41 protein-coding genes and 1 tRNA gene (1 of these 42 running past the window's edge) are annotated in these 57,671 nt (G+C 45.3%); 19 read left to right on the top strand and 23 right to left on the bottom strand.

The window, feature by feature from the left end; genetic code table 11:
* The 14 genes from EXU57_RS06675 to EXU57_RS06615 all read right to left on the bottom strand — a co-directional run.
* Positions 1-1,343, bottom strand: partial view of an IPT/TIG domain-containing protein gene (locus EXU57_RS06675; protein WP_133267414.1) — the beginning only. The gene continues 2,281 nt to the left of window position 1, outside the view; only the first 1,343 of its 3,624 coding nucleotides appear in the window; the start codon lies at positions 1,341-1,343; the stop codon falls past the left edge of the window.
* Positions 1,344-1,447: 104 nt separating this feature from the next.
* A complete protein-coding gene (locus EXU57_RS06670; protein ID WP_133267413.1) occupies positions 1,448-2,305 on the bottom strand; it encodes a hypothetical protein in 858 nt (285 codons plus the stop codon).
* 922 nt (positions 2,306-3,227) lie between these two features.
* Positions 3,228-4,403 (bottom strand): Ig-like domain-containing protein, encoded by a 1,176-nt coding sequence (locus tag EXU57_RS06665; protein WP_133267412.1) that lies wholly within the window; start codon positions 4,401-4,403, stop codon positions 3,228-3,230.
* Positions 4,404-4,639: 236 nt separating this feature from the next.
* On the bottom strand, positions 4,640-7,924 hold the full coding sequence (locus tag EXU57_RS06660) for a contractile injection system tape measure protein (RefSeq protein ID WP_133267411.1): 3,285 nt from the start codon (positions 7,922-7,924) through the stop codon (positions 4,640-4,642).
* Between the two features lie 6 nt (positions 7,925-7,930).
* On the bottom strand, positions 7,931-11,161 hold the full coding sequence (locus tag EXU57_RS06655) for a hypothetical protein (protein WP_133267410.1): 3,231 nt from the start codon (positions 11,159-11,161) through the stop codon (positions 7,931-7,933).
* Between the two features lie 72 nt (positions 11,162-11,233).
* Complete coding sequence (locus EXU57_RS06650; protein ID WP_133267409.1) at positions 11,234-15,583, bottom strand: hypothetical protein; 4,350 nt, start codon at positions 15,581-15,583, stop codon at positions 11,234-11,236.
* Between the two features lie 51 nt (positions 15,584-15,634).
* Positions 15,635-16,054 (bottom strand): GPW/gp25 family protein, encoded by a 420-nt coding sequence (locus EXU57_RS06645; protein ID WP_133267408.1) that lies wholly within the window; start codon positions 16,052-16,054, stop codon positions 15,635-15,637.
* A 1-nt stretch (position 16,055) separates the two neighbouring features.
* Complete coding sequence (locus tag EXU57_RS06640; protein ID WP_133267407.1) at positions 16,056-16,346, bottom strand: PAAR domain-containing protein; 291 nt, start codon at positions 16,344-16,346, stop codon at positions 16,056-16,058.
* A 242-nt stretch (positions 16,347-16,588) separates the two neighbouring features.
* On the bottom strand, positions 16,589-18,352 hold the full coding sequence (gene vgrG, locus EXU57_RS06635; RefSeq protein ID WP_133267406.1) for a type VI secretion system tip protein VgrG: 1,764 nt from the start codon (positions 18,350-18,352) through the stop codon (positions 16,589-16,591).
* Entirely contained in the window at positions 18,345-19,040 is a 696-nt protein-coding gene (locus EXU57_RS06630) for a CIS tube protein (protein ID WP_133267405.1), read from the bottom strand. Before EXU57_RS06630 ends, vgrG begins: the two co-directional genes overlap by 8 nt.
* Positions 19,040-19,207 carry a DUF5908 family protein gene (locus EXU57_RS25010; protein WP_165958058.1) on the bottom strand — a complete coding sequence of 56 codons (168 nt, stop codon included), beginning with the start codon at positions 19,205-19,207 and terminating at the stop codon, positions 19,040-19,042. Before EXU57_RS25010 ends, EXU57_RS06630 begins: the two co-directional genes overlap by 1 nt.
* Positions 19,208-19,209: 2 nt before the next feature.
* Positions 19,210-19,647, bottom strand: coding sequence for a phage tail protein (locus tag EXU57_RS06625; protein ID WP_133267404.1), 438 nt, complete (start codon positions 19,645-19,647; stop codon positions 19,210-19,212).
* Positions 19,648-19,743: 96 nt separating this feature from the next.
* Complete coding sequence (locus EXU57_RS06620; protein WP_133267403.1) at positions 19,744-20,181, bottom strand: phage tail protein; 438 nt, start codon at positions 20,179-20,181, stop codon at positions 19,744-19,746.
* Between the two features lie 25 nt (positions 20,182-20,206).
* Positions 20,207-21,832: a phage tail sheath family protein gene (locus EXU57_RS06615; RefSeq protein ID WP_133267402.1), complete on the bottom strand. Its 1,626-nt coding sequence runs from the start codon at positions 21,830-21,832 to the stop codon at positions 20,207-20,209.
* A 941-nt stretch (positions 21,833-22,773) separates the two neighbouring features.
* Here EXU57_RS06615 and EXU57_RS06610 point away from each other — a divergent pair.
* A complete protein-coding gene (locus EXU57_RS06610) occupies positions 22,774-23,346 on the top strand; it encodes a peptidoglycan recognition family protein (protein WP_165958057.1) in 573 nt (190 codons plus the stop codon).
* A gap of 299 nt (positions 23,347-23,645) precedes the next feature.
* Here EXU57_RS06610 and EXU57_RS06605 read toward each other — a convergent pair whose 3' ends face one another.
* Positions 23,646-23,840 (bottom strand): hypothetical protein, encoded by a 195-nt coding sequence (locus EXU57_RS06605; RefSeq protein ID WP_133267400.1) that lies wholly within the window; start codon positions 23,838-23,840, stop codon positions 23,646-23,648.
* A gap of 584 nt (positions 23,841-24,424) precedes the next feature.
* Between EXU57_RS06605 and EXU57_RS06600 the strand changes: the two genes are divergently transcribed.
* Positions 24,425-25,264, top strand: coding sequence for a universal stress protein (locus EXU57_RS06600; RefSeq protein ID WP_133267399.1), 840 nt, complete (start codon positions 24,425-24,427; stop codon positions 25,262-25,264).
* A 103-nt stretch (positions 25,265-25,367) separates the two neighbouring features.
* On the opposite strand, the gene EXU57_RS06595 is transcribed toward EXU57_RS06600, so the two are convergent.
* The 3 genes from EXU57_RS06595 to EXU57_RS25005 all read right to left on the bottom strand — a co-directional run bounded on the left by EXU57_RS06595 (position 25,368) and on the right by EXU57_RS25005 (position 29,446).
* A complete protein-coding gene (locus tag EXU57_RS06595; protein ID WP_133267398.1) occupies positions 25,368-25,622 on the bottom strand; it encodes a hypothetical protein in 255 nt (84 codons plus the stop codon).
* Positions 25,623-25,766: 144 nt separating this feature from the next.
* A complete protein-coding gene (locus EXU57_RS06590; protein ID WP_133267397.1) occupies positions 25,767-28,373 on the bottom strand; it encodes a cation-translocating P-type ATPase in 2,607 nt (868 codons plus the stop codon).
* Positions 28,374-28,945: 572 nt separating this feature from the next.
* Positions 28,946-29,446: a hypothetical protein gene (locus EXU57_RS25005; RefSeq protein ID WP_165958056.1), complete on the bottom strand. Its 501-nt coding sequence runs from the start codon at positions 29,444-29,446 to the stop codon at positions 28,946-28,948.
* Between the two features lie 164 nt (positions 29,447-29,610).
* On the opposite strand from EXU57_RS25005, the gene EXU57_RS06575 reads away from it, so the two are divergent.
* On the top strand, positions 29,611-30,471 hold the full coding sequence (locus EXU57_RS06575; protein ID WP_133267394.1) for a polysaccharide deacetylase family protein: 861 nt from the start codon (positions 29,611-29,613) through the stop codon (positions 30,469-30,471).
* 71 nt (positions 30,472-30,542) lie between these two features.
* Here the strand turns inward: EXU57_RS06575 and tsaD are convergent, their stop codons facing one another.
* On the bottom strand, positions 30,543-31,583 hold the full coding sequence (gene tsaD, locus EXU57_RS06570) for a tRNA (adenosine(37)-N6)-threonylcarbamoyltransferase complex transferase subunit TsaD (RefSeq protein ID WP_133267393.1): 1,041 nt from the start codon (positions 31,581-31,583) through the stop codon (positions 30,543-30,545).
* Positions 31,584-31,624: 41 nt separating this feature from the next.
* Positions 31,625-32,881: an ABC transporter permease gene (locus EXU57_RS06565; RefSeq protein ID WP_133267392.1), complete on the bottom strand. Its 1,257-nt coding sequence runs from the start codon at positions 32,879-32,881 to the stop codon at positions 31,625-31,627.
* A gap of 187 nt (positions 32,882-33,068) precedes the next feature.
* Here EXU57_RS06565 and EXU57_RS06560 point away from each other — a divergent pair, with 187 nt between their 5' ends.
* From EXU57_RS06560 to EXU57_RS06545, 4 genes are all read left to right on the top strand, one after another.
* A complete protein-coding gene (locus EXU57_RS06560) occupies positions 33,069-33,776 on the top strand; it encodes a succinate dehydrogenase cytochrome b subunit (RefSeq protein WP_133267391.1) in 708 nt (235 codons plus the stop codon).
* Between the two features lie 229 nt (positions 33,777-34,005).
* Complete coding sequence (locus EXU57_RS06555; RefSeq protein WP_133267390.1) at positions 34,006-35,979, top strand: fumarate reductase/succinate dehydrogenase flavoprotein subunit; 1,974 nt, start codon at positions 34,006-34,008, stop codon at positions 35,977-35,979.
* A gap of 49 nt (positions 35,980-36,028) precedes the next feature.
* Positions 36,029-36,808, top strand: coding sequence for a succinate dehydrogenase/fumarate reductase iron-sulfur subunit (locus EXU57_RS06550; protein ID WP_243745530.1), 780 nt, complete (start codon positions 36,029-36,031; stop codon positions 36,806-36,808).
* 423 nt (positions 36,809-37,231) lie between these two features.
* A complete protein-coding gene (locus EXU57_RS06545; protein ID WP_133267389.1) occupies positions 37,232-37,897 on the top strand; it encodes a tRNA1(Val) (adenine(37)-N6)-methyltransferase in 666 nt (221 codons plus the stop codon).
* 487 nt (positions 37,898-38,384) lie between these two features.
* Here the strand turns inward: EXU57_RS06545 and EXU57_RS06540 are convergent, their stop codons facing one another.
* A complete protein-coding gene (locus EXU57_RS06540) occupies positions 38,385-39,587 on the bottom strand; it encodes an NAD(P)-dependent oxidoreductase (protein WP_133267388.1) in 1,203 nt (400 codons plus the stop codon).
* Positions 39,588-39,911: 324 nt separating this feature from the next.
* Between EXU57_RS06540 and EXU57_RS06535 the strand changes: the two genes are divergently transcribed.
* The 5 genes from EXU57_RS06535 to EXU57_RS06515 all read left to right on the top strand — a co-directional run bounded on the left by EXU57_RS06535 (position 39,912) and on the right by EXU57_RS06515 (position 46,458).
* A tRNA-Leu gene (locus tag EXU57_RS06535) sits at positions 39,912-39,995 on the top strand.
* Positions 39,996-40,561: 566 nt separating this feature from the next.
* Entirely contained in the window at positions 40,562-41,836 is a 1,275-nt protein-coding gene (locus tag EXU57_RS06530; protein ID WP_133267387.1) for an NAD(P)/FAD-dependent oxidoreductase, read from the top strand.
* 916 nt (positions 41,837-42,752) lie between these two features.
* A complete protein-coding gene (locus tag EXU57_RS06525) occupies positions 42,753-43,550 on the top strand; it encodes a fatty acid desaturase (RefSeq protein ID WP_133267386.1) in 798 nt (265 codons plus the stop codon).
* 804 nt (positions 43,551-44,354) lie between these two features.
* The gene (locus EXU57_RS25340; RefSeq protein ID WP_207955408.1) at positions 44,355-44,642 is read left to right on the top strand and encodes a hypothetical protein; all 288 of its coding nucleotides are present in this window, start codon (positions 44,355-44,357) and stop codon (positions 44,640-44,642) included.
* Positions 44,643-45,450: 808 nt separating this feature from the next.
* Positions 45,451-46,458, top strand: coding sequence for a cyanophycinase (locus tag EXU57_RS06515; RefSeq protein WP_133267385.1), 1,008 nt, complete (start codon positions 45,451-45,453; stop codon positions 46,456-46,458).
* A gap of 285 nt (positions 46,459-46,743) precedes the next feature.
* On the opposite strand, the gene EXU57_RS06510 is transcribed toward EXU57_RS06515, so the two are convergent.
* A complete protein-coding gene (locus EXU57_RS06510) occupies positions 46,744-48,204 on the bottom strand; it encodes a PQQ-dependent sugar dehydrogenase (RefSeq protein WP_133267384.1) in 1,461 nt (486 codons plus the stop codon).
* Between the two features lie 255 nt (positions 48,205-48,459).
* Between EXU57_RS06510 and EXU57_RS06505 the strand changes: the two genes are divergently transcribed.
* Positions 48,460-49,074, top strand: coding sequence for a chemotaxis protein CheB (locus tag EXU57_RS06505; RefSeq protein WP_133267383.1), 615 nt, complete (start codon positions 48,460-48,462; stop codon positions 49,072-49,074).
* A gap of 210 nt (positions 49,075-49,284) precedes the next feature.
* On the opposite strand, the gene EXU57_RS06500 is transcribed toward EXU57_RS06505, so the two are convergent.
* The gene (locus EXU57_RS06500; RefSeq protein WP_133267382.1) at positions 49,285-49,836 is read right to left on the bottom strand and encodes a ferritin-like domain-containing protein; all 552 of its coding nucleotides are present in this window, start codon (positions 49,834-49,836) and stop codon (positions 49,285-49,287) included.
* A gap of 483 nt (positions 49,837-50,319) precedes the next feature.
* Here EXU57_RS06500 and fabF point away from each other — a divergent pair, with 483 nt between their 5' ends.
* The 6 genes from fabF (at position 50,320) to EXU57_RS06465 (ending at position 57,331) form a co-directional block, all read left to right on the top strand.
* The gene (gene fabF / locus EXU57_RS06490; RefSeq protein ID WP_133267380.1) at positions 50,320-51,570 is read left to right on the top strand and encodes a beta-ketoacyl-ACP synthase II; all 1,251 of its coding nucleotides are present in this window, start codon (positions 50,320-50,322) and stop codon (positions 51,568-51,570) included.
* Between the two features lie 251 nt (positions 51,571-51,821).
* The gene (locus EXU57_RS06485; RefSeq protein ID WP_243745529.1) at positions 51,822-53,234 is read left to right on the top strand and encodes an ATP-binding protein; all 1,413 of its coding nucleotides are present in this window, start codon (positions 51,822-51,824) and stop codon (positions 53,232-53,234) included.
* 26 nt (positions 53,235-53,260) lie between these two features.
* The gene (locus EXU57_RS06480; protein WP_133267379.1) at positions 53,261-54,922 is read left to right on the top strand and encodes an FAD-dependent oxidoreductase; all 1,662 of its coding nucleotides are present in this window, start codon (positions 53,261-53,263) and stop codon (positions 54,920-54,922) included.
* Between the two features lie 128 nt (positions 54,923-55,050).
* Positions 55,051-55,320 carry a UBP-type zinc finger domain-containing protein gene (locus EXU57_RS06475; RefSeq protein WP_133267378.1) on the top strand — a complete coding sequence of 90 codons (270 nt, stop codon included), beginning with the start codon at positions 55,051-55,053 and terminating at the stop codon, positions 55,318-55,320.
* A gap of 65 nt (positions 55,321-55,385) precedes the next feature.
* Positions 55,386-55,967 (top strand): Crp/Fnr family transcriptional regulator, encoded by a 582-nt coding sequence (locus EXU57_RS06470; protein WP_133267377.1) that lies wholly within the window; start codon positions 55,386-55,388, stop codon positions 55,965-55,967.
* A gap of 431 nt (positions 55,968-56,398) precedes the next feature.
* Positions 56,399-57,331 (top strand): ring-cleaving dioxygenase, encoded by a 933-nt coding sequence (locus EXU57_RS06465; RefSeq protein WP_133267376.1) that lies wholly within the window; start codon positions 56,399-56,401, stop codon positions 57,329-57,331.
* Positions 57,332-57,671 lie beyond the last annotated feature (340 nt).

Below are 57,671 nucleotides of genomic sequence, written 5' to 3'. Positions count from 1 at the left end.
GTTTCGGCCAGCTGAATTGTTGTTTCAGCTGGCACCATTGTTTTAATGAGAACGCTGTTTCTAAAAAGCTTGATGTCGGATGCAAATTGAACGTTCCACCCGAGTTCAAATGGCTGTTCACTCTCAACAAGCCAGGCATCTTTATCCCGGCCGGACTCATGACGCAATACAAAGTCGTGTATGACCGGGGTGTTGTATTGAAAATGTACAGTTATTGGCTCACTGGTAACTTTCGCCTTGCCCTCTGAGGCCAGCAAAGTGTATTGAAGCACATCTTTCTGAGCAACTGAGGACTTAATTTCAACTGAAGACTCATCATTTGTGAACTGCCGATACAATACATCATCCTCGTACAATTCAATATTAGATGCATTTACAACATCCCACGTAATTCTAAAAGCATTGTCTCTGATTACAATATAATCGTGGTCATTTTTCTCTGCGGCATTCTGCACCGTAAAAAGCCGGATGACGGGTTGAACAGCCCTTTGGGGATCACCAGCTAATAACCGGATCATGCGTGACTCAGGCGCCAGTAAGATTTCCTGCCTTATCAGTAGTTTTAAATCATCTAGGTATTCAGCTGTTGATTGTGCACTTAAAGCGTTTTCGAACAAAGACCTGAAACGCGATGATAGTTCATTGAGGTAATCGGGTAATAAGCTAAACAGCTCCCTGTACTCCTGCTCTTTATTTGCGTAAAAAATCCGGAGTCGCAGCAATAGAAAAATTACCTGTAAGTGGTTCAGGCAGTCGCCGGGGATATCGGCTGGCACGATGGCCCGTTTGTCGAGTATGCGTTTGTAAAACTCAAGCACAAGTACCCAATAGTCACGATTGCCCCACATGTCGGCTCCGGGTCGTAAGGTTAATGGTTGAACACTGTCAATATCTACAAGGTAAAAGCTGTGTTGCCTGTTGCAAAAAATGTTTCTTTCATCGAAGTCGGCAAACCAGAATCCTGCTTGATGCAAGGAATGTAGCGCATTGAACAAATCGTCGGTAAGTCGCTCAAGGTTTATTTCACCATGCATGCCAATGATATGATGCAGCGTTTCCCCATCGATATATTCATAGAATACATAGTAAATGTCGGTACCCAGTTCCTGCTCACAAACAATGTCGTGAACCCTTGGCAGATTGGCGGCGTATTTACCCCTGATCTGCTCAAGAAACTTCCAACCCGAAATATTTTCCGGCGACTTAATTTTAAAACGCTTGATAAAGCACTTATGAATACCAATTTCTACAGGAAACTTAAAGTAATCACCTTTAGAGAAATGCCAACCCTCCGGGTAGTCGGAGGTATATTGGTACGTTCGTTCTTTAATAATTACTTCCATGTGACCGTCAAAATTTAAGCACGTCAGTAAAGTATGATGACTGTTGTCGGTTGTTGCTTTGGATAATAAAATGTTTCTTTTTTGCAAGCAGATGCAATTGAACACTATCGCCTATTTAGTTCAATAAAGCAGATCACCTTGTCATCGCGGGTTCCCTGCGATTGATAAATAATTTCATCGCGAACCTTTTGCGGATCACGATCATAATCTTCCTTTAACAACATCTCCGTCGAAAGCCCTACCCCATCCGACATGCAGATGATTGTTCCTATTCCTTCCTGGTTTACAACTTCATAGTCGGGCTGATTTGATACGATATCCAGCTCCCCTTCCGCGTCGAGCACCATTCGAAAAAAGATCCGGTCGTTGCTGTCGGGATTTTTAGAAGCCAGGCTGGTGTCAAGATGATTGATACTATTACCGGCAGACTCAAACAGCAACATTTTTGAATCACCAGACCGGTAGACAGAAAGTGACCCATCCAATGAAAATCGTGCAGCCATGATGGTAGCGGCACACTCAGGAAAATTCTTGTTGTTGATGTTGCTGGTAAGGAGATCTTTTTCCTCTTCGGGAAGTCCATTCAGCACCTCCCGCCAATCGTCCCTGACCTTTAAGATGGCTGAAGCTACCAATTCATCCAGCGAAGTTGCTGGTTGTTGCAGGTAAGCTCTTTTTAGGGTGTTGGAGAGACACTGTGCCAATAACCGGCTTGAAAAATACTCGCGATTACTAGCCGGATTTTTAAGGCAGTGGAGGTCCGACGTACCATCAAATAACCAGGAGAGTATTTCGGAGGAGGTTGATATAAACCCGCATACATCTTCGCCAAGGTCAATGTCTGAGCCGGGATCATCCATAAATTTTTTTCTAGGACCTGCAGTCATCAAAACTTCGCATGTAAAGTAGCTTCCGATGTTTTCAGCAGGTCTTTGCAGCGCCGCAGTGGTTTTATTTTGCAATTGTTCGTTTTTTGATTGAATAGATCTCTGGATAGTCTGGTTGTTTGAATTCTATGCTTCGATCATATTGTTCAGTTGTACGGTGCGTTGCAGCTTGGCAATCGGATTGTTAGCAATCACCGGCAAAATCAACTTGCTTCGAGCCTTCGATGTTGCTATTGTTTGCATAATTAATGGGCATCTACGGCAGGGCATTTTGAACGCTGAATACAAGCTTTCGTGCTGGCGACTCCGATCCCTGGTGCCCGGCAAATCACCATGATAATTGCAAAGCCCCCTCGCCAACCAGAACGGAACAGTTCAGTCTGGCGACAACTACTGCTTGCTAAGCAAAGTGTTTAAGGTCCAGCATTCTACCACGGGGCTTGTTCACTAAGGCGTTTGTTCAGTGAGTTGGCCGGTTGTACTATGTTGGACAAGCCCGCTGAATAAAGGCCTAAGGGAACGGTTGACTGCGTAGCGGGCAGGCTCCAATCCACATAATTAAATAAGTAGTCACTAATAATTTCCTGATTAAACCAGCAAATTCCATTTTGTTGTACAAAATAAGCTGCGCCGAAAACTGCTGTTGTTTCGCTCTATGAAATATAAGAAAGTAAGCGCGTTTATACAATAGCAAATGCAAGGTTTATCATTTCATTTTCCTGAGCGCGCTGTAATTAAAATGACCGGCTCAGGTGTTACAGTAAAGCATTCAAGCAGTACCAGGTCTTAAAAGCTCAGCTTGCAAATGGGGTGAGAGAAGGTTTATCAAGCCAATTGCTCATTGCGCGTTTTTCGGCAATGAAGCTGTTGGTTCGGGAAGGTTTATCAACCGATAACGATACAACTAATAACCAGCAAGTCATGGTGACCGATGATAGGCAGGAACGAGAGCTTCAATTACCTAGCCTTCGGTAAGTTTAAGATGGTATAAGAGCGACTACCTGTTCAATTCTTTTTCCAGGCACTTCGGACAAAAACCGGAAGCTCCGGAAGCCATACGGAACAGGTATTTCAGGCTGCTGATTTTGCCCGGATCATCAAAAAGGAAAAACTGCACTTCATCATGGATAGGACACCTGCTCAACAGGCTCTTTAATTCCTTACAACCTTCGTCATTTTCCTTTCCAAAAAAAGCTCCGATTACAATATCATGGTTAAGTCCCTCAATTGGGTATTGTACAAAGGGGTTCGACCGTAGTACCTTACTGCCGATAGCGTCGTACTGCATGCCATCTGTATAAATAAGCACCCGGATATTTGCAATGGACACAGAGTCTGCAGAAGCGTATTTGAGTATACGCTGCATCATGATCTTGTATTTGTTGACTGGAAAGTCGGACAACTCATGGCTAAGAAACTTGCTTACAAAAGTGTGTGCATGCATCAGGGCCTGGTTAATATCTGTGCCCTGCTGCATTTTATATAGCTCATCGTAGATATAGTTGGAAAACTTATTTACGTCTTTATCAAACCTGTTGATCAGGTGAGCAACCGACTCCATAAACATTAATTCAACCCGATCGTCGAACTTAAAAGCGGCTACATAAGCATTAGGATTGTTCTGCATGCGTTGCAGGTCGAAGATGCCATGGGCCGCGCTGGTTGCTACCAGCCGTACCCTTGTCAGCGGGCTGCCTTCGAATGCGGGGTCGGTCATAGAAGACGAGGCATCCATTAGAATAACACTAAGCCCGACTTCTTCTCCGGGTACCTTTACAACACTCACATTTACTGCATCAGAAATTACGCTCGCACCCCTGCTATCCCACACCCTTGCAGTAAGGCTATGACCGCCCTGGCTAACGTTCTGGTAATTGAACGTATATGGTGGAGTTGTGGCTTCATCAATCTTTTTGTCGCGGTCATAAATTTCTACCCGGCTAATACTGCCATTTGCAACCGTCGCGTCAACAACAATCGTAATTGTACTGCCTTCATTAAATCTTTGACCGTTTACAGGAGAGGTTAGCGAAACGTGTGATGGCGAAACTGATTCAAGGATAAGTATGCCAATATCGCCGTTTGCCGGGCACTGGGGACAGAAATAATCATCAGTGGCCTCGTTATAAATATGGGACCGATCGGTTTGGCAAATCCATTTCTTAGCTGACATAGTAGCGCATTTTATCGTTCCGTAAATGTTCTTGCTTCATCGTGTTTTAATATACTAACAATTTGCAGAGATTTCGAATTGACGCCGCACTAATTCGATGCAACGGAAGTTGCAGATCAATATGCTTTGGTGCACAGGGCTGAATCACCCTATGAACATTGCCGCGGTCAACTGTCTCAATTCGTAGCCACTGTTGCGATCAAGACTCAAAATCTACAGATTGTTAACCAACTCACTTACCATTCCACATGGATCATCTTTTTCATCCAGGGAAGTTTGATCATAGTACAGTTCCAGGGAAGGGTTGCAAGCAGCATATCAAATCCCCGTCGTTCAATTTGAAGGGTCCACCCGGTCTCATTTTCTGTAAGGATACCTTTTCGCTGTAAAAACGAAGCCTTAAACCCGGTGACCGAGGTGCTTTTTAAAGCATTCCAGTTGGCAATCACGGCAGCCACCAGGTTGTCTGCTTCCGTCAATTCTTTCCGCTTCAGTCGCACCTTTATTTCTATGGGCTCATTTACCTCAAAGCCACATAGCAACTTGTTCAACTGCAGGAGGTACTCGGGGCTATCGCCGGCGCCCGCTGCCATGTATTGCAGCAGGTATAGTGCGCGAATTGCAACCCCTTTATGTTTGAATTGTCGCTGCTCCAGGTAACCTATATTGGAAAAAAAAGTGGGCAGGTAAAGCGCAATGAGACATAAACCCGCATTTTCAATATGGTACTTTCCACTTGACGAGATCGCGAAGGTTGTGCCTCCGCGAATCTGCTGTGTACCGGGCAAGTTGATGGGCGAAATAACCTCTTGTAATTGCTTAGGAGAAAGTTCAACGAACTTCTGGAGCAGCCTCAGACTTTCAGCAGAGAGCTTGTTCAGTATCTTTCGGAAGAGGTTCTGTTCGACGGTCGTGTTAAAACGTGCTTTATGGATCACGTCTTCAAAGATCAAGGCTTGTGTATCGGACAATGTATTAAGTATCAGTTCAAGATCTTCCTGGAAGTGGTGTAATCTTTGGTGCAGCGACTTCACACCGTCTTTCTCCCCTGTTGAGTCCTGATTTTGTTCGGGTGGCGTCTCGTTAAACGATACGCTAAAAAGCAATGGAATAATCTTATGTTGTAGTAATTGGGGATGGGAAACAAGTGCATCCACCAGTCGCTTTTTATCCCTGACTTCCGTTGGTATAGCTTCTAACAACCTGTCCAGTGCGATAAGTTCATCATCATTGAGCTGGTTAAGGTATTTAACAATTACGGGATGGTTGAATTTCAGCTTGCTGCTGATTGAGAGAACCCGGTTCCTTTTTCGTGTGTCTTCGTCGGTAGGCGACAGGGGCTTTGCTTTGTCTACCATTTGGGCCGCAGCAGGTTCAGAAGCCCGTTCCCCTGAAACACCCGGTTCTGACACCGGTCCACCTTTAGTATCACTTAGTGCCTCCGCGCTACCCATGGAGTAAGCAAAGTCTTCAAAACTGGTACTGCTTACAGGAACTTTACGGTGTTTATTGTTGTCCTCCTTTCCGGCGAAAGCTCCCGGGGGTTTTGGAACCTCCTCGTTTGCGGTGGCCGCAACTACATGGGCACAACTCGAGTTTTCCAATGTTACAGCATTGCTGAAACTACTCTTTTCCAGAGTCTCGCCAAAGCTCAAATCACCTGGTTTGATTGCATTACTGGTGCGCTCATCACCACTAATCACTTCTCGCATTACGCTCACTTCACCAGTTGTCTGACTCGCAAAGCTGGGTATCTCATCCGGTGTAGCGGGTAAGGATAAATCGGTAAGGTTGCTTGCAGGTTCCGTCCCTTCCAAGATATTAGCCTGACCGATGGTAAACGGATCAACGTGTTCAACCCTGCTTACGAGTTCACCTTGATAACGATCCGCTTCTTGATGAAACATCGCCTTGTTTGTGGCCGATACCTGACCGGGCTCGAGAAAAGAGGCCCCCGATGCCGACAAGGGTTGTTTGGGGTTTTCCTGCCAATCGTTGCTGAGGTCCTTTTCCGTTCGATAGTCTGATGTGGGTAGTGAATTACGATCCGTTTCCTCGTTTGTGTTGGAATGGGGGGCCGGTGCTAATCGCTCAGGTTCAGGTTGCGATATAACCTGGATCGTTGGCCCTTGCCCACGGTCTCGAAAGTTTAAATTAGCCCGTTCGTCACTGGCAACATGATCGACGAGGGAACGATCCTTTTGCCCGGCATCCTGGGTTGTTGCAGCTGGTGAGTTAAGACTAGCATTTGCAATCGGATCACTACTAATCCTGGGCACATCTGCCTGCATCAAGTCGTAAATGGATGCTTCCGCAAGTTGAATTGATAGGTCAACCGGGGTCTGCTCCTGTACTTTAGCTGCCACTTCCAAAGTGGTAAGGTCTGTCAGTGATTCCGGCTGATGGTCTTTCTGTGTTCCTACTAAAGTGATCCCTTTTGGATAAGCCCTGCCTAAATCGCCTTTAGATTGTTCTTGTGTGTAAGAAGCATAGGATGACTGACTTAAACTATCATCAGGTATATAGCCTCCAGCCTGGATGTTGCCCTCTTGTTTTAATGGGTCCTCCTCCTCCAGCAATTTCAACTCTGCTAATAGTCGCTTACCCTGATCATTATTCCACAAGTAAAAGAAGAAACGCAGCTGAACTTGGGAGAGCCTCTTAACCATCGTACGTAAACCTCGCTTTCGCTGCCTTCTTTGATTAGTCCGTCCCGGCATTTCCACCGGATCAGTTGTGTCGTAGCTGTCTACATTGGGTGTAGTTAGCGCAAAGAACCGCGACAGGAACAAGTGCGCCTGGTGGTTATTTTCAAAGTACCGCATCACTTTAAAGATCGATTCGCCTGTCCCTTCTTCATCGGAACTAAACTCCTCGCCGTTTGAACCAGCAGTGAGTACAGAAGCACCTTTCGCAAAGAACTGGCCTCTTTGCTCCTCACTTAACCTCTTCCTGAAGCCAGTAGCTTCATCACCAGGCAAAGCCCGTAGTTTCCTAATCGTTTGATACTTAAACTGTGTGGATAAGCGGGTTAATACGGCAGGGTTGGTTTCACTGAGCAACAAGATTTCTTTAGTTGCATGCGGATTTTCAGAAAGCAATCTTGAAAGGAACTCATCGGGTGATGGTAGTTCAGCCTTGTCAACCCACCACGGCAGGTCGCCATTAAGCAGGAGACTCCTGAGTACCTGCTGTTGCCGGTCACCAGGTGGCTTTACGTCTTCGGTAACGGCATACGGCAACTCTAATGATTGCGCCGATATGGTCGCCTCGAGGATGCTGCCGAATTTGGCAATCATTTCTTCGTTTCCAAATTCTGCTACAGTCACATTGCCAAGGTCAATAAATACCTTATCGAGCCGAACGTCTGAACCGCTATCCATCTTTTCGAACACTGAACTGGCGATATGGTTGATGGTCGGAAGTGTGAAATGCTCAAATTCAAAACGGACAAGCCGTGCTGTTGACTCGCTCCCGCAATCAAAATCAAAACACTGTCTATTTACAACATGATTCGCCATGGTAGCTTAGCTTTTCAATAGTTTCAAAGCATAAACCATATTGTTCACAATCTCTGTATCCGGAATTTCATCCTCCGCTAGAGCCTGGATCCATAGCCGGTAAGCTTCTTCAAACTCTTTCATACGAAAATGATCGACCCAATATACCTGTGCATGGATATGTGCGGGCAATTCCATGTACAATGCTTTCTCAAGCAAGTGTTTAAATGTGGGATCGCGAAATCGCGTTGGCCACGAAGGCAAAACTACCGTGACCCTAAACGAATATGGATCTGCAAGAGCAATCACTTCTGCAGAACCATCGTCTTCCTCTTCAACCGGGGAAGCCTCAAAAGAGAAAAACTCAACCAGCCTCATGATCTCTGCTTCCATCTCATCCTGTAATCGAAAGTTCTTTTTTGACGCTGCAAGCTGGCGATCTTTATCAACAATGCTAAAGGTAAAACGTCCGTCCGCTGTAGTGCTTACTTTATAATTGAACCGGTCGGAGCCGAAGTTCCGGATGTAGTCAATCCGACGGGTGACATGCTTATAAAACGTAAATTCTTCATGAACCAGCAATATTTCATTGACTTCATCTGCCTTAACCAGGCTTAGGCGCCATTTAATTTTGTCAGTTTTTTTCTGCTCTTTAATTTCCGCAATCCTGAACTGGTATATTGATTCCTGCGCGCTTCCAGACAACACGATTGTTTTGTTTCCGAGCTCATTCAACGGGAGTAACTCCACAACATCTGCATTTAGCACTTGCCCCTTTTTCCTGGTACTCTCTCTTTCCCCGATTTTTGGCCTTAGTAGCAGATGCTCAACAACGTGAAAGTTTTCAGCTTCAGACATCAAACTGAGCACATCCATTGTTCGACTAAAGGATTCTTCAAAATCAGTTCTCAGTTGTTGTTCATCTTTATTGTGGAACTCCATGCCGGCAATTACTTCATTATCGTCTTCCTCTGACATTTTTACCAGGTTGTAAGCCCGTTCATTCTTTAATTCAGAACGCTCGTACAAACGAGTCTCGGCACCATTCTCCAGCATGTAATTTAAAATTTCACGCGCTTCACTTTCAAATTCGTAGGCTCTACTTCTTAAAAGAATACGTTCCCTGTCATCCGGGTCTGCAAGCACAACCTCAAAGCGGGTGATGTTTTCATCAATCCCGGTCTTTGCAATATAAATGGCGTCGGAGGCAATAATCTTACGGGTATAATCCCGTATACCCAATAGCCTGCAAACGCGTTTCTTGAAACCTTCTACGTTATCGTTCTCCCAGGTTGCTGCATTTATATCAGCCCCGTTTGTGTAATCAAACCCACTTCCGCGATAATTACTGATCTTGATATAATCCGATAGGAATAGACTTTTATCGGCTCGTAATCGCTCATCAGCCTGGCTCTTCAATGTACGTTGAACATAAGCCTCGTACCTCGCCATTGATTCTGAAAACCTGGCCATCAGGTGGTCAAGTACCGCATTTCGCCGATGTAAAAATTCGTTTTCAGACTCCACAAGTTGCAGGAGCGATTTCTTGTACCTGTTGTAGTCTATAAAAAGTGCTTCAATGTCGTTAATACCGTGTAATGGTTGTGGATAATAGGTTTGCTTTGTGCCTTCTCTGAAAGAAAGCAACTCCCTGACATTTGAAAGTTGGGAAAGGTAGTCGGCCATGATTTGTTCAAAAACCATCAGAAAGCCGCGGAGCTGCAACGCTAACTTCTTTCTTTTGTCGAGGCTCGAAATCTGGAGTTGATAGTAGGCCGACTTAATTTCGTCGATGTTATTGTTGATGCTTTTTTCTTTCCCGGTAATTTCCCCAACAGGCTTTTTTAGCACAGTCGAAGTCGCTTCTGCAATATTGAGCATTTTGCGTGGCAATGCGTTTTGTTGCGCCATGTTTCCCTGGCTGCGATCCTCCACATTCGCCTTGTTTACCTGTCGCAGCGCAGCTCTTATCGAGCCTTCATCAATGTTTACATCTATATATCGTTCCGCCATTCCATATGCTGCAGGCAACGTATGTTGCATTGGAAAATATTCGTCCACCTGCATGTATTCGCCCGTTGGCACGCTGATATCATGACCTGAACCTTTTAACCTCGATTGAAACATCGAAGATTGCAGGAACTGATAAATCGATTTTACCCGATGTGGAGATGGCTTTTTATCAGACGCTGAGCGATGCCGGTCACCACTCCTGATGAAAGTAATAATGGAATGATCAATATCGAGCTTCGGTGTTTTTTGCCGGTCTTTTGCCTTATCTATCCAGTCCGTAAAGTCGGCAAGCGGCGATTGGGATTCGATGGGCATCGCGAACTTCTTAATAGCGATCACCCCTTCTATGTCGGAAATCAGCCGCATAATATCAGAAAGGTGAAAGTGTTTAAAACGTTCCGACTTTTCCAGTTCGCCTGCATCGATAAAACCATATCTAAGTTTAGGACCTTCAAATATCTCATCAACTGAATAGCCTTTGTCCAACATCTGTTGAAGACTGTAAAACGTCACAGGCGGCGACAAGAAATTTTCTATCACCTGGTACACCCGGGCATGAACTTTATCTATATCGGTACCTTCGTTCACCTGTAGGACGGCTTCTATCTGAAATAGTTCATACTCTATTGCGGTAATACTTACAAAATCTTCACACAGGTTGCGATGTGCATTAAGTTTCTGACCAACCAGGCTCGCAACTTCATCTTCTCTCTGCTCGTCCAACACGTCACTCTCATACTCCAGGTACACCTTATACAAGCCTTTTAACGGCAGTAAACGTGCTCCCCTGGTAGGATCTTGTGTAAGTTCAAATAAGGGATCACCCGCTTTACGCTCCGCACTTTTTTCTACGATATACACAGGTGTTTCATATTCATCACTGATCTCCACCCATGCATTTTTAACCCCGTCAGTATCAATCACCAGCTTTCTAAAATCAGTAAGTGTAACCGGGTTTACAGGCAAGATTTCACCTGCCGTATAAAACGAGGCTTCACGACTTTCCGGGGTACCGGTTTTCGGCTCCAGCAGATCTTTAACATCAAAAGATGTGCGGTAACCAAGGTCAGTCAACGAATAGCAAATTGCCTCCAGTAAGGTGATACCAGGATCATGGGTATTATAGTCTGTCCAAACGCTTCCGGAAAGGCGCTGGATAAACTGAATGGCTTCCTTCCTTAAGAAGTCATAATCTTCAGAAGGAGGAAGTGCGTTATTCCTGTTTATGATTGGTATCTCTGGCATTCCTTATTTGTTGCAACAGCTTCAGTTTCCTGCTTACAGTTTAGGCTAAAAAACTACCCGTAGCCGTCCGTCTTATTCAATAAGTTCTATCTCGTGCCTGGGTGCAGATACAAGAATGGAGTGATTGGTTGTAACCTGTGTTTCCACCAGTGATGTTAACTGATCACCCTCCTTAACAAACACCCTCGTACCAACATCATCGTCGTTATACTGCCGCATCACCAGTTCTGCAACATAGTCTACATACTCCCGCTTGTCGATGAAGCTGATGATACCGGAGGAAAAAATCTTTCCCGAAAATGAGATCGCTTCCATGTCGCCGGTCGCCCATGGGGTTAAGAATTGAACGAGGTCATCATTAAGCCGTTGGAGGTAAAACCCTTTATCAACACCGGTATGAAACCTTACTTTACAGTTGATCAGCACATGGTCGAGCTGTGGATTAACTGCGTGAACTTTTACAAAGGGCGAAGCCTTTGCAACAACAAACTTTTCTATTGCCCTTAAGTCGAGGTAATTTGTTTTTGGGAAGAGAATATCGTTGCCCGGATAGTTTTTGTTCCGGAGGTCCGTGATCGGAACAAGGGTTATATGGCCCACAGCAAACTGGCCGCTGTGGTAGTTGTTGATACATTTTACCTTATACAAAAAGGGAAATTGCTCCAGTACCATCCGTTCATAATCCCAATTACAGATTGCCCTTCCTTTGTGCCGCAAACGTTCACTTACCCGGGTATAAAAGGCATCCTGGTTCTCGCTGACCCTTCCGTTAAAAGACGACTCAGGCTGTTCTACCCGTTTTACAAAGGGCACTTTATCGGCGAGGTTTTTTACTCTCCCGGCTTCAAGTGGAAGTGCGAGGTGCATCGGATCGTTACCACGATCTTTAAAGGTAGCCACTGCTGCCTGGCTTTTTATTGCAATTAGGTTTGGAAATGCATCGGTGTCGTTCGAAACGCTTGCACAAAGCCAGAACAGCGAACTCGTATTAAAAAGAACATTGTTATTGTTTGCATCAGAAGGTATCGACAGTTCAAGAATACCGGAAACCTGGAAGCCATAAGTGCTGTCGCTGATAATCGCATCTTCGTTCAACGGTATCCACTTACTGTTTCGAAGGTACCACCACTTAAGGGAAGGCGGCTCTTTATCATTCAACCGGGTACCATCTGCAAGCTGCACCAGTAACGACAGGTTACGGCTTACTTCCATGTTGCTTATGCCAATAAACAACATGCCCTGCATTTCTCCTTTATGAGGATCGTTCGTAACAATCGAACGGGGAAAAATATATTTTGTTGTTAATGCATCACTCGCCGGCGCTTTGTTGAGCAGGTCAATTTCGGTCACGCCAAATGGCGTAATGTAAAAAAACTGGTCACCCCCATCTTCTGAATTCTTATGCGAAGTATAACTGATGGAAATAGCGTTGATTAAAGGGGTATAAGGCGGCTTTGGCACCTCGTTAGCCGATAGGATGATAGCAATTTTTTTTGCAATCATGTCGTTAATCACTTCGTTCGCATCATCAATTTCTTTCCTCAGAACCCTCGATACTACTTCGGGACCCGGTGGAGTATTCGTATTTTTTCTCAATTCAAGCAGCTCTTCAACTACATTAATCACCGTTTTAGTAATTGCCGCGTTGGTTTCATTACTAATTACCGCAATCATCTCGCGATCCGAAGGCATGATAAAATCTGCTTGTGAGTTAATTTTATCTTTTACATCGTCTATGATATCAGATGCTGTTTCCCGGTCTTTATCATGGTGCACATCTTTTGAGATAACCCGTATGCGCTTTAACAAGCCCAGGAAACGTTCAATGATATTGTCGTCATTTACCAGTGTAGCATTGGTGGTCTCAATACCGGTCTCTTCCTGCCCTTCCGCATTTTCCTTCTTAAAAATTACATTGCTCCCATTTACATTACGAATGAGTTTACCAAGCCCGTTTATCATCATTGTTCTTGCCTGCGCATCATTGTTCACCCGTTCAAGTACATCATAAACAACAACCCTGAGTGGACCATTGCGATCCCTGATGTCGTCAGGTAGCTTTATAGAAATTGTTGAGTCCCGGAGTTCCTTTTTTACGATTTTGTAAAAATCGACAGAAGATGATTTTGACGACGCCTTCTCCATAACCGCAGATGTAATCAGTTGGGGGTAGATGGTATGCCCAAAATCGGGATAGTTTAGCTTCAACTGCAGCGTACCGTCCTTCCTGGAATTGTCATATGCAGGCACACTAAATGGATCATCTGCAAGCATATCCATTTGCTCCTGCTGCAAGTCGAGCTTAATTACTTTGTATCCAGGGCTTTTTGTATCAACGTCGATGATCGACACATCTTTCATTTTTTGCCAATACCTGTTTTTGAGCTTGCTTACCGACGCCATGAATTTGTTGGTGTCATATGGGGGCAGATAACTTTGATAGTGCGAGTCAAAATCATCCGGTAACATCCACTCAATATTCAGCGAAAGCGTATCAATAGGTTTATAAAACAAATCTTTACAGCCGATATAAAAGGTTGAACCAACCTTTGGCAAAGGTGTAAACGGATAGAATGGCTTTTTAGGATCCAGAACAGACTCCTGGTTTTCGATTAGCAGATCGGTAACCCCGTTAAAACTCACCGACGAACTAATACTGCCCACCTGAACCAAAATGGCTGTTTTAATGATACGTAAGCGTTGCAGTATATTCAACTGCACGATCTTGTTCTGCCAGTCTTCATTTTCTAAACCAGGACTTCCCTGAACAGGGTATTTTAATATGCACTGCAATACGGGAAAAATGGTGTTAAAGCCTCCCGGATGAACCTCGGGATTATAAGCAACGATATGCTGACTTTGCAGGATAGATATCACAAACTGTAGTTCAAGAATTTTATCGCTGCTCTTCTTGAGCGAAAGAACTCTGATATTGTTTTTCGGATCATCACTGGTAAGCCAGCCCTTCTCACCACTAAGAAGCAACTTTATTACCCCGGCATCAAACTGGCTTTCGGTTACGTCTTCCTCAAGCTCAAACAACACCGTCACGGTCCGTTCGCCTTTAGCCAGATAAAATTGCGTTGAAGCGATTGCAAATCCGATTTCACCAATATCGTCCCTCGATGGCGCACCAAATAGCTTCCATGTTGCATTAACACTGCCGGTTGGCACCCCGGCTGATAGCAATACCCGGTGATAATAGTTATAAGTTAAAGGCGGGGCCTGGGTATCCTTTTCAATAAAAATGGTGCTCATGGTATGAACGCCTGCCTTGTTGATCACAATGTCTTTGTCCAGTTCATACATCAGGTCCCTTCCTTTTGCGTCCTTTCCGGCGGCAAGTGCAGCACCTTTTTTTACCTCACCATTTGTAAACCCTTTAGCTAATTCAAAAATTACAAAGACCTGGTCGGGAACAGCCGCTTTCTTTTTAATCTTTAAGACCTCTTCATAGTAAAAATCGAGGTGTTTGGCAGGGAGCTCATTCATTGAATCCTGCACATGACTAAACAACTTGAGAAAGGTCACCAGGAAAGCAACGTGTGGGGCATGATCATTTTTGTTGTTGATGGTATCGTTGAGGTACAGCTGGCAAGAGTTACTTATGGATTCTGTTGCATAAAACACACTTTCGAAAATGGCGTTGAGCCGCACGGCCGCATTAAGGAGCTTTTCAGTCTGGTCGGCGCCGGCAAATAGGTGTTCGCGAAGAGGGGTATTTTGTTTATCCGGCAATAACCAAACGTTATCGCGGTTAATGAGTCTTTGAATAAACTGCAATATCGTGGACCGGAAATCGTCATTTCCATCTGCGCCTTTTGTTCTGTATGTTTTTAGTCGCGCAGAAATTTCGGGCAGGTGACTGTTGTCAAAAAGATCAAGGTAAAAATCTTCCGGAGTATACCCCCTGTTTTCAAGCTGGTTTAGATAAAAAAATACCTCTTTAAGCTGGATCAATTCTTTTCTCAGGTACGACTTTATATATAGCCGAAGATCCTGGCTCAAACTACTTTCGGTGGGAGCCCCATAATACCAGCTGTTCAACCGCTGAAAACCGGAAAGTACGAATGTGGCAAGTTCCCGAAAGTGGTCAATCGTTGTTTTCTCAAGAAATTTGGTCGAGAGGTGGTCATAAGTTGTTTTGTGAGCAGCAACATTGCGCGTAGCGATATTGGCAATCAACAAAACAATATCATCTTTAAAAAAGGACTCCCACGTTTCATCTTGCGGGGCATCCTCGTCTTCCGTATTAACAAACCTTACGTTTTTTGCATAACGTTGGGCATAAACGATAAAGTCTTCCAGTTTACGGTTGTCAACAGCAACCTTTTTAGGGTTTAAATTTGGTGTATATCGCTCAAACCTTGATGTTCCCTCCTGTTTGAATATAGCGCCAAGGTTTGTCAGGTTAGTTTCCATAGCCATAAAATTTTCTATAGCGATAATCGCAAACCGTAATCAGGCGCTGAATTACCGCTCCAAATTTGTTGCTTCACGCAGGTAAAACGGATATACATAATTATATCGGTTATTGGTTGCAGTCACTTTATAGTCGATCAGGATATTCAGTTGACCCGGATCATGCCTTGCAATCTGGATCTTTATACTTTGCAACACAATCCGTGGTTCGTTAAAAAGTATTTCATCTGTTACAATTGCCTCCATGTAAGTAAGTGTACTCCTGTTTACCGGTGTAAATAAAAAAGTAGACAAGGCCGATCCATAACTTGAATGCATAATCCGCTCACCCACATTAGTTGCAAAAAGCACATCAAGGCTATTCTTAATATCCGCTTCGCCCGTTAGCATTTCCACGCTGTTGGTACTCTTCTTAAATTCAACCGGGAACTTCCAACCACGGCCAACAAAATCATCTGAAAAATTATCCATATCAACCTCCAATATTTACGGTAAAACATCCAAGCACGATCGAGCCGCCATGTGCAGTTAAATCTCCCATCCTGGCAGCCGGTTTATTATTAATCATCACCGTTGCCGATCCTTTTACAATACTGTCGGGAGGACCGGTACAAACACACATATCACCCACGGTAGCTGCGGGTAAGCCGCCAATCAAAACCGTTACGTTGCCTGGTGGCAATATGGGGCCACCTACATGCGGTACCAGGCCCGTTACCATCGGACATACATGTAAGTCGGTAATTCTTGCTGAATAAGGCATTGCTATACTTTATGCTTCAGATTATTTATTTTTTGGGCACCGACGGAAGGAACACGATTTAGCATCGTTGTGTCACTCCCTTGTACGGTATTTCCAATATTCGGCTTAGTATCTGTTCACCAGAATAACCCAACAGCTGACTATGCTGGTCTTCAGTAATGCTGAATGACTAAGCAGGCCCACGAGCTTGTCAAAACATTCAACGACGGTATAGTCAAACAACAAGCTTCTCACAATGGTCGCTAATTGATATTCACAATTGCACCCTTTACAATCGTTGGTCCCGAGCTTTGAAGCGAGGCATTCGCACTTCCCTCTGCACTAAACTTTGCATTTGCTTTTGCCTCTACGTTTATGCCATTCATACTAATGTTGCCGGCGGCAGCTTTTATAGAAACATCCTTACCACTTTCCAGCGTAATACCCTTTGAGTCCAGGATGATTTTGTTGTTGTGTTGATCGGAGAAAGTCATTGAGTCGCCATCATCATTGATTTCAACCTTTTTACCTTTTGGTGTATCAATCGTGATGCTCTTTTTATCGTCGTTAAATACAAACTTCATTTTGCTCCGGGTTACAAAACCTTTTTCATGATTGTCATCACTGCCCTTTAGCGGAGCAGGGCTCGAACTACTATTCAACATGCCCAGGATTACCGGGTACCGGGGATCATCATTCAAAAAGCCAACAATCACTTCATCATTGATTTCAGGCCTGAAAAACGAGCCCCTGTCTTTACCGGCATCAAGACTTGCCATCCGCGCCCACAGGCCCTCGCTGGCATCAACCAGGGGCAGGCGAACCTTCACCCTGTCCTGCTGTTCGGGGTCCGATTCATTTTGTAATACAACCCCGATCTGCAACCCGTTTACGCCTGGCACAAGTCCTGATGCAGGTTTCTCCACAATTTCTTCGTGTTTGTAAAAGAACCTTGCAGGCAGTCCAAATTGGATATCTGTTTCCCAAACAGAACCATAATAGCTGTGCGAAATTGCCGTAACCAAAACGTTCCCATTGAAACGGTCGCTGAACCCTTTTAAGCCGATGACATTGCCTGGAATTATTTCTGTTGTACCCTGAACTTTTATATGCCCGATGTTTTTCGCTAACCTGCTTTTCAACAGCGCTGACTCACTCCACGATTTCAGTTCTTCAGCGTTTAAGTTACCCGGGTGAACCAATTGGTATTGATTTAATCCCAACGCACTAGCAAGCGCCTTTCCATTCAGGTTACCATTTTCTTTAAAGGAAATCGACGCTTCACCAGACTCTTCCACTTTCTGATCCTTATAACTCCACGACAGGCTTGTTACATGGTCAATTTGGGAAACCGCGTCGAGTTCACTCTCAAATTCAATGATATCAATTCCATAGGTAAGTTCTTTTGTTGGTGACTTTGAGGTATCCGGCGCATTGATCACCAACTTGTTTTCAGCTGCGAGCACGAGCATACCGTTCATCTCGGCCCGGCAAACAATAAAGTCCCAGTCCAGCGCATTGTATTGCACCATTTCCTTATGGCTTAGTCCAGTTGCACCGATCTCAACATTTCCGTTATAGGCCGACTTGCCAATAACCGCCTTAATGATGTCGGTGTCGGTCATCTCGCTGAAACACCTGTTATTTCTTGTGAGCGCCAGCTTGATCGCTTTATCCTTCGCTTCGATAGTTAGAAACGACGGCTTATTTTTTCCCGACTTGATGGCATGCCTGATGATAATGCCTTTAAACACCGTTTTAGTGTCTGCATGATAACCCAGCGAAATCTCGATATCCGCCCCCGGCTTCAACCCATCTTCCTTGCTGCTGATGGCAAACTCCTGCCTGGCAGGATCACCGTCTGCAATTGTTATCCGGGCACTTGATATCTTATTGAAACCAGTACTTATGTCCAGCCCGGTGATTTTATACTCCCCACTAATAGGCCTGCCATTTAAAAGAATTTTAATGGTAACAAGGTCAGTGGGCTTTGTCCTGGATGCTATGGCGGTACCGTTGTTACTCATCGTTATCCGACATTGGAGGTAATACTAATTTCTTACCCGGCACCAGGTTTCTAAAATTCTTCAGCTTGTTTGCCCTGGCGAGCTGGAGGTAATACTTTGAGCTGTTGTAATTCTGCTTGGCAATCAATGGCAGAATATCGCCATCTTTAATTGTTTTATGCTTGGTAAGATCCGGCGACTCCAACCTTGATGCCCGTCCATCTTTGCCCGGGCCTATTCGTTCTTTAAAGCTGCAGTTTACTTTAGCACGTAACGGGGTTCCATCCTGTTTAAACAGGTTATAGGTAATGTTTAATGCTGTCAGTACGCATTCAATATAAAAGGTACCCCACAACAAGCCAAGGTAGTTTGGCCGGTGAATGTCACCATTAATCTGGCTCCCGGTTACCTTCCGCAATTTTTTAACCTGGTCGCGTACAAAGTCCTGCTGTGCCGACTCTGGCAGGCTGTTGATGGTAACCCCGGTACCATCAATAACAAACTCTATCGTAAATTCCAGCGCCGGAATTTTATCAAATTGCGGGTCTCCTCCTGCCTGCCCCTTTGCACCAGGTTCTTTAAAATCAATTTTGTTGTTTACGCTAAAGGTAGCAGGGTTGAAAGCAACGGTAAAGCTGTCGATTTCACTTTGCGTTTTGCTGCCTTCGGGTTTGTCATAAGCAACAATCCTGAGGTTATCTTCAGGCATTATCTTTCGAGTTTTTTGTTAATCACCTCGAGTACATGGGCAACACATTCCTTGATGATCTCTTCCCGGTTTAGCCCTCCGGGCGCTGCGCTGGCTTCCTGCGGAGCAGTTTCTTTGCCTTCAACGACATTGGCCCTGATGATGAGCTCATTTATTTGTATGGGCATCGCTATTTCCTTTTAAAATATTGGTACGACAACTCAATGGTTTCAACAACAAAAGAATTTTCGAGCGCTTTAAAGTCCGAGATCACCCATTTAACCGGGTATGCCTGAACAAAGTTCCACGTACTGAGCACCTCGTGATTTTCATCGAGCAGGTCAACGCTCATGTCGACCGGTTTGAACTCAAAATTTTCGATCGCGTTCCTCATCCAGTCAATCAATCCCGAGTCATTGAGCATTCCCCGCTTGAGAATAAGATTGCTGTACTTTGCACGGGTCGGTAACCGGTAGGTGAATTTATTTTCCCCTCCAACTGCCAGCTCTTCTGTTGTTACTTCAGCAGTAAGCCCTCCTACTTCCTGGAACTGCATATCGGTATCGTTGCCAACACCAAAGAAGCTAACCCGGAAATGAAAGCCTACCGGGGGATAGTAAGTTCGCATGATTGTAAGGTGTTAAACCAAAGATTGCTGAGGAGTTGAAATTACAGGCTGAATAAGCTTATGCTGACCCGATGCAAAGGACGCCGGATTGTTGCGTTAGCCATTGGTTAAGGTAAGGCCTTCATGCGCAAGCTCCATTGACTCGATTGCAACTTCATTACCGGTAGCTTTCAAACCGGGTCCCTCAACTTTAACGGGAAATGCCTGCAATACCGACCAAACCATCACCGCCTCATGGCTTTCATTTAAAAGTGTGATCGTGAGATCGCGGCGCTCTATGGTGTTCAGTGCAACAGTGCTTAGCCATTTGAAGAAATCATTGTCTCCGGCCATAATGCCGCGCTTTAGTGTTACGTTGTTATACTTGCGTAAACCAGGCATTTTAATCGATGAAGAATCGGGGCTGTTACCCTGCCGATATTCAATCAGTTGAACTTCCTGTGTCAAGCCCGAAACTTCGGAAAAACCAACGTTTGCACCCCCCCATTCAACCCTGAAATGAAATGCGGGTAGCGGATAAGTATGCTCTGCCATATCAATAGTTTTTGTAGATTAAAATTTAAGATGTCTGCATTTTGTGAGAGAACTTCAGGATGATGAATTCCGCAGGCCGAACTGCAGCAAGGCCGATTTCAACAATCATCCTGCCTTCAAGTACATCAAAGGGCGACATGGTTTGTCCGAGCCCAACACGTACGTAAAATGCATCATCCGGTTTAGATCCTGCCAGAGCACCTTCACGCCACTTAAGCGTAAGGTAATTTTCAATCATGGCCCTTAACCGAACCCAGGTATTTTTATCATTGGGTTCAAATACCGCCCAATGCGTTGATTTTTTTACAGACTCCTCAACCATGTTAAAGAACCGGCGCACATTTACATATCTCCATTCATTGCTGTTTCCATCAAGTGTTCGTGCCCCCCATACCAGTGTTCCTTTTCCAACAAATGTTCTTAAGGCATTAACCGATTTACCGGAATTCACATCTATGTTCATGTCTTCCTGGTCATCATGTGTTATTGTTACATTGGTACTGGTAACATAATTGAGGCTTACGTTTGCAGGTGCTTTCCAAACCCCGCGCGAATTGTCGACGCTTGCATATATGCCCGCCATTGCTGCACAAGGTGTAAGCTGAACTCCTAATTCAGATATCTTCTTTTTAATCTGGTTTTTAGATAAATCCGTCAGGTCACCGTATCTTCTTCTTGTGCTTTGTCCCTGCAAATCGGTAACTATTCTTTCCAGGGTTGTCGCCTCACTATCCAGCCTGGTTGCCTCAGCTGTTGCGGCCCTTGCCGCATCGGTTGCTTCACCCTTTTTAGCATCATCGTCACTAAGACCGGCTGCCCGCCTGGTAAGTCGTGCCGCTTCCCGCTGGGCCGCTGCTGCCTGCCCGCGTGCATCGTTTGCCTTTTGCATAGCCTCGTCGAGGGCTATGGCATTTTGCTCGCTGCTTGGGAGAAAAATATTAAACGTTGCATCGTTTTCATCTTTTTCGTTGTAGCGGTAAACAAAACTGAGTTGGGTGTTCAGGTAAGGAAAATAGGCGGCACTATATTTTAATTGCCTGTCCTCTGCCCCGGTTACGTTATCGCGCATTAACTGAATAGAAGCACGTGCGTCTCCCTGCACAACAACGTCAACAATGGTGAAGCGATCTCCAAGCCTGGTACATTCATGTATTGCATTATTGATAACGGTATAATACTGATCAGCTGCAAGCCAGAAAGGCGCATCAGGCAATACGAGGATTGTGGGTTCATCTTCGCGTGATGATACATGAATCGCATTTGTATAAGCGTCGATGTCTGCAGCGTTACTCTGTGCAAAATTGCCGGCAGGTATTACGTAACATGGTCCGCCGCCATTTGCATAATAAAGCTGCATGGCATAATACATCACGTTATTCGAGGGCTTTTTGATATGTATATCTACTACGTTTTCCACCTCTTTGCCATCGAGCTTCGTTTGTTCTACGATGACGGATATGTTTTGTTCAGGTTCGGCGCCGCCGAATAAGTCTTCGTATTCTTTAAAAGAAGTAATTCTTTTAGCCGTTAATGGAAGGCCACGTTCCGTAAAGCCAATAAACGCCGGAATAGCAGTTTCCACTTCAGCTACCGAGGGCGGCAACGTAGAGATTTCCTCTACATAAACTCCCGGTGTTTTGTAAGTCGCCATATTCTTAAATTTTTCAGTTGTTTTTTATAATAAGGTTCTGGTCGTTCTTATGGTGCGGATCAGGAGCTATTATAAAACCTGATAAACCTGTGGTTTCGCATTGAATGAGGGTTAAACATTTATTCAAATAATTAATTGCCCCATAATAAGATCTAAATTATGGACGGTTAATGTATACGCACCTCAGGCACATATAAGCCTTGTTTTTTGACAAATTAATTGCATCACCAACGCAAAACAATGCGGTGGTAAAACCTTTAATACGTATAGTTTAATTGTGGTAATTGTTTGTCACAGGCTCCTGCTACGGGAAGAAATTAATACTCCTATCTGTCAACCTAAATGTTCCGCTTAATGTATATGCTGGTGCTATCGAATTCAGCAGGTTAATTTAAACCAATTGAAATGTTAAGTGATTTATCAAAGACTATTGCTTCAACAAACTATGTATAAAATTCTGTTATTGCAATAGCCCTACAATTTTTTATGCATTCTATCGCCTGGCCTGTTTAACCGCTTTCCAAAACACCACTAATAAAAGGGATTATAAATGGCCTGTGCGACCAGCGAATAAACACTAAAAGTTAGCTGCCCCACTTGCATTTGTTCGAAAATATTTTCAACTTGTATAGGGAAAACCCCACAGCTTAGCGGAAGAATCTGGTTGTTATTTAAGTGGTCTTTTATGTAACCGCCGACATTTATGATGTTGTGTGTAACGTGTTTTAATTGCATGGACTCACTGCTGCAAGCCCGCAGTTTACAAGGCCAGCCAGCCATTTGCCGGCTTAGAACAACGACAAAGCTTGCCGGCTCACGGGGAGCTTTAGACAGGCAAATTGCACTTAAATATTACCATGGCTGGGAACCAAGCAATCCCATCAAAGGAAGGTATTCTATGCAACACGCTGTTAAGTTATGTACCTCTAAAACTTCTAATTATGCCCTGGAAAGGAATCGTTGCAAAAAGCTTTTCTGCAAGTGAGTTCGACGCTTACTGTCATACCATTGCGTGGACCGCATGGAGACCAAGTTTCATTGTGCTGCATAATACCGCTATCCCTTCGCTGGCACAGCGACCCGACGGATTAACAAGGCAGCACATCAGCGGCCTGGAGGTATTTTACCGGGATGAACAAAAATGGTTTGGCGGGCCACATCTTTTTGTCGACGACAAGCAAGTCTGGGTGTTTACCCCGCTCAATGTTTCGGGAACACATTCACCAAGCTGGAACAAAGTAGCGCTCGGGATTGAAATGCTTGGTGATTTTGAGAAGGAGCCTTTTGACAGCGGAAGAGGTTTGAGCGTGCGAAAAAATGTTGTTGCTGCAATGGCAACTTTGTGTGCTGTGCTCGGTCTTGATCCACATACAATGCGCCTGCACCGGGAAGATCCGGCAACAACACATGCATGCCCGGGTAAAAACGTTCGTAAATTAGAGGTAATACAGCAGGTTCAGGATTTGATGATTGCCCGGCACAACGGGGAGCACCCAATTAAACCACTGCCCTAAGTTGCCTGTAGCGACAATAGCTTTTTATTGAAGCTTCGGTGTAAGCGAACAAAGGCAACCAACATCGGAACTGAAGAGTTATGAACCAAGCACGCGTTGGGCGGCTGATGAGCAAACAGCAGCCAGCTTGTGAAGAAATGGATGAGGCAGGCAACTTAACCTAAACCTGCATCAAGGCTAGAATACCTCGTATACTTAAAGATCATTATACCTGCAACGATTTTTGCTACAGGTATAATGATGTATAATGTTCGAGTTCCGCCTGCAGGGGCAAAACACCAAACTATCGGAGAGGAGGTTTAAACTGAGCGGTCTTTTGTTGTGCGGATTAAGCCTATGCCCGTAAAAAAGAAGATCCCACCTAAAACAAGGTATACGGCTATCTTTTTAACGTTTCCGGCCCCGCCACTCGCACTCATAAACGTTACCGCACCCGCGATTAAACCCGCTATACCCAATACAGTTAGAATGATTCCAAACATCTTTTTTTCCATTTTTGCAGTTTAATGGTAAGCCATGCAAATAACGGGCCTGAGGACCGATATCGGGCAAGGTTCATAACGCTAACACCCGCTGAATGATGACCTTAAACATAGTAGTTTGTTGCTCTTTTTTAAGAAAGCGGAACGGCATATGACACGCAGTTTTCCCGGCTTGATTAACGAACTAATAGGATCTGCCCGCGACTACCGGCTAGTTGCCGGGATTTCCGGTTACCAGGAACGAAACCCCTTTATATATTTTGCTTAATGCTATATTACATATCGATCAGAAGGCAAGCTTTTCCCGGGTGGAGCATTCTGCTGCCTTGTGTTATGCGGTACAAGTGAGTGACACCCCCGTCCGAATCGGTTCATCCGGGCGGGCGTCCGAACGGTGTACATCCGGGCGGGCAACCAAAGCTGCCCAATTAACGGAAGTTTGTCCCAAAAAAACCAGCGGATTGCAGGGCTCAACTTCGCATTGGAATAAACTTGAGATTACGCTAGTTTTGGCGTGAAGGTTCCGCTTGATAGATAAAGTACTATGCAAACCAGGTTATTGTAATTTGAAGCGGATTAAACAACCGATGTATCGCATGAACAAGATAATAGCTGCCCTTGATGGCCTGAAGTTGTCGGAAAGTACTGTTGACTATTCAGTTTACCTGGCAAAAACATATGGGGCGCACATTGTTGCAACCTTCCTGGAGGACATTGCTTACCATTCGAAACCCGTTGGCACACAGGGAGCAGATGGCTACACCGACTGGACCAAAATGGACGATCTGATTGAGAAAGAAAACCAGCTAAAGGCGGCTTCCATAACCAAATTGCAGGCCCGGTTTAATGAAGCAGGAATTCACTACAACATTCATAAAGAGAAAACGCTTGCCATTGATGCGCTGGTATTGGAAAGCTGTTATGCTGATCTTGTCATTATTGATGGTGATGAACGCTTCGCAAATGCTGATCAGTCGAAACCTCCAAATTTTATAAAGTCCCTGCTGTCGGACACGTTAAGCCCGGTACTGGTTGTGCCACCCGCACGCACCCCAATTGAAAAAATTGTTTTTGCTTATGATGGCAGCCCTTCTTCGGTATATGCCATAAAACAGTTCAGCTATCTTTTTCCCGCATCAGAAGAGCAGGAAATAGAAGTACTGATGATATCAAACGATAAGAACAGCAACCATTTTCCAAATCATCACCTGTTGAAAGAATTGCTTAGGCGGAAGTATACGAAGATTAAGGAGACAATTATAAAAGATGAAGAAACGGGCGAAGCTCTATTAAGGCACCTGCAGGAAAGTGATCGGCAGTCTCTTGTTGTATTGGGTGCCTACCAACGCAGTTCATTTTCGCGTTGGTTGTTCCAAAGTAAAGCCGACCTGTTGATCGCCGCGCGAAAGTTTCCCGTGTTCATAGCGCACACCTGATTAAACTTTACTGTCATTTTCCGTATATGCAAACCGGCAGCGTTTTTAGAACGACTGCCGGTTGCTCACGTAATGTTTTAACCTACCAGTGTGCCCGGCCACTTTACATTATTGGAATTTTAGTTTCCTCTGTACCCGGATCATCGCCTATAGACGGTTCATACAAAGGATTGAAATCATCGTCATCAGGGCCACCTGCTTCCCCGGGATCCTCGTTTGGCGTTTGACCGGGTTCAAGTTCAGGCTTCTTTTTTGGATCACCAGGCAGGGCCTGCTCACCATAAAGCGAACTGAAAAGGGTATCAAGGGTAAAGTTGGACAGTTCGCTGTTTACCTTTTTAGATGTTGTATGTATCATAGTCATGAATTTATAGGGTGATGGTTCTCAAAGTTACCTCTTTAAGCCGCTACAATAATCCTACCGCCACCAAAGCTGTGGAGTTAACAGCTTCAATTTACCAGCTAAGGTTTGCACCAATATATTTTCTGCAACTGGAAATCATCAGGCCCCAGTTAACCGTTTACCTGCGAATTGCGCCTGGCGTAACCGGCGTTTTCTCCGGAAAAGTAATTTCTCGATCTCAACGGCAAAAAATACGATTGATGAAGCCGCGCAAACGCCTAAAAACTCACCCATCGTTAAGGATTCTGTTCGGAACACGGGCTGAAGCACCGGGGTATAAGTAACAATAAACTGGAGTGCAATCGTGAGCAATACGGCGGCAATAAGCGGTTTGTTTGAAAGTATACCAATGCTAAACACCGATTCGTTTCCCGATCTTATCGCGAGTATATGTGCCATCTGGCTTAAGCAGAGTACGTTAAATACAATGGTTTGCCAGTGAAGCCCGTTGTTCATGGCATACACCTGTGCCGCCAGTGTAACTGCCCCCATTAGCATACCAACCCAAATCATGTGTAAGCCCCTGCCTTCCGCGAAAACGCTTTCTCCCGGAGCTCTTGGCGGCCGGCTCATAATGTCTTTTTCAGCTTTTTCAAACGACAACGTAATTGCAGGCAAACCGTCAGAAACAAGATTGATCCATAAAATATGAATGGGCAGTAATGCAATCGGCAGGTTCAGAATGGGACCCAATAATAAGGTCCACAACTCTCCCGAATTTGTGGTCATCAGGTATTTGATAAACTTGAGTATGTTGTCGTAAATCCTCCGGCCTTCCCTTACCGCCTTCACGATTGTTGAAAAATTATCGTCGAGCAGGATCATGTGGGCTGCCTCTTTCGCAACATCTGTTCCGGTAATGCCCATAGCAATTCCAATGTTTGCCCGCTTCAATGACGGTGCATCATTTACCCCATCCCCGGTCATGGCAACAAAATGACCTTTCTGCTGGAGGGTTTTTACAATGAACAATTTTTGCTCAGGAGAAACCCTTGCGTAAACCCGAACCCGCTCAACCTGCCCGCCAAATTGTTCTTCGCTGAGCGCTGCGAGCTCCTGGCCGGTTAGCACGAAGTCGCTTTCACTTTCGTAAATACCAAGCCGCTGAGCAATATTTTTTGCCGTTAGCGGATGATCGCCGGTAATCATCACGGGAATAATGCCGGCCGACTTACACTGCTGAACTGCTTCGAACACTTCCTCGCGTGGCGGGTCCAACATGCCGGTTAATCCGAGAAAATGCAGGTCCCGTTCGATGGTTTCTGCGTCCGGGTTATCCGGCACCTTGTCCCAATACCGATAAGCAAAACCAAGTACACGCAGGCCGTTTAACGCCATCTCGTCTACCTGTTGCTGTATACCCGCAGGTTCGTCTGCACACTTTTGAAAGAGCATGTCAGGCGCTCCCTTGGTGAAGGAAATTATTTTATTATCGTAGCTATGAAAAGTGGTCATGAGCTTCCGGTCTGCGTCGAAAGCCAATTCGGCTAAACGGGGCCAGTCACCCGGTTTAATTTTTTGCCCGCGGGCAACTTCCATCAGCGCGATCTCGGTACTATCGCCCTTGAGTGTTCCTTCATCTTCAAGTGCGTCGTTGTTAAGTGCGAAAGCGTGCATCAGGAGCAACAGGTTTTCGTGTTGCAGATTGGCAGCAACCTGGCTGGTCTCGAACAGATGTCCGTTAACGTATACCTGCTCGACGTGCATCTTGTTTTTGGTAAGGGTACCGGTTTTATCGGTGCAGATGAACGATACGGACCCGAGGGTTTCTACCGTCGGCAACTTTCTGATCAGCGAGTTGTACCGGATCATGCGTTTTGCCGCCAGGGCCAGGCTGATGGTAATTACCGCTGGCAGCGCCTCGGGTATGGCGGCTACGGCCAGCGAAATGCTGGTCATGATCATAGTAAAAAGGTCTTCGCCGCGGAGCCAGCCGGCAACGAAAAACAGTACGCAAAGCCCGGCAACAAGAATGGAAAGCTTTTTACTGAACGTAGCCATGCGGCGTTGTAATGGGGTAAGCTGTTCCTCTTCCTGCAACAATTTAGCAATCCGGCCAAGCTCGGTTTGCATACCTGTAGCAACAACTACCCCTGCCCCTCTTCCTGATGTTACCAATGTTCCTTTAAATGCAAGGTTTACCCGATCACCAATTGGAAGGTCGTCTGCTTCGAGTACTTCCGTTACTTTAACAACAGCTTGCGACTCCCCGGTAAGTGCAGCTTCTTCAATTTTAAGGTTAAACGACTCGGTGATGCGGAGGTCTGCCGGCACCGCATTGCCGGCTTCTAAAGTGATCATATCGCCCGGCACAAGATCAGTTGCGGTAAGCCATTTAAGCATTCCGTTTCGGATCACTTTTGCCTGTGTAACCGACATCTGCTTTAGCGCAAGCATGGCCTTTTCTGCACGGTACTCCTGCACAAAACCGATTAAGGCATTAACAAGAACAATGATGAGAATAACGATGGTATCCGTAAGATCGCCGATTACCCCGGAGATAACAGCCGCGCCCATGAGGATAATGATCATGAGATCTTTGAACTGCGCAAGTAAAATTCCTATTGCCGTTTTGCGTTTGCCTTCTTCGAGTTGGTTGGGACCTACACTTGCGAGTTTCTCCCTGGCAGCGTCATCCGACAGGCCTTTCTCTGTAGTGCCCAGCTGTTGAAACACTTCCTGAATCGTTTGCTTGTGATAGTTCATAAACTCGGATTAGGTGTCCAAAGTACTACAAGAACTTCATGGAATGACATGGCAAATGAACTTCGCTGACAATAGTTAAAACCGGTGATCGCTGAGGGGAAAGTGTAAGTTTTAGATTACCCCTGTGGATTGGGCAAACACAGCATTTAAGTCGCATTCTTAATACAATGAGCGCTGAGCGCAGGCAGCGCGAACGGCGCATAGTCGCTCTAACAACTGAAGCGAAAATGATTAACCCTACACTTACAGCAAAGCAGTATTCAGCCCTTCCTCCAAAATAACTGAAATGGCATAACTCCTCCGCTTCTCTACCCTTCCATTCTTTGCGGTTTAGATTATTTATAGCTGGTCAACCAATCAACCAGTCAACTAATCAACCAGTAAACTTACCACCGGATCAACCAGTCAACCTATCAACTTATCAACCAATCAAATTCTCAACCAGTCAACCTATCAACCAATCAACCTATCAACTTGTCAACCTATCAACCAGTCAACCTATCAACCAGTCAACCCATCAACCAGTCAACTTATCAACTTGTCAAGTAATCAACCAGTCAAGCAGTGAAGACCTAAACCGAAGGAATTGGCATCAGCATGGTGATGTTTCTAATGGTATACAGGAACTTGCTTTTTTTATACTCGCCTTCGAGTATCAGGTCATTGCGTTTATATGCCTTCACTGCGGGTTGCCGGCCTTTTTCGTTGACCGGGTCAATTGAAAGCTGCCATAAACGCGAACCTCTTGTTGGTTGTAGCACAAGCTTGCGCTCACCTGACCTCGTTGAGCCAATTTGTACGGGCAGTTGCTTTACCGGCAACAACGAAACCTGGTAAGCCTGGCCATTACGCCAGGCCCGTTTAATGGTTGGTACATCATTTCCTTTGGTCTCGATATAAACAAGGTTAACGGTGTCCACCCCCCGTTGCATCGGGTTGCCCTGATCATCTACAGCAATGGTACCGGCAAAATGTTCGCGCATAAAGGCATAAGCATTTACAATGCCTGAGGGCTGTTGGGCAGCCAGCGCAGTTGTTGTGACGACTAAAGCCAGTATACATAATATTTTCATGTTGTAGTGTTTATACCCGGATGCGCTAAAGCCCCGGATTACATAGGTTGGTTCAAAGATGAAGCCAGCATCTGCCGAAAAAAACCTGTGCGCAACATTTCGCAGCGTGGTAGCGTTGGAACGAATGTCGGGTGCAGATTGAATTTCCCTTATTTTTATCGCGTATGAGATTACACCATTTTATTGCCGGTCTGTTGATGTGGGGCCTGTTTGCCTGTAAACAAAATGACCAACCTACTCCCGAAAAAGACAAAAGCGTAGCCGTTGCACCAGAGTCTCCGACCCCTGCAGCCAAAGCAGTTATGGCCGATGCCGCAACCATTCTCGCAAGACCGCAGGTTCCCATACTCTGTTATCACCAGATCCGCGACTGGCGCGGCAGCGACTCTAAAAGTGCCCGCGATTATATTGTTCCGGTTAACGTTTTTCAGGCGCAAATGAAGCTCCTTGCCGACAGCGGGTATCATACGATCCTGCCTGATCAGTTGTATGCCTACCTGGCTACAGGTGCTCCCCTGCCGCCGAAACCAATCATGCTTACCTACGACGACACCGACATTGACCAATTTGAAGTGGCTGCCCCGGAGATGAAGAAGTATAATTTTAAAGGTGTGTTTTTTATCATGACGGTCTCGATCAATCGCAGACCAAGGTATATGACCCGCGAGGAAATTAAACAACTCTCGGATGAAGGACACGTTATTGCATCGCATACCTGGAACCACGAGCGTGTACCAGGCTATAAAGAAGAAAAGGACTGGACCACCCAAATAGCACAGCCAAAGAAAAAAATTGAAGAAATTACAGGAAAGCCCGCAGACTACTTTGCTTATCCGTTTGGCCTTTGGAACCCGGAAGCTATACCACAGCTAAAACAACAGGGAATCAAAGCAGCATTTATACTGTCAACGAAAAGAGATCCTGCTGACCCCCTGTTTACCATCAGGCGAATGATTGCCAGCGGACACTGGAGTGCACAAACAACTTACAACAGCATGTTAAAGACTTTTGCCCAGGGTAAATAGTGGCAGCTTTAGCTTTGTTTGAAACTGGTTGGTAAGATTGGAACACGCAACTAAGGAAAGGGGGCGTGCAGTTATTGCTCCCATTCTGCGCGGGCTGTGGCACTAACGTCCATTGGTGCAAAATCATTCCGCAGGTATTTGTAATACGCCGTTATCGCGATCATTGCCGCATTGTCGGTACAATACTCAAATCTTGGTATGAATGTTTTCCAGTCTTGCCGCTGTCCTACTTCCTGCAGGCGTTTACGCAATCCGCTATTCGCACTTACCCCACCGGCTATACAAACATCTTTGATCCCGGTTTGCTGAGCTGCCCTTGTAAGCTTATTAATGAGTATCGACACAATCCGCTCCTGGATAGATGCACATATATCCACTAGATTTGCGGCAATAAACTGCTCATTTTTCCTGGTTTGCTCCTGTACGAAGTAGAGGATCGACGTTTTCAAACCACTGAAACTAAAGTTCAAACCGGGAATATTGGGTTCAGGAAAACTGTACTTTTTTGGATCTCCCGATTGTGCATATTTATCAATCAGCGGTCCGCCGGGGTAAGGAAGTCCCAGCAATTTTGCACTTTTATCAAAAGCCTCACCTGCAGCATCATCAATGGTTTCACCAATAACTTTTAGCGAATAAGGACTTTCACAAACCACGATCTGGGTGTGACCGCCACTTACCGTGAGGCACAAAAACGGAAAGCCCGGCTTCTCAGTTCCAATCAGGTTTGCGAGTACATGGGCCTGCATGTGGTGAACGGCAATCAGCGGTTTACCCAACGACAGGGTAAGCGATTTTGCAAACTGGCTGCCAACGAGTAAACTACCAATCAGTCCCGGCGCCTGTGTAAATGCAACCGCATCAAGGTCGGCTAGTGTAACACCTGCGTTTTTCAAAGCGGCATCTACAACGGGCACGACATGCTGAATGTGTGCACGGCCGGCAAGTTCAGGCACAACCCCCCCATACTGCTCATGCACTTTCTGGGAAGCAATAACGTTTGAAAGTATATTGCCGGCACTACATACGGCTGCGGCGGTGTCATCGCAGGAAGACTCAATTGCAAGAATAACAGCGGGCAGGGTTTCAGCTACACCAGGGTTTGTATCCATGGCGCAAAAATAATTGTTGTGGGTGAACCGCGAAGCGTGCTTTACTTCATCCTTATAGCAACCACCGGGTTCATCCTTGCCGCAATGGTGGCCGGGATGATCCCTGCCAGGACACCGACGATAAGGCAAATGGATATCGCAAGTGTTAATGTGCCTACTGAAATGGTGATTGCAAAGGGAAGGATTGCGCTAAGGGCCATAGTAAGCAAAAATACGAGCACCAGCCCTATTAAACCACCCAGTAAACACAGGAAAGCACTCTCGAGCAGGAACTCGGTTAAGATGGTAGAATTGCGTGCACCAATGGCTTTCTTCAGGCCGATTTGGCTGGTACGTTCGCGAACGGTTACAAACATAATGTTGGCCACACCAAAGGCACCTACAATCAGCGAGAGACCTGCGATTGCCCAGCCTCCAAGGTTTACACTGCCAAACAGGGAGCTGGTCTGCTCACTAAATATATTGATGTCATTCAATGCAAAGTCGTCTTCTGCCCGGGGGCTTAACCGGTGAATGGAGCGCATGATACCACGCAACTCATCGGTAAGTGCGGCCGATGGAACGTTATCTTTTCCTTTGACCATGATGAGGGGATTGTTGTACTCGACGACATAATAAGAGGCCATCATCTTAAAGGGCATAACTACCGCCTCATCAAATTGCCATCCCCCACCCAGCAAACCTTGCCCTTGCTTTTTGATGATACCAATCACCGTAAAGTTCCTGCCCTTAAACTTTACCTCTTTACCTAATGCACGCTCAACATTACCAAAAAGGTTCTCCGCATTGGTGTAACCCATCACCAACACCGGCGCGGCCTGCTTGAATTCACCATCAGTAATATATCGACCCGAATGCATGTTTACCGTAAGCACTTTGTTGAAGTCTTCGGATACACCAAAGCCGCTTGCACCGCTGAGTACATTGTCTTCATACTCCAGGTCACTATTGCTGCGGATGGTATAGCAAACCGCTGAAGCAAGCTGCGACCTGCTCTTAATGGCCTCCATTTCATGGTGCTTGGGGTAAGGTCTTTTAATGTATTTCCACCAGGGGAAACTACCGCCTTCACCACTCCCGTATTCCCACTTATCGATGTATATGGTGTTGCTGCCCAGGCTTTTGATATCACTTTGCACCTTTGCCTCCAGGCTTTGCACCGTAGCCAGTACACCAATGATACAAAAGATGCCAATCGTAATGCCGAACAACGAAAGAAACGTGCGCAGTTTGTTGCTGCTGAGTTCCTGCAACGCCATCTTAAAGCTGTTCCATATGATCAATAACATCGTAAGCATATGGTAAAAGTAAGTAACAGGAACAAGCTTTCAAACTCTTCGGGAAATGAACAAAATGGTATCAACAAACGTTATTATCTATGGTTTCAGAAGCCGCTCAAAGGGTAAAATAATTTAAAGTAAAAAAATGATAGCTGGCGATCGTGTACTATTTTTACACCCGAATAAAAAAAACTAAACTTCCATTATGACCTGGAAACAAATGTTCACTTCATCGGTAGGTAAGAAATTTGTGATGGCGCTTACCGGTATTTTTCTGATCAGTTTCTTAGTGGTTCACGTTGGCTTAAATGCTTGTATTTGGGCAAACGACAATGGCAAAATGTTTAATGTTGCGGCTCACTTTATGGGTACAACCATCCTGGTGCGCATAATGGAAATTGGTTTGTTCCTGGGCATTATTGTTCACCTTGTTCAGGGTTACATTCTAAATCTGCAAAATCAAAAAAGAAGATCCGTTGGCTATGCTGTTGAATATGGCAACCGCGGAAGTAAATGGTACAGCCGCAGTATGGGCCTTCTTGGAACGCTGTTGTTGTTATTCCTGATCATGCACATTTGGCACTTCTGGACGCCGTCACGCTTCGGTGGTATGTGGAGCGTACAGCCGCTAAGCGAGGTTACCTATCCCGGCACCCAGATCGAATACCACAACCTATACGCAGAGATGCTCACCGTATTTCAAAACCCAATCATAGTTATCTTGTATGTTATCGGTTGTATCTCTCTTGCCTATCACCTCATGCACGGTTTCGAGAGTTCATTCAGAACTGTTGGCGTGCATAACAACCGGTACCTTACATTAATCAGGTATACCGGACGCGGGTTTTCCATCATCGTTTCTCTTGCGTTTGCAATGATGCCGGTTAGTATGTACCTGGGATGGGTTAAATAAATTCTAAAGCCGGCACAACTGCTTATTATAACAGAACTTTCCTGTGCCAACATTGTTCTTATCTGATACATGTTCTTCTCCATACTACCTCATTTTAGCAGGCTTATAAACATCCACTGAAACAGGTCGCATACACAAAGGAGAACTAATGATAACATCCTGATGACGGTCCCTGGTACATGATGGTTCAGCGGACTGATTTACAAACAAGAACTGAAATTTTTCACAAATGTTAGATGCAAAAATTCCTGCGGGAAAGCTGGATGAAAAATGGGAAGATTACAAGGGCCATTGTAAACTCGTGAACCCTGCAAACAAACGCAGGCTCGAGATCATCATCGTGGGTACCGGGCTTGCCGGTGCCTCGGCCGCCGCTTCCCTTGGAGAGTTAGGGTACAAAGTGAAAGCTTTTTGTTACCAGGATAGTCCCCGCAGGGCGCATAGCATAGCCGCTCAGGGAGGCATCAACGCAGCAAAGAATTACCAGAACGACGGAGACAGTGTTTTCCGTCTTTTTTATGATACCATCAAAGGTGGCGACTATCGTGCACGCGAGGCGAATGTTCACCGCCTTGCAGAAGTAAGTGGCAGCATCATCGATCAATGCGTTGCGCAGGGTGTTCCATTTGCCCGCGAATACGGCGGTCTCCTAAGCAATCGCTCATTTGGTGGAACCCAGGTTCAACGTACATTTTACGCGGCCGGCCAAACAGGTCAGCAATTGCTGATCGGTGCTTACCAGGCCCTCGAACGCCAGGTTGCCCTTGGTAACGTAAGAATGTACAACCGTCACGAAATGCTGGAACTGGTTGTAAGCGACGGCAAAGCAAAAGGCATCATTTGCCGCAACCTTATCAATGGCGAATTAGAACGGCATTCAGGTCATGCCGTTTTGTTGTGTACCGGTGGTTATGGAAACGTATTCTATCTTTCAACAAACGCCATGGGCTGCAATGTTACCGCAGCATGGAAGGCGCATAAAAAAGGTGCATACTTCGCAAACCCCTGCTTTACACAGATCCATCCAACCTGTATTCCAGTTAGTGGTGATCACCAAAGCAAGCTTACCCTGATGAGCGAGAGCCTCAGGAACGATGGTCGTATCTGGGTGCCTAAGAAACAAAACGATACCCGTAAGCCAAACGAAATACCCGAAGAAGAAAGGGACTATTACCTCGAACGCCGCTACCCGGCTTTTGGTAATCTCGTTCCACGCGACGTAGCCTCACGTGCGGCAAAGGAAAGATGTGACGCAGGTTATGGTGTAGGTACCTCTCGGCAGGCGGTTTACCTCGATTATGCTGATGCGATACTTCGTTATGGGCAGATCGAAGCCGGCAAACGCGACCTTACCACTGCTGATACCAACGCCTTTATTCAAATGGGTAAAGAAGTGGTTCGGGAGAAGTACGGCAACCTTTTCGACATGTACGAAAAGATCACTGGCGAAAATCCATACGAGCTGCCAATGCGTATATATCCTGCGGTTCACTATACCATGGGTGGGCTTTGGGTAGACTACGAATTGCAAACAACCGTACCCGGACTCTATTGCCTGGGTGAGGCAAACTTCAGCGATCACGGTGCAAACAGGCTAGGCGCATCTGCGCTAATGCAGGGCCTTGCAGACGGCTATTTCGTGATCCCTTATACCATTGGAAACTACCTCGCAGATGAGATCGCCAATAAGGCAATGCCGATAGATCACCCGGCTTTTGCAGACGCCGAGGCAACCGTCGAGAACAGGATCAATAAACTAAAAAGCATTAATGGAAAGCAATCGGTTGAAAGCTTCCACAAGCGGCTGGGAAAGATCATGTGGGACAAGTGTGGTATGGCGCGCAATGCAGAAGGTTTATTGCAGGCTATCCGTGAAATTCAGCAGCTTCGCGACGAGTTCTGGAGCGATGTGCGGATCCCCGGTGACATCAATGAAATGAACTCTGAGCTTGATAAAGCCGGACGTGTAGCCGACTTTATCGAACTGGGCGAACTCATGTGCCACGATGCACTCACACGTAATGAAAGTTGCGGCGGGCACTTCAGGGAAGAGTTCCAAACACCCGAGGGTGAAGCCTTGCGCGACGATCAGGATTACATGTACGTTGCTGCCTGGGAGTACAAAAACTTGTCCGAATGGGGACTTCATAAAGAGGAGCTCAAATACGACGTGGTTAAACCTTCGCAAAGAAGCTACAAGTAAGATTACTGGTTTGCGATTACAATTACATATTCACATTTCAACTTAGCATATGGAGCATTATAATATGGACCTTACCCTCAAGATCTGGCGCCAAAAGAACCGCCAGAGCAAGGGCGGCTTCAGAACTTACGAGGTTAAGAATATTTCTTCCGAAATGTCGTTCCTCGAAATGATCGATGTTTTAAATGAACAGCTGATCATGGAAGGTAAAGAGGACCCGATTGCATTCGACCACGACTGTCGCGAAGGCATTTGCGGCATGTGCTCAATGTACATCAACGGTAAGCCTCACGGCCCCTGGAAGGCCACCACGGTGTGCCAGCTGCACATGCGGGCTTTCAAAAATGGCGAAACCATTACCGTTGAACCCTGGAGAGCAAATTCATTCCCGGTAGTAAAGGACCTCGTAACCGATCGTTCTGCTTTCGACCGTATCATACAGGCTGGTGGCTACATCAGTGTTAACACCGGTAATGCCGTCGACGGTAACTCGGTTGCTGTTGATAAAGAAAAATCCGACAAAGCGTTTTATGCTGCAGCTTGTATCGCTTGCGGTGCGTGCGTGGCTGCCTGCAAAAACAGCTCAGCGATGTTGTTTGTTTCAGCAAAAGTTTCACACCTCGGGCTATTGCCACAGGGTGCTCCCGAGCGCCAGACTCGTGTGGTAAGTATGGTTGCTCAAATGGATAAAGAGGGCTTTGGCTCATGCACCAACATCCAGGCTTGTGAAGCTGCCTGTCCAAAGGAGATCTCCATCACCAACATCGCGCGTTTGAACGGCGAATACCTGTCAGCTGGTTTAACCATGGAAAACAAATTAACCACCTAACATCAAAGTCGTTAAAACTGCGAACATAAACATACTGCCATTCCCAACGGAATGGCTTTTTTGTTGCATTGTTTGCATGTGATGTTTAGGGCTGGTGCGGTGCAAACAAATTTTTCGGTTTGGGGCATTGAGCTACTTGAAGAAATCAGCAATTGTCCGGGCTTCTCCGGGCTGCGCTTCGCTCCGGCCCCGCCCTGTTGGGCGTGGCTAAACCCTCCGTATCCCGCAGCCCTTCAGCCACATCTCTTGGCTCAACCTTGCCCTTCACATGCCAAGGGCGCTTGCCACCTTTTTAACAGGTGCTCACGTTGGTTCTGCTATAAACAGTGTGAGCAGCAGCAGTGGCAATTAGCTTAAATTACTCCCGTGTCAAACAGCTACTTCAGTTTCAAACACTTTACGGTACATCAAAACAGGTGTGCAATGAAGGTATGTTCAGACGCCTGCTTGTTCGGGGCATGGGTTGCAGAACAGCTTTCGCGAACAACAGCAAAGCCAAAAACAGTGCTTGATATTGGCACCGGAACAGGACTCCTGGCGCTAATGATTGCACAAAAAACGCAGGCAACGATCCATGCTGTTGAACTTGACGAAAACGCGTTTTTACAAGCCGTGGAGAACTTCAAAGCTTCACCATGGTCAACCCGTCTTACGGCTCATCATGCCGATGTAACCGGCTTTTTGCCTCGTATTGCATACGATATTATCATCAGCAATCCACCCTTTTACGAACAATCATTAAGGAGTAAGGATGAGCAAAAAAATAAAGCTAAACATAGTGGAAGCTTAAGCTATGAGGGGCTTGCAGGTGCTGTTGCAAACAAGCTATCGACCACCGGAAAATTTTATGTATTGCTACCCTACGCTTCGTTTAACAGCTTTACAGCCAAGGCTGCCGAACACGGGCTCTTCCCGCAAGAATTGGTATATGTAAAGCAAACAACAACCCACAACTTCTTTCGTGTCATGGCAGTGTTTTCCTTTGATAAAACTTCTTCCCTTCGCGAGCAAACGATCACCATAAAAAGCGGGAATAATTATGATCCGGAATTTGTTACGCTTTTAAAAGACTACTACCTGTACCTGTAACACCGGTTACGCAACGGCTACACAACCATCAGGCACTGCTTCACTCAGCAGGTAACGAGCTTCTCTCAATCCATCTTGCCATAATCACCGCTGATCCCTGCCCTCCGCCTTACTTGTACTCAACCTTGTTTATAATCCACAACGCTCATTATAAATCCATCAGATCCGTGTTATCCGTGTTCCAACGTCCTCAGGGTTCAATTGTCCTCTCAGCTTGTCATCCCCTCCTCCAATCCTAAATCCATTCAATCCGTGTCATCCGTGTTCTATAGCCATCCGTGTTCCATTGTCTTCTCACCTTGCTCATCCCTTACACCAATTTAAATCCGTTAAATCCGTGTTATCCGTGTTCCATTGCCATCCGTGTTCTATTGTCTTCTCACCTTGCTCATCCTCCAATCCCTAATCCCTTCAATCCGCGTTATCCGTGTTCCAATGTCATCCGTGTTCTATTGTCTTCGAACTTCCATTCTCATTCCTCCCCTTATTATGCCTGACCTACATAATTTTTCAGGTACGCAAACCGGTCTGTAAGCGAACCTTTATTTACTATCGTTGCCTTTTGTATAACCGGGCTTCCGCCTTTACGAATATCATCAAGCACATACTTAATCAATTGTTCCCCAAAGTAACGGCTGGCATCCCGTGGTAGCTCATTGGGAAGATTACCAACTGCCATCATATCCACACTTGTTTCCAGGTAAGGAGCAGTCCGCTTGCCGGTTTTCTTATCCACGCCGTAAACAGGGTCCTCAAAACTGGCATCACCAATGTTACAGGGTATACTGCCGAGGGCATCATCAGTAACATCTGCAATCGTTTGAATACGAAAGCCAGGTTGCATTAACGTATCCATGGTAAAGAGTTGCGGTATGGAATGATCCCAGTAAACACCATTCATCAGGATATCGGTCTTGCTGCAGTAAGGTTTAAAGCGGCTGTCGTATTCGTGGGCATGACTATGAAAGTGTTCGCGTTCATAGGGGTTGCCGGCTTTGTGCACGTACAGGTCTGCACCCTTTAAGTTTACGTATACGGCATAATCGAATTCGCGTTTCAGGAAATCGGATGGCTCAACTTCTTTAACGTCCATCAGGTTCATGATGTCGAGAATACCGTGGGCAACCCGCCCGCTTCCGGTAACAGCAATCTTTATGTTTGGCAGCTTGAGCCCAAAATAAGTATGGATCAATTCACGGTAATCCTTTCGTTGGTAAACCCTCCCCAGGTCGAATAAACCGGTCCGTTTACCATAAGCCATAATACCGTTGTGCGCGCCAACAATGCCGGCAAAAAAGCCAAAGCCAATGATCCTTTGCCCGTCTTCATGAACCAGGCACTCATAGTCGACCAGGGTGATATTTCGTGCCAGGATTTGTTGCAGCATTTCTGCATTGTGTGGCTGCTCTTTGTGGGTATGTGAAAAGAAGAGGTAGGTTTTATCTTCAAGTAAAAATTTAAACGGCACTTCTTTGATCCCTAGCAAGAGGTCACATTCCCGCATGTCTTCCTGCACCGGTATGCCGGCCTGCCGGTACTCCGAGTCATTGAAGCAGCGGGTTTCAGAAGACTGCACAATTAATTTAATCTCGTGGAAATGCTTTTGCAGCCATTTGCATTGGCTTGGTGTAAGCGCAACACGCGAGTCGCGTGGCACCTTGTTTTCTCTTATCAAACCTATAACAAGCATTCAGTTAACTTTGCCCCTAAGTTATAACGTAATTTAGTATAAGGCTTTTCATACATGGAGGCGGCAGTGCTGGATTACATCAAATTAGTTACAGCCCTGTGGTTTACCGGGAATCAAATTAGAAAGCATGAACCGACTATTAAGCATATGGAGATTCCTCAGCAGGTTCGTCCTTCCACGCAAGCGTTGCTGCCGTTAAGGAAAGTAACCCTAAAAAATAGAGCTTCGGTATTTTGGCAGGAATAGCCTGATGACTTAATATTGCAGCCCGGTAAACACGCGGCAACAACGCTTTGATGTTTTCGGGAAGTTTCTTTGGTGTACGCCCGGGTGGCGGAATTGGTAGACGCAGCAGACTCAAAATCTGCCGCCTTCACAGGTGTATCGGTTCGATTCCGATCCCGGGCACATAGGCTTAAACCCCTGTAACCTTGGTTGCAGGGGTTTTCTTTTGTATACGTTTTTCTGTCAGGCACGTTGTCGCATCTCATTTGCGGAATGGATGATCCGCGCAATTACCCAGGTAGCGTGAGAAAATCAATATTGTAAGCACAAGGCCTGCTGCCCATAGAAATCACCAGGCACGAGAATAACAACAACCCGTACCCTCGTAAAATCTCCTGGGATGGAGAACTATAGTGACCCTTTCGGCGCAGGCCCTCCTAATTGCAGGCTATCTCATAAAGAAAGGAAATCTGTCACCGCACAATTCTAACCAAACAAGGGCGCTGCAAAGTAAACTGCAAAGATGTTTTATGTAGGAGTGCTCACCAATGATCACTTGTGGCCTGATCCTTTAAGTAAGTTAGCAATTGAAACAAGGTTCTTTTGAATGTGCTAACCAACAGGTGACGTATTAAGATTTATATATACATTTTGTAGAAAACATTGCCTATTTTAGGTTTGTTTGACTAAGTACTACAGGAACTTTCTTTAGAACACAATCATACTTCTTTGGTCATTAACTAAACAATATGGAACAAGCAATAACAAAAGTTGTAGTGGTAGGCGGTGGATTTGCAGGTATCAACCTGATCAAAAAACTGGCAAAAGACCGCAACTTCCAGGTTACCCTGGTAGACATTAACAATTATAACTTTTTTCCACCGCTACTTTACCAGGTTGCAACCGCTTTTATTGAACCTTCAAGTATAAGTTATCCGTATCGTCGCCTTTTCCAGGAGAAAGAAAACCTGCGTTTTCATATGGGTTGCTTTATCAGGGTAAATCCCGACCAAAATACAATTGACACCGATAAGGGTACCATCAGTTACGATCACCTTGTATTGTGCATTGGCACCGAAACAAATTATTTCGGGATGGAGAATGTGAAGCAGAATTCGTTACCGATGAAAACCATCAATGATGCGCTTAAACTGCGCAATCATTTGCTGCTAAACATGGAAAAAGCGGTAAGGACCGAAGATGTTGCAAAAAAAGAGAAATACCTCAACATCGTTATTGCAGGGGGCGGTCCAACCGGAGTTGAAGTTGCCGGTATGCTTGCAGAAATGGGCAGAAACATTGCGGTAAAAGAGTATCCGGAAATTAAAGACCTGACGTCGCATATCTACCTGATAGACGCCGGACCGGTATTGCTAGGACCTATGAGCAAGAAGTCGCAGGAAGAAGCAACCAAGGTATTACAACGTCTTGGTGTGCACATTGTATTGAATACTGCCGTTAAAGATTATGTAGATGACAAAGTGATACTCGGCGATGGTAAAACCATTCCGACTAACGTTTTAATCTGGGCATCAGGTGTGACCGGCAGGGAAGTCAAAGGATTACCTGAGGGTTCTGTCGGCCGCGGCAGAAGAATAAATGTTGATGAATACAATAAAGTAATTGGAACAAGTAATATCTACGCACTCGGGGATCTCTGCTTACAACTTACTGACAAGAACTTTCCCAATGGGCATCCGCAATTGGCACAGGTTGCCATTCAACAAGGGTCGTTGCTCGCAAAAAACCTGAAGAATCTGTACTATCGTAAGCCCCTTGTTCCATTCACATACAACGATAAAGGAAGCCTTGCAATCATCTCGAAATACAAAGCCGTTGCAGACCTGCCCAAGCTATTTTTTAAAGGATTTTTTGCCTGGCTGGTTTGGCTGTTCATACATATTATACCATTGGTAGGTTTCCGAAATAAAGTAAAACTTTCCTTTAGCTGGCTGTGGTCATTTCTAACCAATGACCCAACACTTCGTCTTATCATCCGGCCCGACAAGGAGGAAGCAAAATGAAACCTATTGTTATCAGGATCGGCACCAGTTGAATATTGACCTCAGGTTGCGAGGCTACATTAAGACCTCTCTTCTGTAATATCAGTCGGACGCCTGATAATTTGATCGGCTTCATTGCACGGATAAGTGTATAAAACCGCGCGTATTTCTAAATACTTGGGTTCATCCCAGGTGGCTGTAATGCCGCTTTTAAGCTTATCGTTAATCTTGCCCGGCAGGCGCACATTATCCTGGTTATGCTTCCGCTCAAATGTTTTTGAGTATTTTCATCAGCCAACGCAACAGGTCGGCATGTACTTTCTTGCCCAGCTGCCAGGCTGATTGTTGTAAATCGATTAGTCGGTCAACTACTAAAACCCCGACCCTCAGGTAGGTCTCGCTATACGGATTCGACGTTAAAAAGCCATTCTCCCCTACTAAACACACCATTTTAATGTTAAGAATAAAAAAAGATTTCTATCTGATAGATCTGAATGTCGTAAAGAAAGATCTAACCATGCACAGTTAAGACTGCTGATCTATTCAACTAAGTACGGGTATAATGCAAATGGGCTGGAATACAAATACAGTTGAAAACTTATGTGTACTACTCACCTGGTGTAATCACATGTTAGAAGAAAGATATCCAATTAGAAGTACATGTATTCTTTAAACAGGAAATTACCAAACTGAGGAATACTGCACATTCTCTCAAATTAAATGATTTTAGAACTAAAGAAAGTCCAACTCCAACAAAATACACTGCACAAAATCGCGATATGTAATGGTGCATTAACATCTACACTGAGCTTACTATCGTACATTTAAATAGTTAAAGGTGTTTTTACACCTTATTGCCAGAAGTTTATTTTTTTATTGTTCTTTGTTCAGTTCATAAAGTAGACATCTCTTTTGTTAAACACGTTTACTTTATTTTATGCTTGCAATTATTATTTTCTTCCTTTCACATTGGTTTTTGTCGCTCTTCTTTCACTCCTTTTTCCTTCATCGCTACGCATCTCATCGGCTGTATACAACTACCAGGGGTTGGGAAAGGTTTTTTTACCTGAGTACCTGGTTTGTGCTGGGTTCATCATTCCTGGTACCACGTGCATATGCAGTTTTACATCGTATGCACCATACCTATAGCGACACGGAAAAGGATCCGCATTCCCCCCATTTTTTTAAAGACGTTTGGCAGATGATGTTTCATACTGCAGCCATTTTCAGGGGATTTGTAAGAGGAACCAATATACCGGAGGAGCAATTTACCAGGGAATACCTGCCGCAATGGGACAGGGTAGATAAGATCGGCCACCACATAGCCGGCCGGTTAATTTTTGGTGCACTCTATACGGCCTTCTATGTTCATTTTGCACCAAATCCATGGTGGTATCTTTTGTTACCAATTAATTTTTTGATGGGTCCGATCCAGGGGGCAGTTGTTAATTGGTGCGGTCACAAGTATGGTTATAGGAATTTTGATAATGGCGATCATTCAAAAAATTCATCACCTTTTGGTGTAATATTAATGGGGGAGTTATTTCAAAATAATCATCATCACAACAAATACGATCCGAATTTTGCCCGTAAATGGTTTGAATTTGATACGACTTACCTGGTAATGATCCTGTTCAACAAGTTGGGAATGATAAAACTCCTGCCGGTTCCGCTCCCTGGTAAACATGAAATAAATGTTCAGGATACTTCATTGCCCAAAGCGCAAATCAGCTGATAAGCACAACAAAGTCATCTTATATTGAAAGCAGTGCCACGTTTTGCGGGGCACTGCTGTTTTCTTGCTGTTTACTTTCAAGAAAAAGAAAACATATGATCAAATGCCCGCTGTTCGTATGGTTGTAAATGAAACCAATTGCAGTATTACAACTTTGTGATATTGTTTAGATAATTGAAAGGACGAAATGCGCTTGCTCTCTCAAGTCTGGTGATACAAGTAATCCAGTATTATGATTCAAATTCGCTTAGTTAAGCGCCTTGCCACCTTGATTTTGCCTATTAATGGATCAATGTCGTTTAGTTAAGCCGATTATGTAATTTGTTTGCCCAGCTACTTCCAATCGTACAAGAGTGCGACGCAACGATGTCCTATAGAATTCCTGTGGCCGGGTCCATAAAAATTTGCTTAACTAAACGGCATTGATTAATGGATTCCAGTACAAGCCCACGCCGAACGTAGTTCATACGGGCGGGCGCCCGGCTGAAGCCGTTCGGACGGGAGTGCGACCCAACGATTTACATTTCAAAAGCTGCGGCTTGGTCCAAGAAAGATTGCTTAACTAACGACATGGTATTATGATGGAATAAATACGCGTTATAATCTCTTTACGCAGCGTACGAACCAGCTCATTATTCAAGCAAACGATGAGACGTTTTTAAAGGCAATTACCGGATTAACACTGAATGAATAAGCGTAATTATAGAACTTAATCCTTTTGCCAATTGCTAATTACATGTAAAAGGAAAAACAATATTTATTTTTACTAAATTTACGCTTTATTAACCCCAGAAAATTACAAAAATGGAAGCACAACTTGCAATTAGAGCCAAGGAACTCACAAAGGACTTCATGGATGGACTCATGAAAGTTTTCTCAAGTGAAGCCGTATTGAACATCACTGTTAATTACGAATTAGAAACCCCTGCTGCCGCACCAACCCCGGCCCGCCGAGGACCAAAACCGGGCACTACCAGCAGCACCGGCAAAAAAAGAGGTAGAAAACCCAAGTCAGAACAAGCTCCGGAACCGGTTGAAAATGCAGCTCCAAAGAAGAGAGGCCGTAAACCAAAAGTAGCTACAGAAGAATAAGCGAATTGCAGCACGACAAACAGCCACGTGATCGCGCGATGCAAACAGCAATCACACCATTTACCAAATGGCCTTGTACAGGAACCAATAGCACCCTATAGAAAAACCCTCTTGACTAGAGGGTTTTTAATTATACCTCGTTGTTAAACTACAATTAGCAACTGACTAAGAAAGCTGGATAGCCGGACGCAATCCCATTGAGTCTATTCAAGGTGACAGTACTTTCAAAATTTTTGGATGACATCTCTTTTCAAAACAAAGCCTTCAAGCAATTGTAAACGGAGCCACAACTACCTTTTTACAATTGTTGCAGCGTGTATGAGAGCTGTTTGTTGAATGGTGCTGAATTCAATTAACAGATTAAACTTCGGTAGTGCTTTTTCAAAACACTTACGCCCCCGTTTACTATTCTCAACATCAGCTGACTCACCATAAAACTGCAGCTTGAAAACATATTGGTAAAATTCTTCTGCTTCAATACAGATAAACATAGGTCGTTGCAAGTATTCTGCAGTCTACTAATTACAACCACATTATTGTAGGGATTTGCAGGGCAAACATCTTAGTTGCGGCGGTTTATAAAAGTTAACCCCGGAACACCCTATTGCCATTATAATATTATCCCAGCATTCCGGTACAAGTTTAGAAAGCTCACACATGCTTCCTGCTTTGCATGATCTTCGGATAATACCCCGACAATATTGTTCTTATCAACAATCAACGGTTTAACTTTCCGTAAATGATGAGCAACTAATTTAATCGTTAAATTATGAACCGACTTGCCTATACCCTGGTCTGAATCTTGTTGGTGAGCGCAATCAATTCTTTCGGACAAGGTGATACCACAAGGCAAAATCAGATAATTAAAGGGCGTCCGGGTTCGCTTGGAATTATTGGTGATACAGCTGATGTTAAAACCAAAACGAATTACGGACTCGTGTTGATGGGCGGCGGTAAGGACGTAGACGAAGCGTTTAAATGGATGATCCATAAATCCGGAGGCGGCAACGTGGTAATCATTCGTGCTTCCGGGACCAATGCCTACAACCGCTACGTTTACCGGCTCGGTAACGTTGCTTCCGTAGAAACGCTTAAAATAGATACTCGTGAACTTGCAAATAACGACACCGTCATAAATATAATCCGAAATGCAGAGATGCTTTTTATTGCAGGTGGTGATCAATCGGTTTATATGAAACAATGGAAGGGCACTAAAACTGCTGACGCCATAAACTATCTTTTAGGGGTAAAAGACGTTCCGGTTGGCGGCACCAGCGCAGGGTGCGCAATACTGAGCGGGGTATATTATAGCGGCGAGTCAAGAAGTGCAGTATCGAAAGAAGTGCTATCAGATCCTTACAGTAACCAGGTAACATTGTACAACAACGACTTCCTGTTCCCCCCTTACCTGGCCGACATCGTAACCGATCAACATTATGTTGCCCGCAACCGCGAGGGACGTCATGTTGTGTTTATGAGCCGTATGTTAACAGACTGGAAGATCTTGCCGAAAGGGATTGCTGCCGATGAAAAAACGGCTGTTTGCATCAACAAAAAAGGCATCGCCACAGTATTCGGGAGCAGTAAAGCCTATTTCATTCAAACCTCATCCGCACAAGCACCCGAAACCTGCCTCCCTGAACAACCGCTCACCTGGAGCCATAACCAGAAAGCTTTACGAGTTTATGAACTCGCCGGTAGTTCAGCGGGTAACGGTAAGTTCAGCGTAAAAACCTTTAAAACGAAGAAAGCAAAAGGTGGCAACTGGCAGTGGTGGTGGGTAAAAGCGGGCGAGTTAAGGCAAACAAATAATTAGCATTAGTGGTAAATAAACCCTTGTATCATTCACTTAAACCAAATAAGTTAACAAACTACGCTCCCATCACTCTTGCCGCTATTAACCCCTTAACCAATAAATAAATCAGCTGATCAACAAATAAAGCAAAAAGTGAATTTACCCCCTCACCAATCAGCATATCAACTAATCGATGAATCAGTTTATTAACTAATAAAGCAGATAACGACTCACCCCTCTCAACTCAACCTCTCAACTTATCAACTAATCAACCTATCAACTTAAACTCCCCAATACCTTAATAACCTATCCCCCATTCACCGGTGTCAGCCGATAAATTATTCCAGGGTTTTCAACCGACATATAAATGAACCCATCGGGGCCCATTCGAACGTCTCTCACCCTGCCGATGTTTTTAAACAGGATCTCTTCTTTCACCACCTTGTTGCCCTGGATAACGCTTCGGTTCAGGTATTGGAACCTTAATGAACCCGAAATCAGGTTGCCGGTCCATCCTTTATATTTATTGCCGGTCACGAAAGCCAGCCCGCTCGGACCTATTGAAGGAGTCCATTCGTGCAATGGTTGTTCCATACCTTCTCTGGCGGTTTTGGTATCCGGCCCCATCGGTTTTCCATTGTAGTTAATTCCGTAAGTGATTTCGGGCCAGCCGTAATTTTTGGCCGGTCTCACAATATTAATCTCGTCGCCACCGCGAGGCCCGTGTTCATTGGTCCAGATCTGTCCCGATTGCGGATGAATAGTCATACCCTGTGGATTGCGATGTCCGTACGAATAAATAGAGGGCTCCGCACCAGCAGTTTTTACAAATGGGTTATCAGCCGGTATTGTACCATCAGGTTTTATACGATGAACCTTACCCAGGTCATTACCTTTTATCTCCTGTGGGTTCTGGCGTTCGTTGCCCCTTTCGCCAACCGAAAAATACAGGTAACCATCTTTACCAAACTGCATCCGCGAGCCATAATGATGACGCGTAGTGGACCACGGCTCTGCGACAAAAATATCCTGCTGTTCCGTTAGTTTCCCATTCTCGAATTTTGCCCGCATAATTGCTGTAGTAGCGAGACCCCTTCCATCCTCCTGTTTTGCCTTAGAGTAGGAAAAGTAAACGATCTTATTGGTAGTATAACCAGGGTCAGTTATAACATCCAGCAAACCACCCTGTCCTGCAGCAACAACGCTCGGGCCGCCTGTTACGGGCATCATCGATCCATCTTTTTTTACATGATAGATCTTTCCACCTTTATCGTTTACAAGCATTTCGCCCCCTGGTAAAAAGGCCATACCCCACGGAATATTCAATCCTTTTACAACGGTATCCAAACGAATGGTCAGGTTTTCCGTTTTAAAAGTATTCGTTTTGGGACGGTCTGATCCTGTGTAGCGGCTTACATTTTTAATCCCGGTTAAAATATAGTCTGATAAGGCATAGATCTGTTGATCAGTAAACGCGGAGTCAAATGCCGGCATGCCTTCATCGTGGTAACCCGATTTGATGGCTTTATACAAGTCATTTCTACTGTTCCCATGTTTCCAGTTCCTGTCTACAAACGCGTTCATCTTTTCACCATGACACCCACCACAAAAACCCTGGTAATTTTTGGCCGCTTCCGCAAAGGAAGTGTCTGCTCCATCAGGAAAACCTGCATCTTCCACAACGGGCGGATGATCCAGTTTTATAAAACCAAAAAGCGCAACTAACACAGTCAACAGCAAGGCAAGCAAACGAATAGAACGAAGCATAAAAAATTGATCTTTGGATAATCACCGAAGATATTCATTTAGCTCGATCAGCGGTTCCTTATCGGCGACTTCCGAAATAAATAGTTGTGCATGGTTAGCGCTTACGGGCGCTAGCCAATTGATCACCATCCATCGTGAACGCTTATTCAGGATCTAAAGGAATGCTTTTAAGATAAAAACATCTTTTGTGACTGCCGTACAATCCCTTCGCGTACCCGGAGCATAGTTTCTTGCCGAATAAGCGTACCTTCATCAATGTCAAAGAAATTTATTGTAGCAATTGGTGCATCGGAAGGTGGGCTTCGTCCTCTTACCGCGTTTTTCGATTTTGTGCCACACGACCAGGCTACCTACGTGATTCTCAGGCATCTACCCGTTGATTCAAAGAGCCAGTTACAGGTAATTCTTGAGCGACATTCAAAATTGATGATTAAGGAAGTTGAAAACGGGATGATCATAGAAAAGGATGTCATTTACATGCCTCCTTCTGAGAGCTATATTACGATTGCAAATGACCGGCTTTACCTTCAGGCAAGGATCGATCATCAACTCTATCCCAATCGGATTATCGACGTTTTTCTTGAAAGTCTTGCAAATGCAAAGGGTAAGTTTAGTGTGGTAGTAATAATGTCAGGGTCGGGCACGGACGGCGTAAGGGGAACCGGGCTAATTAGAAAAGCCGGTGGCCTCGTTGTCGTGCAAACCCTCAAAACCTGCGAATACCACGAAATGCCGGGAAATGTATTGAACGCTGGCCCGGTTGATCTTGAGCTGAACCCGGCTGACATGCCAGCCGCGCTGCAATCCCATATTAACACGTTATTAAAGAATTCGAATAATATCTCCAACCTTAAGGAAATGGCTAGTTAAACGCAGTGTCACGAATTGTAATTATCGTTGTCAGGAATATCGTATCCTCTTACCGGAACATGACTTCCTACTACCCAACCTTCAGATGCTGCTAACCCACGCACACGGAATTTTGCCAGAAGGGATATCGTTTTCAGATTGGCAGCACCGGGCAAAAAAAAGCTGCCGGTTAAATATAACCGGCAGCAATTACTCATCATCCCCAAAACATTATGCAGGCTCGCCTGCTGCCTGGTAATTGATGTTATTTTCGGCAATTGTTGTCAACAAAACATCGGTTTGTTTCTCTTCCTCAAGGGTAGTATGCAGCAAGGTAGCTACATCTGATAACCCAAGGGTTTCTGCAAGTGTTGCAAGACCGCCATATGTGGCAATTTCATAGTGTTCAACTTTTTGAGCAGCAAAGATTAACCCTACGTCGCGGGTCGCAGTGTTTTTGTCGGTATCGCTGATGATGCCTTCACCTTCTTTGATGATACCTTCTATAGCTTCGCAGGTTTTAGCCTTCGCTTTTTCGCCCAGCGATTGGAATACCTGCTCAAGACGCTCGATTTGTTGCTGCGTCATGGTAAGATGCTCTTCAAAAGCCTGCTTCAATTGCTCTGAAGTTGCAGCCTTTTTCATTTTAGGCAATGTTTTGGCAATCTGCTTCTCCGCATAGTAGATGTCCTGTAATTCTTCCACAAAAAATTCTTTCAATAAAGAATTGGATGCTCCGGCACCTATATGTTTTCCTGAAGCACTTTTTGATGTCTTTGTCATAAAAAATCGTTTTCAATAACTATAAAATTCCTGTACCATAAATTGGCTGAGCCTGAGGCGTGTTATCTGTAGAAACATTTTCCACCTAGACTAGGGTCTATTTACCCCATCGCGGCGAGACGCTCCTTTTCACTATATAAACTACCCCATACCCGTAAATCGTGCTTATGCACTCCTGTCATCTACAAATACATATTCCATCAAAACCCAAATATTTAACACGAATGTGGCTGCTGCTACAGTATAGCAGACTTTCGCCGGTAACCGGCAAGCAACACATCCGGACGCAGGCTCGCATCGAAGCAGCGGGCACCGCTGAACAAAGTACCGGCCTAAATGCAATCACTTTGCGACCAGGTCACTCAGGGCTATACGCCACTTTCCTATTTGGTTATCTAAGCGTATTCCTGTTATTTTACTGATTGCCGTTGGCCGTTCGCCGGCAACAACACGTTCTACGAAAATTCAAAAACACATTGCCTAATGAATCGAGTTGTGATTACAGGTTTAGGAGTAATAACACCCTTGGGCAACTCCATTGAAGCATTTTGGGACAATATACTTGCGGGCAAAAGTGGCGCAGCACCACTTACAAGGTTTGATGCATCAAAATTTAAAACCCGGTTCGGCTGCGAGGTAAAGAACTTCGACGCGGAACATTACATTGATAAAAAAGAACTCAAGAAGTACGACCTGTTTACCCAGTATGCCATCGCAGCAAGCGAACAGGCTATTCAAGACTCCGGGCTTGATTTTGAAACAATCAGCGAAACGGAGCGGTACGAAATTGGGGTAATCTGGGCATCAGGAAATGGTGGGATGGGCACATTTGAAGAACAGATGAAAGAGTTCCATGCCGGTGATGGTACGCCCAGGTTCAGTGCCTATTTTGTTTCAAAAATGATTGCTGACATTGCCGCAGGTGTAATTTCAATCAGGCATAAACTTCATGGACCTAATTACTGCACCGTTTCAGCATGCGCGTCATCAAATACAGCCATCATCAGCGCTTTTGATACCATCAGGTTGGGTAAGGCCACCGTTATGATTGCAGGAGGGTCGGAAGCGGCTATCACCCCGGCCTCACTTGGGGGCTTTAGTGCTTCCCAGGCACTTTCGCGAAACAATGAAAACCACACCACGGCAAGCAGGCCATTCGACAAGTGCCGCGACGGTTTTGTTATCGGTGAAGGTGCAGGAGCGCTGGTCTTCGAAGAACTTCATCATGCTCTGAACCGTGGGGCAAAAATCTATGCAGAAATGGTCGGGGGAGGAATGGCTGCCGATGCCTTCCACCTGACCGGATCGGCACCCGACGGTCTCGGCGCAGCATTGGGAATGTCAAAGGCACTTGCCGATGCCCGGGTGTCGCCGGTTGATGTCAACTACATCAATGCGCACGCGACTTCTACGCCAATGGGCGATATCAGCGAGTTAAATGCAATTCATAAAGTCTTCAATAACCATCATGTGGCAATAAGTGCCACAAAATCTATGACCGGGCACCTGTTGGGAGCCGCAGGGGCCGTTGAAAGTATCATCAGTATTCTTGCAGTTCAAAACGATGTTATCCCGGGAACCATTAATACAGAAACAATAGACGAGGCAGTACCCTCCGGCATGAACATCATCATCGGCAAGTCAATACGGGCTGAGGTTAATTGCGCCATCAACAATACCTTTGGATTTGGCGGACATACTGCCACATCGGTTTTCAAAAAATTTGTTGAGTGATTAACCACCAGCTGTAATCACCGGTTAGCCTTACCAAAGTTTTCCAACTGGCGGGGCAGCTGCCCAACAGGTTACATCAGGACCGTTGAATTTTGTTCTACGACCTTTGCCATAAAATTTCTTACAAACCCGGTTCTTAGTCTTTTGGCCATTTTGTCGATCACCGAATCGGGTTAGTCAACACCGGAAGATGAATAAGTTTGCCCACGTGGGTCAACTTAAACCGAAGTTTTCAGAAACAAAACTGGTTTATGATGCAAAACGTCACAACAGCCTGGTTACATTCCATAAGCTCCCTTCAGGATGTGCCCGAGGAGCAGTTGCAGTGGTGGATCGATAATAGCGAACACTACGAATTGGAAGAAGGCGAATACCTCTTCCAGGCCGGTATGGCTATCAAGGGCACCAACGTTATTATCAAAGGCAGGGTGAGAATATTTGCGTCACAGGGCAATGGCTCCCGCACAATAGGCTACTTCGGCGAAAAAGATATTACAGGGTACCTCCCCTTCTCGCGTGGTTTTGTTGCCTCAACAAATGGACAGGTCATAGAGCGCCTGCAAATAATGACCTTTCCTATTGATAAGATGAAGGAGCTCATTGTGCATCATTACGAGCTGACGCAGGCACTTGTTCAGGTTATGACTTCCCGTGTTCGCGACTTTACAACGCTCGAACAACAAAATGAAAAGATGATGGCCCTGGGTAAGCTGTCTGCTGGTCTTGCACATGAATTGAACAATCCCGCTTCGGCTATTGTAAGAGGCTCCATTTCACTCTTGAAACATTTGCAGCTCGTTCCTGAAACGTTTAAAAAAGTCATCGCCATAAAAATGGCTGCGGCCGATGTAGATAAGGTAAATGAAAAAATGTTCGAGGTGCTCGCACGCAAGGAAAAGCCCGTACTTACCATGATGCAAAGAAGTAAACTCGAAGATGCATTATCCGATTGCCTCGACGAGCATGAGGTTGAGAATAGCGAGGAACTCGCTGAAAATTTCATTGAATTTGGATTCACCTGCGAAGACATTATCCGCTTTTCCGAACTGGTTCCCCCAGAACACCTTTCACCCGTATTAAACTGGATCAACAATAACCTTGTTACAGAAAAAATGGTAAACGACATACAGGAGTCGTCGAAGCGAATTGAAAAACTTGTTGGTGCCGTTAAGAACTTTACGCATATGGATCGGTCGCAGGACCAGGAATATACCGACATCCATACCGGGATAAAAAATACGCTTACACTGCTCGACTATAAAATGCGTAAGGCTAATGTTCTCCTCGAAGAAGAATACGACACCTCCTTACCAAAGGTTAAAGCATACGTTGGCGAACTTAACCAGGTATGGACAAACCTGGTTGACAATGCGATTGACGCTATTGCATTAAAAGGTAAGGGCACACTAAAGATTACCACCCGTAAATCGCTCGATAAGGTAGAGGTTTCCATTATCGATAACGGGTCCGGCATTCCCGAAGAGATCAAAACAAGGATCTTTGACCCGTTTTTCACCACCAAAGAAATTGGAAAAGGAACCGGGCTCGGACTTGATGTCGTATCCCGCATTATCCGTCGCCACGAGGGATCAATTAAAGTTGATTCGATCCCCGGCGCCACTACATTTAAGGTCTGTTTTCCTATAGACGGACCTGCAGACTAAACCGGACTAAAACTGAGAACAACAGTATGAATGAGCCTATAATTTTTTGTATAGATGATGACACCCAGGTACTACGTGCAATAACCCGCGACATAAAAAACCAGTACCGGGGTATTTACAAAGTGCTGAGCACCGATTCGGTTACAGAGGCGCTCGAAAGCCTCGCACAATTAAAAAACCAGGGTGATACCATCGCTTTGTTTATTGCTGACCAACGCATGCCCGGAATGGACGGAGTCTCCTTTTTAGTTCAGGCAAAGGAATTTTTTCCTGAGGCAAAGCGGGTATTGCTTACCGCATACTCCGATACCGAAGCAGCAATCAAAGCCATCAACGAAGTTCGCCTTGACTATTACCTCATGAAACCCTGGGATCCTCCGGAAGAAAAATTGTACCCTGTCATCGACGAATTGCTAGACGAATGGCAACACCATTATAAACCCGAGTTCAAAGGCTTGAAACTGATCGGATACCAGTTCTCCCCCAAGTCGCACAACATAAAAGAATTTCTTGCCGGCAATCTTGTTCCTTACCAATGGATGGATATCGAAAAAAGTAAAGATGGCAAACACCTGCTGGAGCTGAATAAACTTGAGCTTAAAGATTTGCCGGTTGTTTTCCTCGAGGACGGCTCAAGTTTGTTGTCGCCCGGCATAGCCGAACTCGCTGCCAGGGTCGGCCTTACTCCTACCCTCAAAAACGACGTTTACGATGTGGTGATAATCGGTGCCGGCCCCGCAGGCCTGGCTGCTGCAGTATATGGCGGTTCGGAAGGATTAAAAACGTTGCTGATCGAACGGCATGCACCGGGTGGGCAGGCAGGCACAAGTTCACGCATCGAAAACTACCTTGGCTTTCCCTCAGGACTCAGTGGGGCTGAACTCACACGTCGTGCAATAACCCAGGCAACCAGGTTTGGAACGGAATTCCTGTTACCGCAAGATGTAAAAGCAATCTCGGAAAAAGATGGCTACAAACGCATCATACTTGAAAGTGGAATCGCAATAAACACGCGCACTATTGTAATCACAACCGGGGTCGATTACCGCAAGCTCGAAACAAAGGGTATCGATGACTTCACCGGTGCAGGTGTGTATTATGGCGCGGCAATGACGGAAGCAGCCTCCTGCAAAGACAAAGAAGTATATATTGTTGGCGGTGGCAATTCAGCGGGCCAGGCGGCCATGTACCTGTCGAAATTTGCGCGAAATGTTTATATCGTAATCCGTAAAGAAGACCTTTCTTCATCCATGTCGGCTTACCTGATCGACCAATTGAAGAGCGTGCAAAACATCCAGGTGCTGGGCAAAACTGAAATCAAAGAAGCCTTGGGCAACGATCGGCTTGAGCAGGTTTGCATCGGCGGTATCGATGGAGGCAGTACTGAGCTCAGGCAGGCAGATGCACTATATATTTTTATTGGCGCGCGTCCTTTTACCGACTGGATCGGCAACGAAATCATCCGGAACGAAAAAGGATTTATAGAGACCGGCCGCGACGTTAAGTCGTACCAGGTTTTTGAGAAAACCTGGAAGCTTAAGCGCGACCCATACCTGCTCGAAACCAGTGCCCCCGGCATTTTCGCGGCGGGTGATGTTCGCGCAAATGCAATGAACCGGGTTGCTTCTGCTGTTGGAGAGGGAAGCATGGCGATTAGCTTTGTGCACAAATACCTCGCAGAAGTATAAATGCACTGTTGAGTTCCCAAAATTCTCGTTAACGGGAAACACCTAAATCACCTGCAAAGATCACCACCCACTAGTTAACGATTGAATTTACTTGTTTACTAAATTTCAAATTAAATCACACCAATACTATGTCGGAGCAACCTTGTAAACATATCACCAGCATTACAGAACTTAAGCTGCCACATGCACATGTTTGTGAAGAATGCATAAAAACCGGAACACGTTGGGTACACCTCCGCACATGTCAAACCTGCGGTGCAACCCTGTGTTGCGACTCGTCGCCGCAGACACATATGACGAAACACAACCAAGAAACCCACCACCCGGTGGTGATTTCTGCTGAGCCCGGCGAGCAATGGCTTTGGTGTTATCCCGACGAAAATTTTGTTGAGTACTAAACATTGATGTACTCAGGTCAGTGGTTGCTACGTCATCACCGTTGTGCTTTTAAAACCTGCGAAATATGTTTGAGCTGTTGCAACAGAAAATTTTGGAGCATATCACCATTACCGACGAAGAGTTTGCCTTTTGTAAAAGCCGGTTTGTTCCTAAAAAACTGCGCAAGCGACAATACTTATTGCAGGAGGGCGAGGTGTGCAAGTACACTGCTTTTGTTGAACAGGGAATGCTGCGCACTTTTACCATCGACGACAAAGGCGGTGACCACATACTGCAGTTTGCCATGGAAGGATGGTGGATGGCCGACCTCTACAGCTTCCTCACTAACGAGCCCTCCAACTACAATATGGAAGCCCTTGAAGACTGCCAGTTGTTACTGATCACCAAAGCTTCGTGGGACGTATTGCTCGAAAAAGTCCCCGCTTTTGAACGTTACTTCAGGATACTCATTCAAAACAATCTCGTGGCTACCCAACGCCGGCTAATGGGCACCCTTACCGAAACTGCCGAAGACCAATACCTGAAACTACTCACGCTGTACCCCGATTGCGTTCAGCGCGTTCCGCAGCACATGATTGCCTCCTACCTTGGCATTACCCGCGAAACGCTCAGCCGTATCCGCAGCCAGCTGGCACTCCGTAAATAGGTGATCTACATCAACGCAATTTATTATCCTTCCGCAACGCACCAGCCATGTGCTGTAACGTAGTTTTGTTGTGTTGAAAGCATTTACAAATTGGCGGAACACGGATAGGCGGATTGCGCATTGCCTACTGCGGATTGGCGGATTGAAAAAATTGAATGTTGCCAGCAAATGCGCATTCGCATTTTTACTTTTTACTTTTGAATTTTGAATTTTTTTCGGCCGGCTATGGATCTTCGATATGGCGATGGTTGCGACGCTCCGTTCAACCACATCATTTCAGGGCAACGGGAAAAACAAATACAAAGTCAAACAAGAATGGCAGAACAATCATAGGACAGCCTTGTCAATATTTAAATAAGGTTTGCGGCGTAGCAACCGGTTACACCTTTTTAATTGCCTTTTTTTACGTCTTACATTTTCAAACATTAATTATGGAAAATAGCATCTTAGGGTTGCACCACATTACGGCAATTGCTGCCGATGCAAAACGGAATTTCGAATTTTATACAAAAGTGCTCGGACTAAGAATGGTAAAGAAAACCGTGAACTTTGATGATCCAGGTACCTATCACTTTTACTTTGGCGACGAAATGGGTACCCCGGGAACGATCCTTACATTTTTCCCCTGGGGCAACATCGGTCAGGGCCATACGGGCACCGGCATGGCTACCTACATCGCTTATGCAGTGCCGGACGGAAGCCTGGCGTATTGGCAGGAACGTTTCAAATCTTTCAACGTTCAACACGACCCTATCAGGGAGAAGTTTGGTGAACAATACCTCTCCTTTCGCGATCCCGACGGACTAAAGCTGGATATGGTGGTACCATCCACTAAAGACGAACGTAAAGCATGGACTTCAGTAATCGGTGCAGAGTCGGCAACAAAGGGCTTTCATAGTATCACCCTAACCTTGCGACAAGTTGCACCAACCGCGAAGGTACTTACAGACTTGTTCGGCTATCGTTTATTAAAACAGGAAGGCAATCACTATCGTTTTATTACCGATGCAATAGAAAACGCATCACTTGTTGATTTAATAGAGGCGCCAAACCAGGCACCTGGCAGGGGTGCAGCAGGAACAAATCACCACGTTGCGTTCAGGGTTAAAAACGACAATATATTAATGGAATTTCGGGAGAAGATCGCCGCCGCAGGTTTAAACATAACTCCCAAAATTGATCGTGATTATTTCTTTTCCCTTTACTTCCGCGAACCAGGTGGGGTATTGTTTGAACTGGCTACCGACAATCCTGGCTTCACCAGGGATGAACCCCTCGAACAACTTGGAAGTAACCTGATGTTGCCAAAGCAATATGAAGGTTCAAGAAGTAAAATTGAAAGTATTTTGCCAAAGCTTAATTAGATCATCGGCTCGAACAGGTGAACAATCTTGTCTTTACATCACAGGAACAAAGCAAGGCTACCATTTACGCGAATGACGGAAGCAACAGAGCGGGAATAACAGCCCGGCAGGTATTCCATAGAGTAATGAGCTATCAACTCTATTTCGTTCAGGGAAGGCCATGCAGGTACCCTGGCGAATAGGCATACCCAAAGTACAAGTGAGTGACACAACGATGCCCAATCACTACTGTCCCGTTAACGCAATCAGGATCTGGCTCAAACGTAGTACAGTAGCGGCTAATAGCGTAGTTCTTTGATTTTTCGATTTCAGCTCAAAAGGTGTTTTTTGCTACATACCT

The sequence above is a fragment of the Segetibacter sp. 3557_3 genome, assembly GCF_004354985.1.
GTDB lineage: Bacteria > Bacteroidota > Bacteroidia > Chitinophagales > Chitinophagaceae > Segetibacter.
Note: the sequence above shows the minus strand (reverse complement) of the source record. Positions and strands in the feature narration are given on the sequence as shown.

Bases quoted from the DNA above. Each gene is read 5' to 3' on its own strand.
- EXU57_RS06655 (WP_133267410.1), bottom strand. From the start codon at position 11,161: ATGCCAGAGATACCAATCATAAACAGGAATAACGCACTTCCTCCTTCT.
- EXU57_RS06510 (WP_133267384.1), bottom strand. From the start codon at position 48,204: ATGCTTCGTTCTATTCGTTTGCTTGCCTTGCTGTTGACTGTGTTAGTT.
- EXU57_RS06610 (WP_165958057.1), top strand. From the start codon at position 22,774: ATGCCCTGGAAAGGAATCGTTGCAAAAAGCTTTTCTGCAAGTGAGTTC.
- EXU57_RS06505 (WP_133267383.1), top strand. From the start codon at position 48,460: ATGTCAAAGAAATTTATTGTAGCAATTGGTGCATCGGAAGGTGGGCTT.
- tsaD (WP_133267393.1), bottom strand. From the start codon at position 31,583: ATGGATACAAACCCTGGTGTAGCTGAAACCCTGCCCGCTGTTATTCTT.
- EXU57_RS06630 (WP_133267405.1), bottom strand. From the start codon at position 19,040: ATGCCTGAAGATAACCTCAGGATTGTTGCTTATGACAAACCCGAAGGC.
- EXU57_RS25010 (WP_165958058.1), bottom strand. From the start codon at position 19,207: ATGCCCATACAAATAAATGAGCTCATCATCAGGGCCAATGTCGTTGAA.
- EXU57_RS06660 (WP_133267411.1), bottom strand. From the start codon at position 7,924: ATGGCGAATCATGTTGTAAATAGACAGTGTTTTGATTTTGATTGCGGG.
- EXU57_RS06605 (WP_133267400.1), bottom strand. From the start codon at position 23,840: ATGGAAAAAAAGATGTTTGGAATCATTCTAACTGTATTGGGTATAGCG.
- EXU57_RS06540 (WP_133267388.1), bottom strand. From the start codon at position 39,587: ATGCTTGTTATAGGTTTGATAAGAGAAAACAAGGTGCCACGCGACTCG.
- fabF (WP_133267380.1), top strand. From the start codon at position 50,320: ATGAATCGAGTTGTGATTACAGGTTTAGGAGTAATAACACCCTTGGGC.
- EXU57_RS06545 (WP_133267389.1), top strand. From the start codon at position 37,232: ATGAAGGTATGTTCAGACGCCTGCTTGTTCGGGGCATGGGTTGCAGAA.
- EXU57_RS06615 (WP_133267402.1), bottom strand. From the start codon at position 21,832: ATGGCGACTTACAAAACACCGGGAGTTTATGTAGAGGAAATCTCTACG.
- EXU57_RS06600 (WP_133267399.1), top strand. From the start codon at position 24,425: ATGAACAAGATAATAGCTGCCCTTGATGGCCTGAAGTTGTCGGAAAGT.
- EXU57_RS06530 (WP_133267387.1), top strand. From the start codon at position 40,562: ATGGAACAAGCAATAACAAAAGTTGTAGTGGTAGGCGGTGGATTTGCA.
- EXU57_RS06560 (WP_133267391.1), top strand. From the start codon at position 33,069: ATGACCTGGAAACAAATGTTCACTTCATCGGTAGGTAAGAAATTTGTG.
- EXU57_RS06525 (WP_133267386.1), top strand. From the start codon at position 42,753: ATGCTTGCAATTATTATTTTCTTCCTTTCACATTGGTTTTTGTCGCTC.
- EXU57_RS06465 (WP_133267376.1), top strand. From the start codon at position 56,399: ATGGAAAATAGCATCTTAGGGTTGCACCACATTACGGCAATTGCTGCC.
- EXU57_RS06480 (WP_133267379.1), top strand. From the start codon at position 53,261: ATGAATGAGCCTATAATTTTTTGTATAGATGATGACACCCAGGTACTA.
- EXU57_RS06620 (WP_133267403.1), bottom strand. From the start codon at position 20,181: ATGGCAGAGCATACTTATCCGCTACCCGCATTTCATTTCAGGGTTGAA.
- EXU57_RS06595 (WP_133267398.1), bottom strand. From the start codon at position 25,622: ATGATACATACAACATCTAAAAAGGTAAACAGCGAACTGTCCAACTTT.
- EXU57_RS06470 (WP_133267377.1), top strand. From the start codon at position 55,386: ATGTTTGAGCTGTTGCAACAGAAAATTTTGGAGCATATCACCATTACC.
- EXU57_RS06550 (WP_243745530.1), top strand. From the start codon at position 36,029: ATGGAGCATTATAATATGGACCTTACCCTCAAGATCTGGCGCCAAAAG.
- EXU57_RS06665 (WP_133267412.1), bottom strand. From the start codon at position 4,403: ATGTCAGCTAAGAAATGGATTTGCCAAACCGATCGGTCCCATATTTAT.
- EXU57_RS06485 (WP_243745529.1), top strand. From the start codon at position 51,822: ATGATGCAAAACGTCACAACAGCCTGGTTACATTCCATAAGCTCCCTT.
- EXU57_RS06625 (WP_133267404.1), bottom strand. From the start codon at position 19,647: ATGCGAACTTACTATCCCCCGGTAGGCTTTCATTTCCGGGTTAGCTTC.
- EXU57_RS06650 (WP_133267409.1), bottom strand. From the start codon at position 15,583: ATGGAAACTAACCTGACAAACCTTGGCGCTATATTCAAACAGGAGGGA.
- EXU57_RS06500 (WP_133267382.1), bottom strand. From the start codon at position 49,836: ATGACAAAGACATCAAAAAGTGCTTCAGGAAAACATATAGGTGCCGGA.
- EXU57_RS06555 (WP_133267390.1), top strand. From the start codon at position 34,006: ATGTTAGATGCAAAAATTCCTGCGGGAAAGCTGGATGAAAAATGGGAA.
- vgrG (WP_133267406.1), bottom strand. From the start codon at position 18,352: ATGAGTAACAACGGTACCGCCATAGCATCCAGGACAAAGCCCACTGAC.
- EXU57_RS06575 (WP_133267394.1), top strand. From the start codon at position 29,611: ATGAGATTACACCATTTTATTGCCGGTCTGTTGATGTGGGGCCTGTTT.
- EXU57_RS06565 (WP_133267392.1), bottom strand. From the start codon at position 32,881: ATGCTTACGATGTTATTGATCATATGGAACAGCTTTAAGATGGCGTTG.
- EXU57_RS06640 (WP_133267407.1), bottom strand. From the start codon at position 16,346: ATGCCTTATTCAGCAAGAATTACCGACTTACATGTATGTCCGATGGTA.
- EXU57_RS06475 (WP_133267378.1), top strand. From the start codon at position 55,051: ATGTCGGAGCAACCTTGTAAACATATCACCAGCATTACAGAACTTAAG.
- EXU57_RS25005 (WP_165958056.1), bottom strand. From the start codon at position 29,446: ATGAAAATATTATGTATACTGGCTTTAGTCGTCACAACAACTGCGCTG.
- EXU57_RS25340 (WP_207955408.1), top strand. From the start codon at position 44,355: ATGGAAGCACAACTTGCAATTAGAGCCAAGGAACTCACAAAGGACTTC.
- EXU57_RS06590 (WP_133267397.1), bottom strand. From the start codon at position 28,373: ATGAACTATCACAAGCAAACGATTCAGGAAGTGTTTCAACAGCTGGGC.
- EXU57_RS06645 (WP_133267408.1), bottom strand. From the start codon at position 16,054: ATGGATAATTTTTCAGATGATTTTGTTGGCCGTGGTTGGAAGTTCCCG.